This window comes from Shinella sp. G-2, from assembly GCF_050172695.1.
Taxonomy (GTDB): domain Bacteria; phylum Pseudomonadota; class Alphaproteobacteria; order Rhizobiales; family Rhizobiaceae; genus Shinella.
This window is the reverse complement of sequence record NZ_JBBEYH010000018.1, coordinates 55,973-99,862: the sequence shown is the minus strand read 5'-3', so window position 1 is coordinate 99,862 and position 43,890 is coordinate 55,973. Positions and strand designations below refer to the sequence as shown.

At 66.5% G+C, this 43,890-nt stretch carries 44 protein-coding genes (1 of these 44 running past the window's edge); 25 read left to right on the top strand and 19 right to left on the bottom strand.

The window, feature by feature from the left end; translation table 11 throughout:
• The 3 genes from V8U06_RS21595 to V8U06_RS21585 all read right to left on the bottom strand — a co-directional run.
• Window positions 1-769, bottom strand: a 769-nt coding sequence (locus V8U06_RS21595) for a HAMP domain-containing protein (protein ID WP_427142448.1), incomplete at its 3' end; no start/stop codon positions are given.
• A gap of 113 nt (window positions 770-882) precedes the next feature.
• A complete protein-coding gene (locus tag V8U06_RS21590) occupies window positions 883-1,461 on the bottom strand; it encodes a UbiX family flavin prenyltransferase (RefSeq protein WP_427142447.1) in 579 nt (192 codons plus the stop codon).
• Complete coding sequence (locus tag V8U06_RS21585) at window positions 1,458-2,969, bottom strand: UbiD family decarboxylase (protein ID WP_427142446.1); 1,512 nt, start codon at window positions 2,967-2,969, stop codon at window positions 1,458-1,460. Before V8U06_RS21585 ends, V8U06_RS21590 begins: the two co-directional genes overlap by 4 nt.
• Before the next feature lie 105 nt (window positions 2,970-3,074).
• Between V8U06_RS21585 and ubiT the strand changes: the two genes are divergently transcribed.
• From ubiT to ubiV, 3 genes are read left to right on the top strand one after another with little or no spacing between them, the layout of a single operon-like run.
• A complete protein-coding gene (ubiT, locus tag V8U06_RS21580; protein ID WP_427142445.1) occupies window positions 3,075-3,581 on the top strand; it encodes a ubiquinone anaerobic biosynthesis accessory factor UbiT in 507 nt (168 codons plus the stop codon).
• Window positions 3,572-4,549: a ubiquinone anaerobic biosynthesis protein UbiU gene (gene ubiU, locus V8U06_RS21575; RefSeq protein WP_427142444.1), complete on the top strand. Its 978-nt coding sequence runs from the start codon at window positions 3,572-3,574 to the stop codon at window positions 4,547-4,549. Before ubiT ends, ubiU begins: the two co-directional genes overlap by 10 nt.
• 10 nt (window positions 4,550-4,559) lie before the next feature.
• Entirely contained in the window at window positions 4,560-5,492 is a 933-nt protein-coding gene (gene ubiV, locus V8U06_RS21570; protein ID WP_427142443.1) for a ubiquinone anaerobic biosynthesis protein UbiV, read from the top strand.
• 4 nt (window positions 5,493-5,496) lie between these two features.
• On the opposite strand, the gene V8U06_RS21565 is transcribed toward ubiV, so the two are convergent.
• The 10 genes from V8U06_RS21565 to V8U06_RS21520 all read right to left on the bottom strand — a co-directional run bounded on the left by V8U06_RS21565 (window position 5,497) and on the right by V8U06_RS21520 (window position 16,774).
• Window positions 5,497-6,882: a TrkH family potassium uptake protein gene (locus V8U06_RS21565; protein WP_371826713.1), complete on the bottom strand. Its 1,386-nt coding sequence runs from the start codon at window positions 6,880-6,882 to the stop codon at window positions 5,497-5,499.
• Between the two features lie 170 nt (window positions 6,883-7,052).
• Window positions 7,053-8,351, bottom strand: a complete 1,299-nt coding sequence (locus V8U06_RS21560) for an amidohydrolase (RefSeq protein WP_427142442.1) — start codon at window positions 8,349-8,351, stop codon at window positions 7,053-7,055.
• A 34-nt stretch (window positions 8,352-8,385) separates the two neighbouring features.
• Window positions 8,386-9,276 (bottom strand): DMT family transporter, encoded by an 891-nt coding sequence (locus V8U06_RS21555; protein ID WP_427142455.1) that lies wholly within the window; start codon window positions 9,274-9,276, stop codon window positions 8,386-8,388.
• A 2-nt stretch (window positions 9,277-9,278) separates the two neighbouring features.
• Window positions 9,279-11,060, bottom strand: coding sequence for an adenine deaminase (locus V8U06_RS21550; protein WP_427142441.1), 1,782 nt, complete (start codon window positions 11,058-11,060; stop codon window positions 9,279-9,281).
• Window positions 11,057-11,974 (bottom strand): nucleoside hydrolase, encoded by a 918-nt coding sequence (locus V8U06_RS21545; RefSeq protein ID WP_427142440.1) that lies wholly within the window; start codon window positions 11,972-11,974, stop codon window positions 11,057-11,059. The genes V8U06_RS21550 and V8U06_RS21545 overlap by 4 nt, the downstream gene beginning before the upstream one ends.
• A 5-nt stretch (window positions 11,975-11,979) precedes the next feature.
• Entirely contained in the window at window positions 11,980-13,008 is a 1,029-nt protein-coding gene (locus V8U06_RS21540) for an ABC transporter ATP-binding protein (protein ID WP_427142439.1), read from the bottom strand.
• Window positions 13,001-13,777 (bottom strand): ABC transporter permease, encoded by a 777-nt coding sequence (locus V8U06_RS21535; RefSeq protein WP_427142438.1) that lies wholly within the window; start codon window positions 13,775-13,777, stop codon window positions 13,001-13,003. The genes V8U06_RS21540 and V8U06_RS21535 overlap by 8 nt, the downstream gene beginning before the upstream one ends.
• Window positions 13,774-14,601: an ABC transporter permease gene (locus V8U06_RS21530; RefSeq protein ID WP_226923089.1), complete on the bottom strand. Its 828-nt coding sequence runs from the start codon at window positions 14,599-14,601 to the stop codon at window positions 13,774-13,776. Before V8U06_RS21530 ends, V8U06_RS21535 begins: the two co-directional genes overlap by 4 nt.
• Window positions 14,602-14,700: 99 nt before the next feature.
• On the bottom strand, window positions 14,701-15,723 hold the full coding sequence (locus tag V8U06_RS21525; RefSeq protein ID WP_226923088.1) for an ABC transporter substrate-binding protein: 1,023 nt from the start codon (window positions 15,721-15,723) through the stop codon (window positions 14,701-14,703).
• Window positions 15,716-16,774, bottom strand: coding sequence for a LacI family DNA-binding transcriptional regulator (locus V8U06_RS21520; RefSeq protein WP_427142437.1), 1,059 nt, complete (start codon window positions 16,772-16,774; stop codon window positions 15,716-15,718). Before V8U06_RS21520 ends, V8U06_RS21525 begins: the two co-directional genes overlap by 8 nt.
• A 170-nt stretch (window positions 16,775-16,944) precedes the next feature.
• Between V8U06_RS21520 and V8U06_RS21515 the strand changes: the two genes are divergently transcribed.
• Window positions 16,945-17,439: a hypothetical protein gene (locus V8U06_RS21515; protein ID WP_427142436.1), complete on the top strand. Its 495-nt coding sequence runs from the start codon at window positions 16,945-16,947 to the stop codon at window positions 17,437-17,439.
• A 16-nt stretch (window positions 17,440-17,455) separates the two neighbouring features.
• Here the strand turns inward: V8U06_RS21515 and V8U06_RS21510 are convergent, their stop codons facing one another.
• Window positions 17,456-18,370, bottom strand: coding sequence for a GNAT family N-acetyltransferase (locus V8U06_RS21510; protein WP_427142435.1), 915 nt, complete (start codon window positions 18,368-18,370; stop codon window positions 17,456-17,458).
• An 87-nt stretch (window positions 18,371-18,457) separates the two neighbouring features.
• Complete coding sequence (locus V8U06_RS21505) at window positions 18,458-18,676, bottom strand: hypothetical protein (protein ID WP_226923084.1); 219 nt, start codon at window positions 18,674-18,676, stop codon at window positions 18,458-18,460.
• Between the two features lie 185 nt (window positions 18,677-18,861).
• Here V8U06_RS21505 and V8U06_RS21500 point away from each other — a divergent pair, with 185 nt between their 5' ends.
• Window positions 18,862-19,854, top strand: coding sequence for a magnesium and cobalt transport protein CorA (locus tag V8U06_RS21500; RefSeq protein ID WP_371826712.1), 993 nt, complete (start codon window positions 18,862-18,864; stop codon window positions 19,852-19,854).
• Between the two features lie 168 nt (window positions 19,855-20,022).
• On the opposite strand, the gene V8U06_RS21495 is transcribed toward V8U06_RS21500, so the two are convergent.
• Complete coding sequence (locus V8U06_RS21495) at window positions 20,023-20,172, bottom strand: DUF1127 domain-containing protein (protein WP_226923082.1); 150 nt, start codon at window positions 20,170-20,172, stop codon at window positions 20,023-20,025.
• A 273-nt stretch (window positions 20,173-20,445) separates the two neighbouring features.
• On the opposite strand from V8U06_RS21495, the gene V8U06_RS21490 reads away from it, so the two are divergent.
• The 6 genes from V8U06_RS21490 (at window position 20,446) to V8U06_RS21465 (ending at window position 25,246) form a co-directional block, all read left to right on the top strand.
• Window positions 20,446-20,862 carry a hypothetical protein gene (locus tag V8U06_RS21490; protein WP_427142434.1) on the top strand — a complete coding sequence of 139 codons (417 nt, stop codon included), beginning with the start codon at window positions 20,446-20,448 and terminating at the stop codon, window positions 20,860-20,862.
• A 396-nt stretch (window positions 20,863-21,258) separates the two neighbouring features.
• The gene (locus V8U06_RS21485; protein ID WP_427142433.1) at window positions 21,259-21,759 is read left to right on the top strand and encodes a hypothetical protein; all 501 of its coding nucleotides are present in this window, start codon (window positions 21,259-21,261) and stop codon (window positions 21,757-21,759) included.
• A gap of 51 nt (window positions 21,760-21,810) precedes the next feature.
• On the top strand, window positions 21,811-22,068 hold the full coding sequence (locus V8U06_RS21480) for an autotransporter domain-containing protein (RefSeq protein WP_427142432.1): 258 nt from the start codon (window positions 21,811-21,813) through the stop codon (window positions 22,066-22,068).
• A 110-nt stretch (window positions 22,069-22,178) separates the two neighbouring features.
• Window positions 22,179-22,802 carry an invasion associated locus B family protein gene (locus V8U06_RS21475; protein WP_427142431.1) on the top strand — a complete coding sequence of 208 codons (624 nt, stop codon included), beginning with the start codon at window positions 22,179-22,181 and terminating at the stop codon, window positions 22,800-22,802.
• Window positions 22,803-22,880: 78 nt separating this feature from the next.
• On the top strand, window positions 22,881-23,762 hold the full coding sequence (locus tag V8U06_RS21470; protein ID WP_427142430.1) for a hypothetical protein: 882 nt from the start codon (window positions 22,881-22,883) through the stop codon (window positions 23,760-23,762).
• The gene (locus tag V8U06_RS21465; protein ID WP_427142429.1) at window positions 23,759-25,246 is read left to right on the top strand and encodes a glucosamine inositolphosphorylceramide transferase family protein; all 1,488 of its coding nucleotides are present in this window, start codon (window positions 23,759-23,761) and stop codon (window positions 25,244-25,246) included. The genes V8U06_RS21470 and V8U06_RS21465 overlap by 4 nt, the downstream gene beginning before the upstream one ends.
• On the opposite strand, the gene V8U06_RS21460 is transcribed toward V8U06_RS21465, so the two are convergent.
• The 3 genes from V8U06_RS21460 to V8U06_RS21450 form a co-directional block, all read right to left on the bottom strand.
• On the bottom strand, window positions 25,162-26,316 hold the full coding sequence (locus tag V8U06_RS21460; protein ID WP_427142428.1) for a glycosyltransferase family 4 protein: 1,155 nt from the start codon (window positions 26,314-26,316) through the stop codon (window positions 25,162-25,164). The genes V8U06_RS21465 and V8U06_RS21460 overlap by 85 nt on opposite strands.
• A complete protein-coding gene (locus tag V8U06_RS21455) occupies window positions 26,313-27,671 on the bottom strand; it encodes a lipopolysaccharide biosynthesis protein (RefSeq protein ID WP_427142427.1) in 1,359 nt (452 codons plus the stop codon). The genes V8U06_RS21460 and V8U06_RS21455 overlap by 4 nt, the downstream gene beginning before the upstream one ends.
• 162 nt (window positions 27,672-27,833) lie before the next feature.
• Window positions 27,834-28,550, bottom strand: coding sequence for a WecB/TagA/CpsF family glycosyltransferase (locus V8U06_RS21450; RefSeq protein WP_427142454.1), 717 nt, complete (start codon window positions 28,548-28,550; stop codon window positions 27,834-27,836).
• 538 nt (window positions 28,551-29,088) lie between these two features.
• On the opposite strand from V8U06_RS21450, the gene V8U06_RS21445 reads away from it, so the two are divergent.
• The 14 genes from V8U06_RS21445 to V8U06_RS21380 form a co-directional block, all read left to right on the top strand.
• Window positions 29,089-29,709 carry a pentapeptide repeat-containing protein gene (locus V8U06_RS21445; RefSeq protein WP_427142426.1) on the top strand — a complete coding sequence of 207 codons (621 nt, stop codon included), beginning with the start codon at window positions 29,089-29,091 and terminating at the stop codon, window positions 29,707-29,709.
• Between the two features lie 157 nt (window positions 29,710-29,866).
• The gene (locus V8U06_RS21440; protein ID WP_427142425.1) at window positions 29,867-30,493 is read left to right on the top strand and encodes a cupin domain-containing protein; all 627 of its coding nucleotides are present in this window, start codon (window positions 29,867-29,869) and stop codon (window positions 30,491-30,493) included.
• Window positions 30,494-30,840: 347 nt separating this feature from the next.
• Window positions 30,841-32,427 (top strand): ABC transporter substrate-binding protein, encoded by a 1,587-nt coding sequence (locus V8U06_RS21435; RefSeq protein WP_427142424.1) that lies wholly within the window; start codon window positions 30,841-30,843, stop codon window positions 32,425-32,427.
• Window positions 32,428-32,493: 66 nt separating this feature from the next.
• Entirely contained in the window at window positions 32,494-33,543 is a 1,050-nt protein-coding gene (locus V8U06_RS21430; protein WP_427142423.1) for an ABC transporter permease, read from the top strand.
• A gap of 9 nt (window positions 33,544-33,552) precedes the next feature.
• On the top strand, window positions 33,553-34,458 hold the full coding sequence (locus V8U06_RS21425; RefSeq protein ID WP_427142422.1) for an ABC transporter permease: 906 nt from the start codon (window positions 33,553-33,555) through the stop codon (window positions 34,456-34,458).
• Entirely contained in the window at window positions 34,455-35,306 is an 852-nt protein-coding gene (locus V8U06_RS21420) for an ABC transporter ATP-binding protein (protein ID WP_427142421.1), read from the top strand. Before V8U06_RS21425 ends, V8U06_RS21420 begins: the two co-directional genes overlap by 4 nt.
• A complete protein-coding gene (locus V8U06_RS21415) occupies window positions 35,303-36,046 on the top strand; it encodes an ABC transporter ATP-binding protein (RefSeq protein ID WP_427142420.1) in 744 nt (247 codons plus the stop codon). The genes V8U06_RS21420 and V8U06_RS21415 overlap by 4 nt, the downstream gene beginning before the upstream one ends.
• Window positions 36,047-36,113: 67 nt before the next feature.
• Window positions 36,114-37,664, top strand: a complete 1,551-nt coding sequence (locus V8U06_RS21410; protein WP_427142419.1) for a D-aminopeptidase — start codon at window positions 36,114-36,116, stop codon at window positions 37,662-37,664.
• Between the two features lie 50 nt (window positions 37,665-37,714).
• Entirely contained in the window at window positions 37,715-38,515 is an 801-nt protein-coding gene (locus V8U06_RS21405) for a M55 family metallopeptidase (RefSeq protein ID WP_427142418.1), read from the top strand.
• Between the two features lie 210 nt (window positions 38,516-38,725).
• Complete coding sequence (ytfQ, locus tag V8U06_RS21400) at window positions 38,726-39,688, top strand: galactofuranose ABC transporter, galactofuranose-binding protein YtfQ (protein ID WP_427142417.1); 963 nt, start codon at window positions 38,726-38,728, stop codon at window positions 39,686-39,688.
• 212 nt (window positions 39,689-39,900) lie between these two features.
• Entirely contained in the window at window positions 39,901-41,421 is a 1,521-nt protein-coding gene (gene ytfR / locus V8U06_RS21395) for a galactofuranose ABC transporter, ATP-binding protein YtfR (RefSeq protein WP_427142416.1), read from the top strand.
• Window positions 41,418-42,443 carry an ABC transporter permease gene (locus V8U06_RS21390; RefSeq protein ID WP_427142415.1) on the top strand — a complete coding sequence of 342 codons (1,026 nt, stop codon included), beginning with the start codon at window positions 41,418-41,420 and terminating at the stop codon, window positions 42,441-42,443. Before ytfR ends, V8U06_RS21390 begins: the two co-directional genes overlap by 4 nt.
• Window positions 42,440-43,408, top strand: a complete 969-nt coding sequence (yjfF, locus tag V8U06_RS21385) for a galactofuranose ABC transporter, permease protein YjfF (RefSeq protein WP_427142414.1) — start codon at window positions 42,440-42,442, stop codon at window positions 43,406-43,408. Before V8U06_RS21390 ends, yjfF begins: the two co-directional genes overlap by 4 nt.
• A 202-nt stretch (window positions 43,409-43,610) precedes the next feature.
• A protein-coding gene (locus tag V8U06_RS21380; RefSeq protein ID WP_427142413.1) for an ABC transporter substrate-binding protein crosses the window boundary here: on the top strand, window positions 43,611-43,890 show its 5' end (the start). 1,370 nt of this gene lie beyond the right edge of the window; 280 of the gene's 1,650 nt are visible here — the first part of the coding sequence; its start codon is at window positions 43,611-43,613; the stop codon falls past the right edge of the window.

Genomic DNA, 43,890 nt, shown 5'->3' with positions numbered 1-43,890 from the left:
AGACCTGGACGGCGCGGGCCATGCCGCCGACTTCGTCGCGGCGTTCGGTTTCGGCGACGGTGATGTCGAGATTACCGTTGGCGAGCGTGGTCATGGTGCCGGCCAGCGTGTTGAGCGGACGGGCAATCCAGGCGCGGACCGCGAAGAAGCCGGCGATGAGAACCACGGCAAGGCCGATGACCACCGCGAGGATCGTCGTCAGAATGGTGCTTCTGGTGGTCTCCTGAAGCGCGGCATGGCGGGTTTCGGCCGACGCGGTGATCTTGCCGATCTCGTCGGTGATCTCGGCAATGACGGCGGTGAAGGCCGGGCGGCAGGTTGCCGCGAACTCGCCCTGCGTACGGTCGACGTCGGCCTCGCCAAGGGCTGCGCTGGCGGCCTCGATCAGCGAACCGCACTTGCCGTTGAGCGCGTCGAGCGCCGTCGTCTTGATGGACTTGATGCGCGTGTTTTCCGGCGCGGCGGCGCTGGCGCTGTCCATCTGCTTGGTGAAGAAGCCTTCCGACAGGCGCATGTCCGCGACCGCCGCCTTCTTGGCGTCCGCATCGCGCGACAGCAGGATGTCCGCGATGGCCGAACGCGCGGAGACGAGGCTGCGGCTGGCGCGGGCGAGCATCAGCGTCGCGGTGGAATCCTGCTCCATGAGGTCCGAGTAGGACGCGTCGATGAAGGCGGTGCGCGAGGTGCTGTAGGCGGTCACGCCGGCCACGAACAGGCCGAAGGCAAAGAGGATGACGAGGAACTTGCCGATAACGGGGATATTGCGCATGGCGGGGGGGCCTATCCAGGAAAAACTACCCCGGTGGATAGGCCGATATCGTTAGATTTCGTTTAAGTTTGCACCGTGTTTATCCGTAATTTGACGAATGTCAGATACTGACGTTACGGCAGTCCTGGCCAGTTTTGGGCCAATGGCGGACCGGGCAGGGCGAGAAGGTCGATGGCGCGGGCGGCAAGGTGGTCGACGATGGCCTCCACGCTTGCGGGACGCTGGTGGAAGGCGGGCACCGGCGGCATGACGATGGCGCCGATTTCCGTGACCGCGCACATGGCGCGCAGGTGCCCGAGATGCAGCGGCGTTTCGCGGGCGAGCAGCACCAGGCGCCGCCGCTCCTTCAACTGTACGTCCGCCGCCCGCGTCAGGAGGGTATCGGCGCGGCCGGTCGCGATGGCCGACAGGGTCTGCATGGAACAGGGCGCGACGATCATGCCGCTGACGGGAAAGGCGCCGCTGGCGATGGTCGCGCCGATATCGCCTACCGGATGATGCCGATGGACGCTGGCGCCAAGATCGTCCAGTGCCTGCGGCCCGCATTCCAGCGCAAGTGTGCGCCGCGCCGCATCGGAGACGACGAGATGGATTTCGATGTCGCCGAGCGCCGCGAGCCTTTCCACGACGCGCACGCCGAGCACCGCGCCCGACGCACCGGAAATCCCGACGATGACCCGAATGCCGCTCATGCCGGCGACGCCCCAAGGCCGAGCGAGGCCCAGAGTCCGTCGACGCGCGCGACGACATCGGGCGTCATGGCCAGCACCCGGCCCCATTCCCGCTCGGTCTCCGTGCCGATCTTGCTGGTGGCATCGAGGCCCAGCTTGCCGCCGAGGCCGGATTTCGGCGAAGCGAAATCGAGATAGTCGATGGGCGTGTTTTCGACGACCATCAGGTCGCGGCTGGCGTCGAAGCGGGTGGAGAGCGCCCAGATCACATCCGGCCAGTTGCGGATGTCGATGTCGCCGTCCACCGCGATGATCAGCTTGGTGTAGCTGAATTGCGCCAGCATGGACCAGAGGCCCATCATTACCCGCCGGGCCTGCCCGGGATAACGCTTGTCGATGGCAACGACCATGGCCCTGTAGGAGCAGGCTTCGGGCGGCAGCCAGAGGTCGCGGATTTCAGGAAACTGCCGTTTCACCAGCGGCACGAAAAGATCGTTCATCGCCTCCCCGAGGCGCGACGGTTCGTCCGGCGGGCGGCCGGTATAGGTGGACAGATACAGCGGGGTCCGCCGCTTGGTGATCGCCGAAAGCGTCATGACGGGGAAGGGCTCGACCGAATTGTAGTAGCCGGTATGATCGCCATAGGGACCTTCCTCGGCGGTCTCGCTGGCCGAGACGGTGCCTTCGAGCACGATTTCCGCGCTGGCCGGGATGGGCAGGGGAACGGTGAGGCCGGTTGCCGCGCGCTGCCGCCGTCCGGCGAGCACGCCGGCGAAAGCAAGTTCGCTCATGCCGTCGGGCAGCGGCATGACGGCGGACAGGATCGTCGCCGGATCCGCGCCGATGACGACCGCGACCGGCATGTCCCGGCCCTGCGCCTGCCAGAGCCGATGATGGCGGGCCCCGCCGCGATGCGCCAGCCAGCGCAGGATCAGCCGGTTCCGCCCCAGTTTCTGCATGCGGTAGATGCCGACATTGACGTCGGCGGGATCGTCCGGCGCGCGGGTGATGACCAGCGGCCAACTGACGAGCGGGGCGGGCTCGCCCGGCCAGCAGGTCTGGATCGGCAGACGGTCGAGATCGGCCTCCGCACCGCGCCAGACGATCCGGTGGCAGGGTGGCTCGGCGACGGTGCGCGGGTTCATCGCCAGCGCCGCCCTCAGATGCGGCAGCTTGCGCCAGGCTTCGCCAAGGCCGCGCGGCGGCTTGGGATCGCGCAATTCGGCAAGGAAGGCGGCAAGGCGCGACAGGCCGCCGGTCTCGAGGCCGAGGCCCCACTCGATCCGCTCGCGGGTGCCGAAGAGATTGGCAAGCAGGGGGATAGGCTGGATGCGGCCTTCCGCATCCACCGGCCGCTCGAAGAGCAGCGCGGGACCGTCCTCCGCCAGCACGCGCCGATGGATCTCCGTGATGTCGTGCACCAGCGAGACGGGTTCATGAATGCGTTTCAGCCGGGCGCGCCGCTCCAGCAGGGCAACGAAATCCTGAAGGCTGTCGAAATGGCGCGGAAGGGGGACATCGGCTTTCATGCCGCCTCCTTGCCGGGGAAAAACGTGGCGGTCTTTGTGCTGGCGCAAATTCTTGCGGCGCGCGCCTGCCTAGGGTCCGTCCATCTTTTCCCCGGGGCCTTCCGCATGCCATCCCTTCCGCCGCTCCTTGCAAAACCCGTCGACCTCGCGCCGCTCTGGCTGGTGGAGCGGCTGGCGCGGCTGATCCTCTCCAGCGTGCTGAAGGCGCATCCCGATCTCTTCGAACGGCTCGGCGACTACAGGCAGACACGCTACCGCTTCTCGCCGGCGGACCTGCCGCTGCACTTCATCGTCGTGCCGGAAACGCGCCAGCTTACCGTTTCGCGTGGACACCCGCCCGTTGCCGACGCCGCGATGACCGGGCCGCTCGTGCTGCTGCTCGGTCTTCTGGAAGGGCGGTGCGATGCGGATGCGCTGTTCTTTTCGCGCGACCTCTCCGTCACCGGCGACATGGAGGCCATGCTGGCCTTGCGCAATGCGCTTGACGACAGCGCCATCGATCTGCCGTCGACGCTCGGCACGCTGGCCGGGCCGTTCTCGGCGCTGGTGGCGGGCGCGGCGCGTTCCATCCGCAGCCGGGCGCTTGCAGAAAGGCATGCGACATGGAACTGATCTGCCCCGCCGGCACGCCCGCCGCCTTCCGCGAGGCGGTGGAAGCCGGCGCCGACGCCGTCTATTGCGGCTTCCGTGACGAGACGAACGCCAGAAACTTCCCCGGCCTCAATTTCAGCCGCGAGGAGATGCGCCAGTCCATCGCCTTCGCCCGTGCCCGGAACGTGCAGACCTTCGTGGCGCTCAACACCTTCATGCGGGCGGGCGCGGAGGCGCTGTGGTATTCGGCTGCCGACGATGCGGCGGGCATGGGCGCGGATGCCCTGATCCTCGCCGATTTCGGCCTGATGGCCTATGTGGCGGAAAGACATCCGCTCCAGCGTCTGCACGTCTCCGTCCAGGCTTCCGCCTCCAACCCGGATGCCATCCGCTTCCTCGTCGAGGCCTTTGGGGCGAAACGCGTCGTGCTGCCGCGCGTGCTGACCGTGCAGGACATCGCCCGGCTGACGCGGCAGATCGACTGCGAGGTCGAGGTCTTCGCCTTCGGCGGGCTCTGCGTCATGGCGGAGGGGCGCTGCTCGCTTTCCTCCTATGCCACCGGCAAGTCGCCCAACATGAACGGCGTCTGCTCGCCGGCAAGCCATGTGCGCTACCGGCAGGAGGGGGAAAACCTCGTTTCCGAACTTGGCGCCTATACGATCAACCGTTTCGGGCCCGGCGAGGCTTCCGGTTATCCCACGCTCTGCAAGGGCCGGTTCGAGGTGGGCGGCGCGGAAGGTTATGCCTTCGAGGATCCGGTCTCGCTCGACGTGGTCGAGCAGATCGACGCGCTGCGGGAGGCCGGCGTCTCGGCGCTCAAGATCGAGGGGCGCCAGCGCGGCAAGGCCTATGTGGCCGAGGTGGTGTCCTCGCTGAAGCGGGCGCTCGACGCGCCGCCGAAGGAGCGAACGGCGCTTCTTGCCCGGCTGCGGGCAATGAGCGAGGGCCAGCGCACCACCGCCGGCGCCTATGACAAACGCTGGCGATAGGAGACGCGGCATGCAAACCAGGATACCGGCTCTCAGCCTCGGCCCGGTCTACTTCCTCTGGGATGGACCGAAATGGCGGGACTTCTATTTCCGCATCGCCGACGAGGCGTCGATCGACCATGTCACGCTCGGCGAGACGGTCTGTTCCAAGCGCCAGCATTTCAGCGAACCGCATATCGGCGAGGTGGTCGAACGGCTCGAGGCGGCGGGAAAGCGCGTGACGCTTTCCACGCTCGCCATGGTGACGCTCGAGCGGGAAAGCCGCCATGTCCGCGACCTCATCGCCGCAAGCGAACACCCCGTCGAAGCGAACGATCTTTCCGCGCTCTGGCTTCTCAAGGGGCGGCCGCATTCCATCGGGCCGCTGGTCAATGTCTACAATGCCGCGACGGCCCGGCTGCTGGCGGCGCGGGGGGCGGACAATATCTGCCTGCCGCCGGAACTGCCGGCGGCGTCGATCCTGGAGATGCTGGCGGCGATGCCGGATTTTTCCTTCGAGCTTTTCGCCTTCGGCCGCATGCCGCTCGCCATTTCCGCCCGCTGCGCCCATGCCCGCTCCAAGGGACTGACCAAGGACAATTGCCAGTTCATCTGTGGCGACGACCCGGACGGCCTGCCGCTCGGCACGCTCGACCGGCAATCCTTCCTCGTGCTGAACGGCGTGCAGACGCTGTCCAGCAGTTGCGCCGTGCTGCTGGACGATCTTGCGCCGCTGGTCGCGGCCGGGCTCTCGCGCATCCGTCTCTCCCCGCAGGATTGCGACATGGCTGCGGTGGCGCGTCTCTATCGCGCGCGGCTGGACGGGCGGATCGACGGGGAGGAGGCGCTGGCGGAGCTGGCCCGGATCTATCCGGGCGTGCGTTTCTCCAACGGTTTCCTGCACCAGCAGGAGGGCGCGGCCTGGGTCTCGCGCGGCCGGGCGGCGGCGCTGGGACACGGTTGACCGCCTACTGCCGCCAGAACAGCGGGGTCAGCACCACGAGTACGGTCAGGACCTCGAGACGGCCGAGCAGCATCATGAGGGTCAGGAGATAGAGCGCGGGGTCGGAGATCGTCGAGAAATTGCCGGCCGGACCGACGATGGGGCCAAGGCCCGGGCCGACATTGGAAAGCGCCGTTATGACCGCGGAGGCCGCGGTGAGCAGGTCATAGCCGAGGGCCGTCATCGCCACGCTGCCGCCGGCCCATAGGAGAAGATAGGTTATGAAGAAGAGGATGACGGTGCGCTGCAGTTCGGGATCGACGACCATGCCGCCATAGCGCACGGCGTGGATACCGTTCGGATAGATGAGCTTGTAGAGGCCGGTGCGGATCGAGTTGAAGAGGATGATGAAGCGGTAGGCCTTGATGCCGCCGGCGGTCGAGCCGGAACAGCCGCCCATGAAGGTCATGAAGAAGGCCATCGTCACCACGAACGGCCCCCAGAGCGTATAGTCCTCGCTGGCATAGCCGGTGGTCGACAGGATCGTCGAGACCGTGAAGAAGGAATGGGCGAGGGCCTCATGGAACGGCACGCCGTTCTGGATGCGGTGATAGACGGCGATGGCGAGCGAAAAGGCGGTGAGATAGCCGAGGAAGACCGCGATCTGCGGGTCGCGCAGCGCATCCAGCCGGCCGCGCACCATGAAGACGATGAGGATCGAGAAGGGCAGGCTGCACAGCGTCATGAAGAACGTGCCGGCCCACAGCAACGGCAGGCTGTTGAAATAGGCAAAGGACGTGTCGTGGGTCGAGAATCCGCCGGTCGCCACCGTCGCCATGGCATGGTTGACGGCATCGAAGCGGCTCATGCCGAGCGCTGCGAAGGTGATCGTGCAGGCGATCGTGATCACCACATAGATGAAGATGAAGGCGCGGGTGAAGCTGGCGATGCGGGCGAAGGGCTTGTCGTTGGTGTCGGAGGATTCCATCTTGAAGAAGGACATTCCGCCGACGCGCAGATAGGGCATGACGAAGAGGCCGAGCGCCACGATGCCGATGCCGCCGAGCCAGTGCAGTAGCGAGCGCCACATCAGGATGCCGGGCGGGGCATGATCGAGGCCGGCGATAACCGTCGAGCCGGTCGTGGTGATGGCCGAAACGGACTCGAACAGAGACTTGGCGAAGTTCATCTCCAGCGAGGAGAACAGGAAGGGCACCGCTCCGACCAGCGAAAAGACCGCCCAGAGCAGGTTGACCAAAAGGAAGCCCATCTTCTTGCTGAAGGGTGGCGGCCCGGCGCGCGTCGCCGCCATCGTGAGCAGCGACAGGCCGCCGACGAAGGCGGCCGACAGCGCGAAGACCTTCCAGTCGCGATGGCCGTAATAGAGATCCACGAAAGCCGGGACCAGCATCGCGGCCGACAGATACAGGCCGCAGAGCGCGGAAATATGAAGGGCGGCGCGGTAGATCGTGGGGTTCACGGGGCGTGTCCTGGAAGCCGGCATGGGCCGTTGCGCATGCAATAGCCCTTGCGCCGGCCGACCTCAAGACGCTGCCGGTCGCTCCTCGAAAATCCCGGTGGCTATCCGGCCGGGCCGAGCAGGCGGCGCGCGACATTGGCGAAGAGCGCGACGCCGGTTTCCAGCGAGGCCTCGTCGATATCGAAATCGGCGGCATGGTGCACGGCGGGTATGTCGCTGCCGATGATGCAATAGGCGGCGATGCCGCCGGTCTCGCGCACCTTGCGGATCATCAGGCAAGCGTCGTCGCCGCCGCCGATCGACCATTCCGGCAGGACTTCCGTCACGCCGGAGAGGGTGCTCGCGGCCTCGGCGATGAGGGCGACGGCCTCCGGACTGTTCTCGTTGCCGGGCATATGGCCCTTGCGCACGCGCTCCACCGTGCACTGGTGCATGGCGGCTGCGCCGTCGAGCACGGCGGAGAGGCGTTCGACCATGTAGTCGTGGGCGTCGCCGCTGTTGGCGCGCACCTCCACCAGCATTTCGCAGGTGTCGGCGACGATGTTGAATGCCGTGCCGGCGCGCAGCACGCCGACATTGACGAAGGTTTCTGCGCCGGCAAAGCGCGAGATGCCATGCAGGCCGAGCGCCGCCGCCGCGCCGGCGAGCAGGGCGTTGCGCCCCTCCTGCGGGCCCATCGCCGCATGGGCGACGGCGCCGCGGAAGGTCACCGCGAAGCGGCTGGAGAACAGGAAGCCGGTGGCGCTCGCGGCCACCTTGCCCGAGGGCAGGAAGCAGCCGAGATGGCCGACAAAGAGGTAGTCCACGCCCTCAACCGCGCCGCCCGCCACCATGGGCGCGGCGCCGCGCGCACTTTCTTCCGCCGGCTGGAAGATCAGCCGCACCGTGCCGGAAAGGTTCTTCTCCTGCGCGATCCGGCGGGCGAGCGCCAGGCCGATGCCGACATGGCCGTCATGGCCGCAGGCATGCATGCGACCGTCAAAGCGGGAACGGTAGTCCTCGGCATTCGGCCCGTGGCCGGCTGCGTCCGTCTCGCTGACCGGCAGGGCGTCCATGTCGAAGCGGAAGGCGACGACGGGGCCTTCGCCGAAACGATAGTCGGCGACGATACCGGTCAGGCCATCGGGCATGCGGTCCATCCAGAGGGGATCGCCACCGGCGGCGAGCGCCGCCGTCTTCGCCTCGGCCACCTTTTCCGCCGAGGGCGGGTCGATCACCGTGTCGTAGTCCATGACATCGCGGCCGGTCCGCACGGCAAAGCCGAGGCTGTCGAGCAGAGCGGCGATGCGCGAGGCGGTGCGATATTCCAGGAACGCCGTTTCCGGATAGCGATGCAGGTCGCGGCGCACGACCACGGCGGGGGCGTTGCTGGCGGCGATCATCTCGGCAAGGGTGGTCATGGGCAGTCTCCGGTCAGGCAATCAGTTAGCCGCATCAGCCGCGGCTGGCGAGCGAAACGCCGATGGTGGCGACGGAAAGGCCGGCAACCTGCATGAGGGTCAGGCTTTCGCCGAAGCCGATCCAGGCCATCAGCGCCGAAACGCCGGGCACAAGAAAGAACAGCGAGGACACTTTCGACAGCGCACCCGCGCGGATCATGTGCAGGAGCAGCAGGATCGCGCCGATGGACATGCCGAAGACCGCCCAGGCAAGGCCGACCCACAGCGGCACGGCCGATGTGTCGAAGACCGGGCCGCCGACGAAGGGCACGACGAGCGCCGTCGGCACCAGCGCGCCGATATACTGCGCGGCGGTGTTGGTGAGCGGGTCGGCGGCAATCGGGCTGCGCTTCACATAGATCGAGCCGAGGGTGATGGCGAGCACGCCCGCAAGGCAGACGAAGAGCGGAAAGAACGGAATGCCGCCGGCATCCGTCGCGCCGAGCTTCGGCGCGAGCGTGACCAGCGTGCCGAGCGCGCCGACGAGGATGCCGATGGCGCCCTTGCGCGACATGTGTTCGCCGAGCAGCCTGGGCGCGAGCAGCGTGACGAGCAGCGGCTGCATGCCGGCCATCAGGGCGGAAATCGCCGTAGGCAGGCCGTTCGCCACCGACCAGAAGACGCCGCCGAGATAGACGCCGTGGATGAGGAAGCCGGTCAGGAGCGCCTGCTGCCATTCCCGCCCGGACCGCGGCCATGCCGCGCCTTTCCAGAGTGCGATGGCCGCGAGCGCCACGAGGGCGAGCGAGAAGCGCACGGCAAGAAAGGTAAGGGGTTCGGCATGGGGCGCCACCAGGCGCGCCAGCGCAAAGCCACTCGACCAGAGCGGCACGAAGACCATCGGCAGCAGGAGGCCGGCGCGGCTGGGCGTGGCTGCGGCGGGCATGCTCACGAGGCGGTCCTCACGCTGAGGATCGGCGATTCCAGGAGCCTGCCGGTCGTGCCGTCGGCAATGCCAAGGTCGGTCTGGTGCGGGCCGGCATTGCAGGCGAGCGTCGCGCCGAACACGGCCTTGAACACCAGATAGGGCGGCTGCCAGTCGACGATGCGGTCCGCGGCCGCGCGCACGGCGGCGAAGGCACCGGCGACCTCTTCCAGCGGGGCATCCGAAACGAGGCCGGAGAGCCGCAGTTCCAGCAAGGCGAGCACCTTGCCCTCCGCGGCGACGGCCATGCCGCCGCCGGCCGCGATCACCGCGTTGGCGGCCGCGGCCATGTCGCGCGCATTGCCGCCGAAGACGGTGAGGTTGTGGCTGTCATGCGAGACGGTGGTGGCGAGCGCGCCACGCCAATGGCCCCAGCCGGAAAGGAAGCCGACGCGCGGGCGGCTGTCGGCCCGGCCGTGCCGGTGCGCGACGGCGATCAGTGTGGTGCCTTCGGGCGGCACGACGAAGCCGTGCTCGACCGTCGCCACGGCTTCGGCCCATTCGGTGAAGCGCGGCTTGGCGATGAGGGCGAGGGTGGCGTCCGTACCCTCGCAGGGAACGCGGAAGTCGTTCTCGCCGAGCGGGGCAAGGTGCATGGAGGCACGCAGCGGCGCGGCATCGATCTCCCGGGCCGGCTCGGTGAGGGCGCCGTCGCGCGCAACGATGCGGCCGCTTGCCAGCACCAGGTTCGCGCGGAAATCGACGAGGTCGCCGAACAGCACGATATCGGCCCGGCGGCCGGGGGCGAGGAGGCCAAGGTCGTCGCGGCCGATGCGGCGGGCGGCGTTGAGGGTGGCGGCCTGCAAGGCCCGTTCGGGCGCGAGGCCATAGCGCACGACGCGGCGCACCACGTCGTCGAGGCCGCCGGCGACGAAGAGATCGTCCGGGAAAACGTCGTCGGTGCAGAGCGTCAGCGTCTGCGGCAACTGGGGCAGGCCGTTCAGCGCGGCCACGCATTCCGGCAGGAGGTGGTCGTGCGAACCGCGCAGCTCGATGGTGAGGCCGGCGCGCAGTTTCTGCAGCAGGTCCGCGCCGGAGACGATCTCGTGGTCGGAACTGACGCCCGCCGCGACGAAAGCCTGCAGGTCGCCGCCGGCGAGGCTGCGGGCATGGCCGTGGATGGGTTTTCCGGCGGCGCGGCCGGCGGCGAGGATGGCGCTCATGCGCGGCCGGTCCTCGATGACGGCGCGCATGTCCATCACCTCCGCGATGCCGCCGATTTCCGGGCGGGCGAGCAGGGCGGCGATGGTCTCGCCGGGGAAGTCCGCGCCGGCCAATTCCAGCCCCGGTGCGGAGGGCACGCAGGACGGGGCGAGCACCACATGGCGTTGCGCCAGCGGGCGCGTCGCGGCGATCGCCCAGTCGACGCCGCCGACACCGTGCACATTGCCGAGTTCGTGCGGGTCCCAGACGAGGGTCGTCACGCCGCGCGGCAGGGTGGCGGCCTCATAGGCGGCGGGCGTGATCATCGAGCTTTCGACATGCATATGCGTGTCGATGAGGCCAGGCGAGAGGAAGAGGCCGCAGGCGTCGATGGTCTCGGCGGCATCCTGCCGTTCCCCGGGCGCGTGCACGCTTGATATCAGCGGGCCGACAAGGCCGATGTCGGCGGCGCGGCGTTCGCCGGTCGCCATGTCGATCAGCGTTCCGCCGCGAATGAGGATGTCGAAGGCGTTGTCGCCGCGCGCGGCGGCAACGGCGCGGCTGCGCAGGGTCCGGTCGTCGAGATCGCGGGGTTCGTTCACAGCCGGGCCTCCGCGGCTAGCGCGCCGAGGATGAGCTCGCGCGCGGCGGTGACGTCGATATCGGCAGCGAAGGCGGCGTTGCGTTCTGCGGCACGCAGGTCCACAACCGTCCGGCCGCGCGTCAGCATGCCTGCAAGCTCCACGTCGATGCGGGCCTCGGTGAAGGTGACGGCCTCGGGGCGCACGAAGGCGACAGCGGCGGAGGGGTCGTAGACCGCCATGCCGGGCCGGCCACGGCTGGTGCCGATGGAGATGTAGCCTGCGAGGAGATCGGCCAACAGGTCCGCGTTCTTCCCGCCCGCGGCGCGGATCGGCTCCACGTCGGCGGGGTAGGCGATGACCTTGCGGCAGAGATCGAGATCGACCATGCGCAACGGCAGGCCATGGGCAAGCACGATGGCCAGCGCCTCCGGGTCGGCGAAGGCGTTGAACTCGGCCGAGGCGGTGTGGTTGCCAGCTGTCAATCCGCCGCCCATCCAGGTGAGGTCGCCGATCTTGCCGGCAAGATCCGGCCGGGCGAGCGCCAGCGCGGCGATGTTGGTGAGCGGGCCGAGGGCAAGGATGCGGCGTGGCCCATCCGCCATCTCCAGCCAGTGGCAGAGGGCGGTGAAGGCATCGCTTTCCGGCAGCAGGGGCGCCGGCGGCAGGCTGCGGCCGGCGGTCAGCATGCCGGCCTCGCTGAGAATGCTTTCCGCCGTTTCGAGGCGGCCGAGCACCGGCAGCGCGCGACCGTCATGGATGGGGAAGGTCCAGCCGAAGGTCGCGGCGGCCGAAGCGGCGTTCTGCCGGACGCGGGCAAAGCCGGAATTGCCGAAGACCAGCGAAATGCCGTCGATGGGCTCGGGCCCACGCGCCGCCACGAGAATGGCGGCGATGTCGTCGAAGCCCATATCGGTGTCGATCCACACACCCATGCCGGTCACGCGAAGCGCTGGAGGGGGGCGGCCGCCTTCAGCGGCAGGTCGAACGCGAGATCCGTGCCCAGTTCGTGCACCGGCAGGGCGGCGGAAACCTCCGCCGTGATCGGACCGAGCGGCGTGTCGAGCAGGTATTCGCGCAGGTTGCCCGTGAAGGACACGCTCTTGACCTTGCCCATGAACGGACCGGCACCCAGCGCGACACCCGAGGGACGCCAGGCAAAGCCCGCGGCATTCGTCGGCAGGGTTTCGGAAAGCGCCACCGCGCCGGCGGGCGTCGCCAGCTTGCCGTCCTTCAGCGCGAAGACGTTCTCGAAGCCGACGAAATCGGCGACGAAGGCGGAGACGGGGTTGTTGTAGATCTCCTCCGGCGTGCCGACCTGTTCGATGAGGCCGTCGCGCATCACGACGATCCGGTCGGCAAGCGACAGCGCCTCGGCCTGGTCGTGCGTGACGAAGATCATGGTGACGCCGGTTTCCTTCTGCACGCGCTGAAGTTCCGCGCGCATTTCGACGCGCAGGCGCGCATCGAGGTTGGAAAGCGGTTCGTCGAGCAGCAGCACCTTCGGTTCCATCACCATGGAGCGGGCGAGCGCCACGCGCTGCTGCTGGCCGCCGGAAAGTTCCGCCGGCTTGCGGCCGGAGAGCGCGGCAAGGCCGACCGACTTGATGCCGGCGGTGACGCGCGCCTCGATATCGGCCTCCGCCATGCGCTTGAGGCGCAGGCCAAAGGCGACGTTCTCGAAGACCGTCAGGTGCGGGAAGAGCGCGTAGGACTGGAAGACGAGACCGACATTGCGCTTGTTGGCCGAGACGCGGGTGATGTCCACGCCGTCGAGCGTGATGCTGCCGGAGGTCGGTGTCAGAAGACCCGCGATGGAGCGCATGGTCGTCGTCTTGCCGCAGCCGGACGGACCGAGAAAGGCGACGAGCTCGCCCTTCCTGATCGCGAGGTTGAATTTGTCGACGGCGACCGAGTTGCCATAGGACAGCGTCAGGTTATCGAGGGTGAGAAAGGCGCGATCAGACATAGCGGGAGAATCCAAGGAAGCGTTCTGCGAGGAAGACGATGCCGATCGACATCAGGGCGAGAAGGGCCGACAACGCAGCGACGGAGGGATCGTAGGTGGTTTCCATGTAGGAGAGCATGTCGATGGGCAGCGTGCGCACGCCCGGGCCGGACAGGAACAGGGAGACCGGCACCTGGTTGAAGCTCGTCACGAAGCCGAGGATGAAGGCGGCGAGAATGCCCGAATGGATGTTCGGCAGCACCACCTTGAAGAAGGCGCCAAGCCGGGTCGCCCCGAGCAGCACCGCCGCTTCCTCCATGTCGGAACGCAGGTTGTTGAAGGAGGAGGAGACGACGCGCACCGTGTAGGGCAGCACGAGCGCGGTGTGCGCCAGGAACAGCGCAAGGCCGATCGAGAAGCTGAAGGGCACGACGAGATAGCGCAGGAGCGCGAGGCCGACGATGATGCCCGGCACGATGATCGGCAGCGTGACGATGGTGTTGACCACCTCGCCGAACGGCAGCTTGTAGCGCGACAGCGCATAGGCTGCGGGCACGCCGAGCAGGAGCGCCACGAAGGTGCCGCCGACGGCGAGGATCATCGACATGATGAAACTGTCGCGGAAGCTCTCGACGGTGAAGACCTTCAGGATCCAGCGCAGCGACAGGCCCTGCGGCGGGAAGGCGAGCGTATCGCCGGCCGAAAGCGATGCCGCGACGATGATGAGGAACGGGCCGATCAGGAAGATCAGCAGCGCCGTCAGGATGGTGGTGGAAAGGGTGCGGTTCATCGCTTGTTCCTCGCGGTCGCAAGACGCTTCAGAAGAAGGTTCGCGGCAAAACACATGGCGATCAGGATGAAGGCGATCACGCTCGCCGAGACGAAATCGTTGGCGACGGTGACGCGCTGGAAGAGCAGGGTCTCCAGCATCAGCACCTTCGAACCGCCGAGGATGGCCGGGGTGATATAGGCGGTGAGCGAGCCGGTGAAGACCAGCGTGCCGCCGACGACGAGGCCTTCGCGGGTGAGCGGCAGGATGACCTTCCAGAACACCTGGAACCAGTTGGCCCCGAGCACGCGCGCGGCGAGGATCGCATCCTTCGGCATGTTTTCCAGCGCGCTGATCAGCGAGAGGATCATCAGCGGCAGGAAGAGCTGCAGGAGGCCGATGAACACGGCGGTCTCGGTGAAGAGCAGGCGGATCGGCTCGTCGCTGAGCCCGACGGCCTGCAGCGCCTGGTTGACGATGCCGGTACGGCCGAGGATGACGATCCAGGCATAGGTGCGCGCCACCGGCGAGATCATCAGCGGCAGCGAGATGAGGCCGATCATGCGGCCCTTGCCGGACGGGCTGAGATTGACGATGGCGAAGGCTGCGGCATAGCCGATGACCGCCGAAACCAGCGTCACCGCGAGGCCGAGCTTGAAGGTGCGCACCAGAACCAGCCGGTTGAGCGGTTCGGAGAAGAAACTGGTATAGGCCGAGAAGGTCCAGCCCGCCGGGCTGTGGAAGCCTTCGGCCAGCACGATGACGACGGGCACCAGGAAGATGACGGTCGCGAAGACGGCGGCCGGCAAAGCCAGCGCCAGGGCTTCAGCGCGATTTTGAAACATGCTGTGCTCCTACCGAAAGAGGGCAGCGTTCAGGGTTGACGGGGGCGCGCTGCCGCGCCCGCCGCCTTCTGTTCGAAAAGGGAGGGAGCCGGACGCGTCTTACTGCGCGACCGAGGTGTTCCATTCGGCAAGCCACTTCTCGCGGTAGTCGAGCGTGGTGGCGGCCGGCATGAAGGTCAGCTTGTTGGCGACGTCGGCGCCGTAGGTCAGCTTTTCCGCGATCTCGGGGGCGAGAACGACCTCCTTGTTGGCGGGGCTGTCGATCAGCATTTCGGCGATCTTGGTCTGCATGGGCGTGGAGAGCCAGAAGTCCATGAACTTCAGCGCGAGGTCCTGGTTCTTGGAGCCCTTGACGAGCACCATGGCGTTCATGTCGCCGGTGTCGCCTTCCTTGGTGGTGGCCCAGCCGACCGGCAGGTCGAGCTTGGCGATGCCGGCCCAGGAGAAGTGACCCATCGGGGCGGCCCAGATTTCTTCCTGCTGCATCAGCTGCACGAGCTGCGAGCTCTTGACGTAGAAGGTGACGAATTCGTCGCGCTTCTCGCCGACGGCAGCGATGGCGTCCTTCAGGTCGGGGGTATCCTTGCCGAGTGCCTTGCCGATCATCGACAGGACAGGGCCACCCTGGTTGGTGGTGATGTTCGGCAGGGCGACGTGGCCGGCATACTCGTCCTTCAGGAGATCGGCCCAGGACTCGATCTTCATCTTGTCCGTGCGGTAGGCGATGCCGGTCTTGTAGAAGGTATAGCCGACGCTCATGCCGTCGCCGTTCGGGTCCTTGGCGAAGTCGTAGAGCTTGGCGTAATTGGTGAGCTTGGAATTGTCGACCTTCTCCGTCAGGCCCTTGCGGGCGGCGGCCAGCGCATCGGCGAGCGAGAAGACGGCCATGTCGATGACCGGCGCATCCTTGTTGGCCTCGAGCTTGGCGAGGCGCTCGATGCTGTTGCCGGTCTCCACCACGAGCTTGCAGCCGCATTCGGCTTCGAAGGGCTTGTAGAGCGCTTCGTTGAATTCGTCCTGGGCGAAGGCGTAGACGGAAATGGTCAGCGTCTGCTCCTGGGCGGACGCGAGCGTGCCGCCTACGAGCCAGAACACACTGGCGGCAAGAAGCTTCTTATGCATGTTTGGTCTCCTCCTGAGAAAGGCCGGCCGCTGGCTGCTCTTTCGGAGCGGGGCCACTGGAACGGCGGATGACAAGCTCCATCGGCACGGCGGCCTTGCGAGCGGTGACGGGCGGGCTCGGCGTGTCGTCCGAGGCTTCGCGGGACTGGATGGCTTCGACCAGCGCGTCGAGCGCCAGCGTGGCGATTTCCGGCATGTTCATCTTCACGGTCGTCAGTGGCGGCGAGATGAAGGACGACCATTGCAGATTGTCGAAGCCGGTGATGCTGGCCTCCGCCGGAATGGCGATGCCGGCGGACTGAAGTTCCGTAAGGGCGCGCAGCGCATGGGGGTCGGACACGCAGGCGAAGGCCGAAAAGCCCCGGCTGCGCCAGTCCGCGAGGCCGAGCGCGCAGCCCTTGCCGTGCCTTGCCTCGATCTCGACGATCCAGACGGTCTCCGTTTCGACGTCGCTGAGTTCGGCGCGCATGCCGTTGATGCGGGTGTTCTGCACATTGGAACTGGGGTCGTCACCGACCAGCAGGATCTTCCCGTGGCCGAGCGCGGCGAGGTGTCGGGCAACCTGGCGGCCGCCCTCGAAGTGATCGGCCGAAACCGTGTTGCGCGGCGTCTTCGGCGTGTCGATGATGGCGATGGGGCAGGCGGTTTCCGGCACCGTGGTGCCGCGGCGGGGAACGATGACGATGCCGTCGACGCCGCGCTCGATGAGCTGGAAGATCGCCTTGTCCTGCGCGGCGATCTCGTCGCGAGAGTTGGCGATCAGCACGCCGTAGCCGGCATTGGTCGCCACGCGCTCGATTTCCTGCGCGATCTCCGGATAGAGCGGATTGCCGATGTCGGGCAGCACGAGGCCGAGAACGCCGCTGCGGCCGGTGCGAAGCGCCCGGCCGGCCTGGCTCGGCACATAGCCCATGCTGCTGGCGGCATCGCGGATGCGCGCGGCCAGTTCCGGCGACAGGCGCCCCTTGCCCGACAATGCATTCGACACCGTCGCGATCGACACCCCGAGGTGTCGCGCCAGTTCCGAAAGGTTCGGTCGCGAAGGCTTCACAGTGTTTTCCGCCGTGATTAAACGTTTAATCAACGCTACCACAAAAACGCGATCTGTCAATTGTTTATTCTTCGCTTATACGCGGCACCCGCCGCAGGCTGGGGAAAAGCGGTTTGTCCGCCGCCGCGGCCGTGTTAGGGAGCCGGCATCTGAAGGAAGGATGACGCGCGATGCCGTTTGCGGACTATGCCGATTATGTTGCGGAGTTGAGGACGCTGTTTGCGGAGCTGGATCGCGACGCCGACCGCTTCCAGACCTTCGACGTGCGCCTGGAACTGGCCGCGGCGGGCAGCCTCGTCGTCTACGAGACAAAGCGGCGCAAGGGCCAGACCGACAGCCTCTATTACGGCCGCGCCGCCGAGAACGGCGCCAATCGGCAGCTCTCGCAGGCCACCGCCTTTACCGCCATCGACCGCTTCCTCGCCCTTGGCGCTTTCGTCGCCCTTACCGGCGAGGGGGACCATGCGCTGGATGCACAATATCCCCACTGCGCCGTCAATTTCAGCTACCGCAAGAAGGGCCAGCCCGCCGCGCGCAGCATGCTGATGGTCTTCGTCGGCTTCAACGACGCGGCCGATGCCGCGTCCTACGTCGCGAGCGCCGATGCTGCGGCACTTGTCACCGGCCGGCCCTATCGCACGGCCAAGGCCTACGAGTGGAAATAGCGCCGGCCGGGCGGCCTCAGGGCGTCAAGCTATAGGTCAGGTAGGCCGATCCCGTCTTTCCACCGCGCCTGGCGAAGGTAGCGTTCATGCCGCTGTTCCCGCCCCATGTCAGCGAGGAGACTTCGCGGTAGCCTTGCGGGGCAAGGGCTGCGAGCGCCGCGTCGACCAGCCTCGACCCGATGCCGCGGTTCCGGTATTCCGGCGAGACGAGGACGAGTTCGATATTGGGCGCGGCATCGTCGCCACCCCGTCGCACCGTCTGGATGAGGCCGACGGGATGTCCGTCGTCGAGCGCGAAGAACGAGGCGTCCGGCATCACATCGCTGTCCTGCAGTTCGCCCAGGGAAAATTCCTCGGGAATGTCGCCGACATCGGAGGATGTCGGCACGTCGGGATAGGCGCTCCTGTAGAGATGGCAGACCGAAGCGAGGCGGGCGAGCGATGGTGCGCCGAAGAAATCGCGAAAGGACTGGATCCCTTCGGCGGCGGCAGGGCCACCGGCGCTTGGAACGGGTATCGTCACCGCGTTTTCCGTGAAGCACAGTGCAAAGCCTGCGGCCTCTAGCGCCATTCTGGTATGCCGGTCCTCTTCCTCCACCTCGGTGAAGAGGGAAACCCTGTCATCCATACGCGCTTCCGCGACGATGGATTCGAGCAGGAAGCCGATATCGCCGACAGCGTCAGGCGCGTGCAGCAGGAAGAATCGGCAGGACGGCGCCATGGAAAGGCCGTTCATCCCGAGCGTATAGCCGATCCTGCGCCCGCCGCGATCGAAGGCGGCGATCGTCGCTTTGCCGCCCGGCAGCAGGGTTCGCGCCACGCGCCGCAGGATGTAGTCCGCACTTGCAGGCGGAATGTCCATCTCCGTCAGGAGCGTCTTCATTGCAGGCTTCAGCCGCAGGATGTTGGAGCCGTCCAGACGGTACAGCATGTCTCTTCCTGTCCGCGCGTCATGGCGCATCGCGTTCGCTTATTCTTGCAGGCGGGTCGTCCAGAAGAGCCACGCCCGACACGCGTCTCATTTCTTTTTCTTGAAGATCAGCTTCACCACGTGATCGCCGTTGCGCTTCTTCTTGCGTTTCGTGCGTACCAGCAGGCCTGGCCCGAGCGTCGCTTCGGCATCCGCGAAGGCGCGGCGAACCTCGGCAAGGGCACGGAGATAGTCCGTATTGTCCCGCTTCGGCGCGTCGATGGCCGCCATCATGAGGGCTGTGGTGGCCTTGCTGTCCTCGTCCAATGCGCTCGCTCCTTGTTTCGGGGCCGTCGGCGGCTTCGTTGCAGGCGCGTCGGGCCGGCGTCAAGGGCCGGCATCGAGGGCATGAAAAGCCCGTCGCACTTTGTCTGGAATTGCTCTAGGTTAATTTTAGCGCCTTCGCGCGCAAGGATGCCGGCATTCGGGAGGTGTGGATGGATGATGGCCGCATGTCGGCGCGGGGATCCGCGCAAGCCGGGATCGTCGCCTCCAGCGTCTATATGGCGGGCCGGCGCGTCGCGGATATCCCCATCGAGGAGGCCGGCGCCTGGGCGGGCAAGGAAGGCCATGTGGTGTGGATCGGCCTTCTGGAGCCGAGCCGCGACCTTCTTCTGCGCGTGCAGGCGCAGTTCAACCTGCACGATCTCGCCATCGAGGATGCCGAACATCCGCACCAGCGCCCCAAGCTGGAGCAATATGGCGATGCGCTGTTCATCGTGGCGCGCACGGCGCAACTCATCGAGCGCCGCGTCACCTTCGGCGAAACGCATCTCTTCGTCGGCAAGGGCTATATCGTCAGCGTGCGGCACGGCCCGTCGACCTCCTATGCCACGGTCCGTCAGCATTGGGAGACCTGTCCGCATTCGCTGGCCAAGGGCGAGGATTTCGTGCTCTACGCCATCCTCGATTTCATCGTCGACAACTACATGCCCGTGCTGGAGCAACTGGAATACGAGGTCGAGGAGATCGAGGACAAGGTGCTCGTCAAGCCGATGACGGCGAGCGATATCGAGCGGCTCTACATGATGCGCCGCGACCTTCTGCGCCTGCGCAATGCCGCGCTGCCGCTGGTCGAGGTCTGCCGGCGGTTGACGAGCGCCGACCTCTCGCAGATCCAGCTGGCCATGCATCCGCTGTTCCGCGACGTGACGGACCATATCCGAACGGTGCAGGAAAAGATCGACAGTTTGCGGGAGGTGCTGGCCTTCGCCTTCGAGGCGAGCCTGCTGGTCGGCCAGAGCCAGGAAACCGCGATCTCCAAGAAGCTTGCGTCCTGGGCGGCCATTCTTGCCGTGCCAACGGCGCTCGCCGGCATCTACGGCATGAATTTCAGCGACATGCCGGAACTGCGCATGGCCTACGGCTACCCGATCGTGCTGACGGCGATCGCCGCGACCTGCACCTTCCTCTACTGGCGGTTCCGCAAGAACGGCTGGCTATAGCCGCCGTTCTGAAAAGGCACTGTCGTCTTCCGGGAAATGTCGGACGGTGGCCTCATCGATCAACCTGGGAGGACGGTGGATGAGGCCGGGGCGTCGTGATCTTGACCGGATCATCCGGTCAGATCGGGCAGGGCAGGCAGATGCGCGCCCCGCTGCATAAAGGCAGGATCAGCCGAAGACCAGGAAGCCCTTGACGGCGGACTGGATGTTCGAACGCGAGATGCCGAGGTCCTGAAGGGCGCGGTCGTCGAGGGCGCTGAGTTCGCGGACGGCGCGACGGTCGGCTACGTTCTTCTTGAGCTTTGCGAAAACGTTCATGATCAACTCCTTTGTGTTGACGAATAGATAGCCAATTCCGTGCCTAGAAAAAATGCATATGCTTGCACCGGAGCCATGCGGATTTTGCATGGTGATGCGACAGCTGCATAAGGTCCGCCTGCGCCGAAGCTGGGAGGTGCCCTCCAGGCCTTCGATTGTTCGTTTCCCGCAAAGGCTGGCCGTCCGGCGCCGAGACGGCGGGCGGGCGTTCGCGCCATATCGATCCCTCCGCCGGAGCGCGGAGGGTGTCGATGTCAGCGCGGAACATAACGGATGGCCAGGGAAAACGGTGGGCACTCTCTGCATCCGGCCGTCCGTATCGCGCTGGTCGCGCTGCTGATGGCTGGATGCCAGACGCCGGAATCGAGCTTTGAAGGTCCCGGCCACTCGGATGAAACCCGGGCGCTGGAAAAGCAGCTCCAGGCCGAAGCCGTCGCGCTCGGCGCCATGCAGGGCGCAGCCGGCATCGCTGCCTCCTTCGACCGTTCGGGCGTCGGCAACCTCGTGGCGATGGGCGCCGGCCGGGCGGCGCGCGATGCGCTGATGATCCGCGCCCACAAGCAGATGGAAGCGCAGATGGCGAAGGACAATGCCGCCTTCCTGCGCCAGTACGGCATTACCGAAGACGAGGACGAAGCCGCGGTGGAAACGCTGCCGCCACGCCGCCGCCGGCTGTTTCGCGGCAGATGACGGGCGTTCCGTCGTCTGAAGAAGATTCGCGCAGAGGCGCAGTTCCCCGATCCACTTTCAGTCCTGGTAGCGTTCCGCCGGTAGGGCTTGCGTCCGTTTTCCCGTATGGAACGACGGTTTTCCAGCAGAAAAGCCCGGCCGAGTTCATCTGGCGCAAAGGTCGTTCATCCCTGACGGAGACGGGCGACGGCGGCCTCCCTAGTTTCCCCCACGACCGGCGCGGGCTCCTTTCGCGCCGCACGGATATGGGGGAGCCCCGTGAAGCGGTTGGATCTATCAGGAGCGCAGCTCCTTTCCGGAGGCCGGCGGCCGGCCGGAGACTTCGGCGCTGGTTTGCCGGAGCGGAGCGGGGAGACCGAGCGGACCGGCGGCTGGACGGGACGCGGTCTCGGCGGCTTGCGCCGACGGTCGGGACGGCTCCTGGCCGCGCTCTTCTGGGCCGGCGCGACCGCGGTCTCCAGCCCGGCCGCCGCCCTGACGCCTGACGAGGCCGAGAAGGTCACGGACCTTCTCGTCGCGCTGACGCCGACGCTCGGCAGGTTCGCCTATGACGAGGAGATCGCGCGGGACTGGTTCGCGCAGGACGCCGAAGAGGGGCGCGTGATCCAGGAGGCGGGTTTTACCGCCGAAAGCTGGAGCCGCGCGGTCCGGGAAACCGTGCAAGGCTTCATCGCCTCCATGGGCGAGGACGAACTGGCAGCTCTCCATGAGGACCTGCGCGGCGGCATCCGCACGCTTCGGCAATTGGGCGGAAGCCGGGCGGTGGAGGCGCTGAAGACCATCGACGAGGAATACGGACGGCTTCTTGCGCGACGCGCCGAGGGCGCCGCTTTCGCCGATGCCGTGCGGCCCATCGCCCCGCGCCTGCGCGCGCTTCTCCTTCGCCCATCCGAATGAAACGCCGGCCCTTGCGGCCTGCGGCCTATAGCCTTTGTCAAAGGTTCGATAATGAAAGCTCCACCGCCTTCGACCTCTCCGCGCCACGCCTTCGGCGACGAGACGCCGTCTTCCTCCATGCGCTTTGCCGGCGGGGGCAATGCCTTTGCCATCAGCGGCGTGCCGATCACGCGCGATGCGGCCGTGGTCGAGGCGGGCCTCGACATGACGCTCACGCCCGGCGCGACGCTCGGCATCACCTATAGCGGCCAGTTCGGCTCGGGTGCGGTGGACCAGTCCTTCAAGGGGACCTTGAACGTGAAGTTCTGAAACCGCCGCATCCCGGTCCGCCGCCCCCGCGGCGGACCACCTCCTTCGAGCCGCCCGGTGAGGACGGCCCGCCTTTCCCGCTCCTGCTCAACCGATGGAAGACGCCCACGATGCGCACCAGGACCAGCTATCTCTGCCTTTTCTCCTTCCTGCTGCTGGCGCTTGCCGCCGGCGCGGGGCTCGTCCTTGCACCCGGCCTGCTGCTGCCGACCACAAGCCGGGCAGCCTCGATGTCGAGCCTGCCGGACCCGGAGCCGCAGCGTTTCGCGCTGGCGCAGGCTGTCGCCGTCCTGCCGGGCGGGGCCTCCTCGCTGGACGAGACCTATGAGGACTGGCGCGTTTCCTGCGTGTTGCAGGGGGACGGCAAGCGTTGCGCGCTGTCGCAGATCCAGGCGCAGCAGAACGGGCAGCGCATGCTGGCCATCGAGTTTGCCGCGCCGCGCGAGAACAAGGTGACCGGCACGCTGGTGCTTCCCTTCGGGCTGGCGCTCGATTCCGGCGTGCGTTTCCAGGTGGACGAACAGGCGGCGCTGGAGCCGGTGCGCTTCCGCACCTGCCTGCCTGTCGGCTGTCTCGTTCCCCTGGCCTTCGATGGCGCGATGGCAGAGGCGCTGCGCGCCGGAGCGGTCCTCAACGTCAAGGCTATCGCCGATAGTGGGACGGAAATTCCCTTCACCATCTCGCTGAGGGGCTTTGCCACCGCGCTGGACCGGACGTCGGCGCTGGCGAATTGAAGGGTTTAATGGCGGACATATATTTTTAAGAGTATCTATCTTACGATGCAATCTGTGATTACAGCGTAGGGAGTTGCCATGAGCATCCTCGGAAGCCTTCCGGAAGGCCTCGTTTGCCGCCCCATCGGTGAGGCGGACCGCGCGGAGGTCATTGCCTGCCTCGGGCGCGGCTTTCCTGAACGGCCGGTCGAGCACTGGCAGGAGGCGCTGTCGCGCATGGCGCTGCGCCCGGCAGTCGAGGACCTGACCCGCTACGGCTACGCGCTGGTCAAGGACGGGCGTATCGTCGGCGTCATCCTGACGCTGTTTTTCCGGGCGTCGGGCGATGCCGATGCGCCGATCCGCTGCAACCTGTCGAGCTGGGCAGTGGACGAGGATTTCCGGGCCTATGCCGGCAAACTCATCATGACGGCGATGCGCCGCCGCGACGTGACCTATCTCAGCATCACGCCCGCCCCGGTGACGCTGAAGGTGACCGAGGCCTTGCGCTTCAAGCGTTTTGCCGATGGGCAACATGCCTTCGTGCCGTTGCTGGCGCCTTCCCATGGCGCGCGGGTGGTGGCGGCGCGGCCGGGCATTGCCGAACTGGACGGCCTTTCCGAAGGCGAGCGCCTCCTGCTGCTCGACCATGCCGCGCTTGGCTGCGAGGCGCTGATCTGCATGCGGGACGGCGTTGCCCATCCCTTCGTCTTCAAGACGCGGCGCGTGCTGCGCGGGCTGGTGCCATGCAGCCAGGTCATCTTCTGCCGCTCCCATGCCGAGCTTGCCGCCTGCGTCGGCGCGCTCGGGCGCTACCTCCTGCGCAGAGGGCAGATCTTCGGCCTCGTCGATGCCTCCGCGCCGGTGCCGGGCCTCGTCGGCCGGTATTTCCCGGACATCGGGCCGAAATACGCCAAGGGACCGAACCCGCCGGCGCCGGGCGATCTCGCCTTCACGGAATTCGTCGTTTTCGGTTCATGATGCACCGTTCCCTTGCCATCGATATTATCGTTCCCCGTGAAAAGCCGCGGCGCTGGCAGGATGTGCTGATCCGCCGGCTTGCGGCCGATGGCCACGATATCGCCGTGCTGCACGATCCCGGCGCGCGGCCCTGGCCGGGCACGGCGAATGCGCTCGTCGCGCTGGAACGGGTGATTTTCCGCCGGCGCGGGGAAGGACTTGCCGCGCCGCTCAATGGCATTCCGGAGCGTCCGGGCCGGCGTCCTCCCGAGTTGCGGCTCGATCTTGCCGGTTATGCCGCGCTGCGCTCCGTGCCGACCGTCGCCCTGCGCTTCGGCCGTTCCGCGCTGGATCTTTCCGTCGCCGCGGTGGTGGCGGCGGGCGGGCTGCCGGTCATCGAGGCGGTCCTCGACGGACGCACGGTGGTGGGCCGGGCCTGGCCGATGATCGACCGGCGCGAGGCCGCCTCGCTCGGCCTTGACGATGTGCTCGCCCGCGCCGTCACGCTGCTCGCAGCAACCGTGAAGGCTTTTGCCGAAGGGCGGCTCGCCTGCCACGGCCGGCCGATGCCGGAGGGCAGCGGCGCCGGCTTTGCGGGCGCCTATCTCGCCCGCGCCCTGCCACGCCTCGCGCGGGAGGCGCTGCGCCGCGTCTCCTTCCACCAGGCGCATTGGCGTGTCGGCTACCGGTTCCGCGACGGGCCGGGGGTGGCGGAAGAGGGGCAGCTCGGAACCGGCTGGCAGGTGCTGCCGGATGGCGGCGACCGCTTCTATGCCGATCCTTTTCCCTTCCATTGGCAGGGGCGATCCTACATTTTCGTCGAGGACTATGTGCATGCGGCTCGCAAGGCGGTGATCTCGGTCGTGCCTTTCGATGCGGCCCGGCGTCCCGGCACGCCCCGTGTCGTGCTGGAGGAGCCGCACCACCTTTCCTATCCGCAGGTCTTCGCCCGCGACGGCGCGGTCTGGATGCTGCCGGAGGCGAGCACGAGCGGCCGGCTGACGCTCTACCGCGCTGCGGATTTCCCGGACCGCTGGGTTGCCGAGGCGGTGCTTCTGGACGGCGAGGTTTCGGATGCGACATTGCTTGACCATGGCGGCCGGCTCTGGCTCTTCGCCACGCTGCGCGACGGCTTCGGCAGCACTTCCGATACGCTGGTGGTGTTCTCTGCCCTGACGCTGAAGGGGCCGTGGCAGCCCCATCCGCTGAATCCCGTCATCATCGACCGGCGTCGGGCGCGGCCGGGCGGCGCGTTCCTGCGCGATGCCTCGGGAAGCCTGTTCCTGCCGGTGCAGGACGGCACGCTCGGTTATGGCGGCGGGCTTGGCCTGTCGGAGCTCCTGGCGCTGGACGGTGGCACGGTGCGCCTTGCCCATCCGCGACCGATCCAGGCGGATGGCGACTGGCCCTATCCGCGCATTCACACGCTCAACCGCTCCGGTCCGCTCGAGGTGATCGACGGGATCGTCGCGGTGCCGAAGCCCTGGAGAAGCAAGGCCTCGTAGGCGGCGCACATCGTCTCGGGCGCGTAATGCGTCCGCAACTGCCGTCCGGCGGTCGCGAGATTGTCGGCAAGCACCGGATCGGCGAAAAGGTCGGCAAGGCCGCCCGCAATGCCATCTGCATCGGCCCGCACGAACAGGGCGGCCGGCTTTCCCTCATCCGTCGTCAGCACCTCGCGCAGCACCGGCAGGTCGCCGGCGACGACGGGAAGGCCGGCGATCGCCGCCTCGACCGCGGCAAGCCCGAAGGTTTCCGTCATCGACGAGAAGGCATAGGCATCGCCCGCCGCAAGGAAGGCGAAGATGCGGGCCGGCGGCACTTCGCCGATGAGATGCAGGCGGTCGCGCACATGAAGACGCTCGGCAAGGGCCAGCAGATTGCCTTCCTCCGGCCCCGTGCCGGCAATGGCAAGGTGCATGTGCGGCACCAGTGCAAGCGCGCCCACCAGCACGGCCTGGTTCTTGGAGGCCGCCAGCCGGCCGGAGGAAAGCACCAGCGGCACGTCCGCCGGCAGGCCGAAGGCCGCGCGCGCCTCCCGTTTGTCGAAACTCCGGTCGGGCGCGCAGACGCCATGGTCGATACGCCGCAGGCGCCTGCGATAGGCGGCGGGAAAATTGACGAACTGTGTCTCGGTCCAGCCGGAATTGACGATGTTGGCCTGATAGAAGCCCGTCATGCCCATCAGCACATCGACCCCGGTCGCAAGGCCTCGCAGACCGCGCATCTCGGGCGCGCCGCTCTGGTTGGCGAGGATCGACCGGGCGCCGGAGGCCCGCGCGGCAAGCGTTCCGGCGATGTTGCCATAGTGCTGGAAGGAGACGACGGCATCCGGGCGCGCCTTGCGCATATGGCCGATAAGGCCGAGCACGGCGCGCATCTGCCCGAGAGGCCCCTTCGGCGGTTCCGTCAGGATGAAATCGGCATGCGGATCGCGGTCGTAGACATCGGTCTTGCGGTAGAGGAACACCGTCCGCACCTCGTGGCCGCGGGCGCGCAGGCCCTCGCCCAGCATGTCGGAGATGCGCTGTGCGCCGCCGGCTTCCGCCTGTGTCTGGACCTGGAGAATCTTCATGACCGGCCTTTCAGGATGGCGCGCACGGCGATTGCATCTTCGGAAGACAGAAAGCCGAGGATCGACGGATCGATGCCGATGCGCCGGCGGGTGGTGGCCGCGCCGATGACGCACCACACCGCCATCGTGCCCGCCATGCCGCAGGCCGAACCGATCGGGCCGAAGGACAGGGTGAAGGCGGCGGTGGCGCATAGACCCAGCGTGTTGACGACGATGAGCGTGCGGAACAGTTCGCGTTGCAGGCCGGTCAACTGCATGGTCAGCTCCGTCGGCCCGCAGGCGGTGCCGACAAGCGCGCCGAGACCGAGAATGACCAGCGCGGCATGCATGGTGCCCGTCGCATAGGCATGGTCGAAGATGGCGAGGATCGGCTGGCCGAACAGGATGAAGACGACGAGCATGGCGAGCGCCAGCGCAAAGCCGGCAATGGCCGTGAGCCCGACGATGCGCTGCACATGCGCCCGTTCGCCGCGATGGAAGCTGGCGGAAATCTGCGGGGCGAGCGCCTGGTTGATGCCGTTGAGCGCCAGCACGGCAAGGCGCATGACCCGGTCGGCGACGAAGAGCGCGCCGGCCGCTTCCGGCCCCAGCAGGCCGGCGACGAGCAGCGTGCTTGCCTGGGCCAAGGCCGGCGGCAGGGCGGTGACGCCCCACAGGCCGAGCGTCACGGCCTTGAACTCCGCCTTTTCCGCCGCGCCGAGCGGCCCGCGCGGCAGGCGCCGCGTGTCGCGCAGCAGCACGATCGTCTGGGGCAGCACGCAGAGGAGAAGGAGGATCGCGATGAGCCAGGTCGCCTCGACCGCGCTCACGCCCGGCGCGAAAAGCCGGATGGCCAGGAAGGCGGCGATGCTGACGACACGCCAGACGATATCGCGCGGCAGGAGGCCGCCGAACAGCACGTTCTTGGCGCGCAGGGCGCAGGCGGTGAATTCCGACCAGCCGAGCGCGAAAGCGAGCACGGCGGTGGCAAGGCAGAGGTCCGCCCATTCGGGCGTTTCGCGGAAGAAGGGCAGCAGCGCGGCGGCCGCGACGAGCAGGCTGGAAACGACGATGCCGGTCAGGGTGAGACGGATGGCGCGGGCGAGCAGCCCGTTTGCCGTCGCGATGTCGCCGCTGCCGGCATGCTGCGGCCAGAAGCGCATGACGGCGGCATGCTGGCCGACGATCGCGAAGAAGGAGACGAGGCTGGCCCCCGCATAGGCCGTGCTGAACAGGCCGAACTGCCGCTGATCCGTGACCATCGCCGCCGCCACGAAGAGCAGGAAGGTGAGGCCGGCGCTCGCCAGCTTGATGACGCCAGTGGCCGCGCCGTTGCGGGCGAGGGTGCGGAGCGGGAAACGTTCGCCAGAGGTCACGGCATGTCCTTTTGATTGAACCGACATCGGCGATGCGTTCAATGCGCGTATGGATGGAGATAACCCCGATTGCGCCGCGACGCTATCGGAAATGCTCGCCATGGTTACTTTCGAAATTCCTAATCATGCTCTTCATGGTTGCTCCATGGGCATCCCGCCGGATCAGCGGGAATAGCGCAGGATGACGTAGAGGGCGTGCGGGTTGGTCGTAAGGTAGCGCCACAGGAGACGGCGCGGTTCCATCGCCGTGCGCCACAGCCATTCGAAACCGGCCTGCTGTACCCAGACGGGCGCGCGGGGCGCCTTCTCGGCCAGATGATCGAACAGCCCGCCCGATGTCTTGATGAGGCCGACCCGGTTGAGCCGCGCGGCGAAGTCGCGCACGAAGACCTGCTCGCGCGGCACGCCAAGGCCCAGCCACAGGATATCCGGCTCCAGCGCGTTGATTTCCTCCAGCTTGCGGTCGAGCGCCGCGCCGGTGAGGTAGCCGTGGGAGTGGCCGACGATGCGCAGCGCCGGATAGCGTTTGCGCACGGCCGCGACGGCCTTGTTGTTCGCCGCCTCGCTCGCGCCGAAGAGATAGAACGTCACCCGTTCCCGCTCGGCCCGGCGCGCCACGTCATGGAAGAGGTCCGTCGTCGCCACCCGCTCGGGAAGCTTCTCGCGGCACAGCCAGCGCGAGGCGAAAACCAGCGGCTGACCGTCGGCGAGGATCTGATCGGCGCTGCGGAAGAGTTTGGCGATGGTGGCATTGGAATGTGCCCGCGCCAGAACCTCGCCATTGGCCGAGGTGAAGTAGAGTGGCCGTTTGCCGCGGTGCCGCGCGGCGGCGATCATCAGTGCCGCGGCCGCCTCGCGATCGAGTGCGGCGATGCTCATGCCCCCGATCAGCGCCTGCGGAATCGGCGGCAGGCTCCATGCGGCATCCTCCACCGGAGAAAGGGCGGGCGGGGTCAACTGAATTCTACCTGAGGACGTATATTCGCCCTGCGTTTCCTGCTTTCCACCTCTATCAATATCGACCATGTCTATCACCTCCGGTTGAGGTGTTTTAATTCATGCCACTTTAGGAGTTAAGCGGATAGTAAAGAATTGGTTAACCTATGAGGGTGTTTTGTGGCGTATCTCCTTTTGGTTGTGCATTGGTTGAAATTGGATTCGCAAGAAATAATTGAAAAACAACTTGATAGGATGCGATGCGATTTTGCTGACCAGACGTCGCCTTTTTCGCGGCTCGACGTGTTCGTTTCCGGCGACGACCGAAGACGTGCGACAATAACCAATGGTTGTAATTCTTCGTTTCGACCTGGATCCACCGGCGCCAAAATCACCGGATTTCGGCGCGCCGGCGTCTTTTCCCTTTTGTCGTTTCCGCCATTTTGCCTATCGTGCGGAGAGGCGATTCCGGTGGGTGACGATGGCTGAAAGACGATATGGCGAAGCGCCGCCGAAGACCGATACGACGCTGGCCGGAGCGGACTGGTATGGCCGGACCATCGAGCGCGAGCGCCATGCGAACACGCTGTTCGTCGACCTCGACATGATCGAGGCGCAGACCCAAGGCGCGATCTTCCACGAATGCACGTTCCGACGCGCCCGCTTCAACGCGTCCACGCACCAGGCGAGCGCCTTCGTCAATTGCACCTTCGTATCCTGCAAGTTCTTCGACAGCCGCTTCACCGAGTGCAAGTTCGTCGGCAGCATGTTCGATGCCTGCGACTTCGACCAGATGCAGGTGACGGGCGGCGACTGGTCCTTCACTGGCCTGCCCGGCGCCGTGCTCGACCGTGCCGCCTTCAAGGATGCGCGCCTGCGGGAGGCCGATCTGACGGGTGCATCCTGCAAGGGCGGGTCGCTTCGGGATGTCGACCTCTCCGGCGCCTGGCTGCATGGCGCCGATTTTTCGGCCTGCGACCTGCGGGGCAGCGACCTCAGCGCCATCGATCCGGAAAACGTCCGCCTCAAGGACGCGATCATCACCATCGACCAGACCATCGCCATCGCCGAGGCCCTCGGGCTGGATGTGCGCACCAAGTGATCGTGCGGGAAAAGGAAAGGCAGGTCGTGTTCGGCCCGGCAAACGTGCCGCACACATTCGTCAATCTCGGCCTCGGCCCGCTCGCATCATTTTGATCTTGCACAATTGACTTTAGTCAAACTAAAGTCTGCGGCGATCAACGATGCGGCGGGATGGCATGGAAATGGATGAACGGGAGGCGCGGGGGAAGGACGCCGGGCAGGCGCGCGCGGCGGCGGACCTTTTGCCTGCGCTGTCGCTCGGCCGGGCGTTGCGGCAGCGACGCAAGGAAATCGGCAAGACGATGCGACAGGTCGCGCAAGAGGCGGGCTTGAGCGAAGGCTTCATCAGCCAGATCGAGCGCGGGCTTTCGACGCCCTCGCTGATCTCGCTCTACAATCTCGCCTCGACGCTGGAGACCAGCGTGGAGGCCTTTCTGCCGCAGGTGCCGCAGCGCGATCATTCCATGGTTTCCCATGCGGCCGAGCGGCCGGGCTACAGCCTCGACAAGGAAGAGCGCGTCTACCAGATCCTGCAGCGCGGCTTTCCCGACGCTCGCCTCAACAGCTGCATCACCCATATGCCGCCCGGTTACGTCTCCGAACTGACGCGCCATGAGGGCGAGGACTTCCTGTATCTCATCGAAGGCGAGATGCTCTACGAAATCGGCCAGCGGCAGTATCGGTTGAGCGCGGGGGACACGCTGCATTTCCCGGCCTCCCTGCCGCACCGGGCGCGCAATATCGGTCCCGGCGAGGCGCGGGAATTGTGGGTGGGCACGACGCGGATCATTCCGGATCGCTAGAGCATGTCAGGTTCAGATTGAACCAGACATGCTCCAAGTTCTTTTGTTTTCGTTTGTCTTTTCGGGAAAACCGGTTCCCACTTTTCCCTGACAAACTCTAGGCTTTTGTGCGGCGTCGTTTCTTTCGGAAAAGCCGCATGAAAGCCATTGACAAGCGGGCGCGATAAACTTTAGCCTGACTAAAGTTTCGGAGCGGCCGGAGGAGCCGCACGAGCCTGGAAATACCGCCTGCCGAGGTTGGCCGGCAGGCGGAGGAGACGGCCCCGGCGGCAACGCGGGGAAGACTATCTGAACGGAACGCGGGAAACAGGAGGCGGCGGGTCGAACCCGTCCCCGGAGGAGGAAGCATGCGCGTACACGGACTGATCGGCGGCGCGATGATGGCGCTGGCAATGACCACGGCTCTGGCAATGGCCGAGACGCCGAAGAACACGCTCGTCGTGGCCGACACCATCGACGACATCATCACGCTCGATCCGGGCGAAGTCTCCGAGCTTGGCGGCGTGCTGGCCGCCAACCAGATCTATCAGCCGCTGGTCAGCGTCGCGCCGGATGATTCCAGCAAGATCATCGGCGTTCTCGCCGAGACCTGGACGGCCTCGCCGGACGGCAAGACCTATACGTTCAAGATGCGGCAGGGCCTGAAATTCGCCTCCGGCAATCCGGTGACGGCGAAGGATGCGGAATATTCGCTGCGCCGCGTGGTGCTGATGAAGTCGCGTTCGGCCTTCATCCTGACCCAGTTCGGCTTCACGCCGGAAAACGTCAAGGACCGTATCAAGGCGACAGACGACACGACGCTGGTCATCGAGATCGGCGACACCTATGCGCCGTCCTTCCTCTACTACTGCCTCTCCTCCTATGTCGGCGGCATCGTCGATTCCAAGCTGGTGCAGGAGCACGAGGCGAATGGCGACTTCGGCAATGCCTGGCTGAAGAGCGAGAATTCCGCCGGTTCCGGTCCCTATGTGCTGACGCGCTGGGAACCGAAGCAGTCGATCCTGCTCACCCGCAACCCGAACTATACCGGCGAGACGGGCGGACTCGAGCGCATCTTCCTGCAGCACATTCCCGAAAGCGCCGCCCAGCGCCTGCTGCTGGAAAAGGGCGACATCGACATCGCCAACAAGCTCGGTCCGGACGACTTCGGCGCGCTGGAAGGCAATGCGGATGTCGGCTTCGTCGACGGTGTCTCCGGCACGATCTACTATATGGGCCTCAATGTGCGGAACGAGTATCTCGCCAAGCCCAAGGTGGTCGAGGCGCTGAAATATCTCGTCGACTACCAGGGCATTGCCGGCACCATCTCGCGCGGCACGATGGAGGTGCACCAGACGCTCGTGCCGAAGGGCTTCCTCGGCGCCATCGACTACAACCCCTACAAGCTCGACATCGACAAGGCCAAGGCGCTGCTCGGCGAGGCCGGTGTTTCCGGCGAATTCACGCTGGACTCCGTGGTCTGGAACACGCCGCCCTATACGGACTTCGCCCAGGCCATCCAGGCGACCATGGCGCAGGCCGGCGTCAAGCTGAACCTCGAAGTGGTCGACGGCCAGCAATGGCTGGAGCGCTACCGCGCCGCGAGCCTCGACATCTGGTTCGGCCTTTGGGGACCGGACTATCCCGATCCGCATTCCAACGCCAAGGCCTTCGCCGTCAACCAGAAGGACGCGCCGGACGGCTCCACCGGCCTTGCCGACCGTTTCGGCTGGGATGCCGGCAAGCTCTCGCAGGATGCGATGGCGGCGGTGCGCGAGCAGGACGCGGACAAGCGTCGTGCCATGTACGAGACGTTGCAGAAGGCCCATACCGACACTTCGCCCTTCCTCTACATGTTCCAGCAGGTGCGCAAGGTCGGCGTGCGCAGTTCGGTCAAGGGTCTCGTGCTCGGCCAGACCTTCTCCGACGACCGCTACTGGAACGTGAGCAAGTAAGAGGCGCGAAGCGGCGCCGGGCCTAGCCCGGCGCCGGTCGCCGCAGTCAGAAACCGGAGCGCGTTCGTGTCGGCAGTTTTCATCCACCGGGTCCTCGGTCTCAGCGGCCGGGTCCTTTCGCTGCTCCTGACGGTGGGCATCACCCTCGTCGGCCTCCTGACGCTCACCTTCTTCATCGGCCGCGTGGTGCCGATCGATCCGGTGATCTCCGTCGTGGGGCCGAAGGCGAGCGAGGAAGTCTATCAGCGTGTGTTCCTCGAAATGGGCCTGGACAAGCCGGTCTGGCAGCAGTTCCTCGTCTATGCCGGCAAGCTGGCGCAAGGCGATTTCGGCACGTCCTTCGTTACCAACCGGCCGGTCCTGTCGGATCTTGCGGGCTTCTTCCCGGCGACGCTGGAACTGGCGACCTTCGGTCTCATCCTCGGCACGCTGCTTGGCGTGCCTGCCGGCGTCGCGGCCGCCTATTGGCACGATCGCTGGCCGGACTACCTCATCCGCTTCATCGGCCTTATCGGCTATTCCGTGCCGATCTTCTGGCTCGGCCTCGTCGGCCTCTTCGTCTTCTATTCGCGGCTCGACTGGATGTCCGGGCCGGGACAGATCGACGTCTTCTACCAGGGCATCGTCAAGCCGGTGACGGGGTCGCTGCTGATCGATTCCCTGATCGCGGGCGAATACGAGGTCTTCGCCAATGCCTGGAGCCATATCGTGCTGCCGGCCGTGCTGCTCGGCTATTACAGCCTCGCCTATATCTCGCGCATGACGCGCTCGCTGATGCTCGACCAGCTCTCGCGCGAATATGTGCTGACCGCGCGGCTGAAGGGCGCGACGGAGTACCGGGCCGTCATGCTGCATGCGTTGCGCAATGCGGCGATTCCGCTGGTGACGGTGATCGCGCTCTCCTATGGCGGGCTGCTCGAAGGTTCGGTGTTGGTGGAGACGGTCTTCGCCTGGCCGGGCATCGGCAACTATATCGCGTCTTCGCTGTTCCGGGCGGATATCAACGCCGTGCTTGGCGGCACAGTACTGGTCGGCACGGTCTTCATTCTGCTCAACATGGTCTCGGACGTGCTCTACCAGACGCTCGATCCGCGCTCCAACCTTCGTCGCCGGTAGGAGGCTGCCATGACCGTCGTCCCCATCGATGCCCGTGCCGAAAGCCGGCGCCAGCTGCGGCGCGCGCGCCTCGGTGAGTTGCAGCAGTTCGCCCGCCGTTTCGCCCGCAATCCGCTCGGCATGCTCGGCCTTCTCATCCTCGGTCTGCTGGTGCTCGCCGCCGTCTTCGCGCCGCTGCTCGCCACGCACGATCCCTATCTGCCCGAGCTTGTCCGCCGCCTTTCCGCGCCGAGCGCGCAGAACTGGTTCGGCACGGACGAGCTCGGCCGCGACATCTTCTCGCGCATCCTCTACGGCGCGCGGCTGACGCTCCTGATCGTCGGCCTCGTCGTCGCCACCTCCGCGCCCATCGGTCTCGTCGTCGGGGCCGTCGCGGGCACGGCGGGCGGCTGGGTCGATGCCGTCTTCATGCGCATCACCGACGTGTTCCTCGCTGTGCCGAAGCTGCTTTTGGCGCTCGCCTTCGTCGCTGCGCTCGGCCCCGGCATCGTCAACGCGGCGCTGGCGATCACGCTCACCGCCTGGCCGCCCTATGCGCGGCTCGCCCGCGCCGAGGCGCTGATCGTGCGCGACAGCGATTATGTGAATGCCGTACGCCTTGCCGGCGGCTCGGAGTTCCGCATCGTCTTCCGCCACATCATCCCCATGTGCCTTTCCTCGGTCATCGTGCGCATGACGCTCGACATGGCCGGCATCATCCTCACCGCCGCCGGCCTCGGCTTCATCGGCCTCGGCGCGCAGCCGCCGCTGCCGGAATGGGGCGCGATGATCTCCACCGGCCGCAAGTTCATCTTCGACCAGTGGTGGGTGGCGACCATTCCCGGCTTTGCGATCTTCGTCGTCAGCCTCGGCTTCAATCTTCTGGGAGACGCCATGCGAGACCTGCTCGATCCGCATCTGAGGAGGCGCGCATGAGCGAGACCCTGGTGAATGTGGAAAACCTGCGCATCGGCTTTGCCGGCGAGGGCGGCGGCGTGGTCGAAGCGGTCAAGGGCGTCACCTTCCGCGTCGGCCGGGAAAAGCTCGGCATCGTCGGGGAAAGCGGTTCGGGCAAGAGCCTGTCCAGCCGGGCGCTGATGGGCGTTCTGCCCCCTCATGCGCGGGTTTCGGCCGATGCCATGTCCTTTGCCGGCATCGATCTTCTCTCGGCCGCGCCGCGGCTTCGCCGGCAATTGCGCGGCAGCCGCATGGGCATGATCCTGCAGGACCCGAAATTCTCGCTGAACCCGGTCATGCGCGTCGGCAAGCAGATCGCCGAGGCGATCCGGCTCGGCGACCGCGCGATGCCCCGCGCCGCCGTGCGCCGCAAGGTGCTGGAGGTGCTGGAGGCGGTGCATATCCGCTCTCCCGAGCGTGTCTTCGATCTCTATCCGCACGAACTTTCCGGCGGCATGGGCCAGCGCGTGATGATCGCCATGATGGTGGTGCGCGAGCCGGAACTGCTGATTGCCGACGAGCCGACCTCCGCCCTCGACGTCACCGTACAGGCGCAGGTTCTGGAGATCATGGACGAACTGGTGCGCCGGCGTGGCATGGGGCTTATCCTCATCAGCCACGATCTCAACCTCGTCTCGCGCTTCTGCGACCGGGTGCTGGTCATGTATGCCGGGCGGATCGTCGAGACGCTGGATGCGCGGCGCATGCACGAGGCGCAGCACCCCTATACGCGCGGGCTGCTGGCCTGCCTTCCCGCCATCGACGGGCCGCTGACGCCGCTGCCGACCCTTGCGCGCGAAGCGAGCTGGAGCGAGGCCGGCATATGATCCGCATCGAAAACCTCACCGTGCGCTTCGGCAGCGCCGTCGCCGTCCGCGACCTCAGTCTCTCCGTGGCGCCGGGCGAGAGTTTTGGCCTCGTCGGCGAAAGCGGTTCGGGCAAATCCACCGTGCTGCGCACCCTCATGGGCCTTAACCGCGGCTGGACGGGCGACATCAGCCTCGGCGGCATCGACCTGCGCAGGGGGCGGCGGGCGGAGCTGGTCCGCCTTGCCCAGATGGTTTTCCAGGACCCCTATGCCTCGCTCCACCCGCGCTACACGATCGGTCAGGCCATCGCCGAGCCGATGCGCATCAACCGCCTGCCGGACCCCGACGGCCGCACGGTCGAACTGCTGGAGATGATCGGCCTGACGGCGGCGCACCGCTTCCGCTTTCCGCACGAGCTTTCCGGCGGCCAGCGCCAGCGTGTGGCGATTGCCCGCGCGCTTTCGCTGTCGCCGCGCCTTCTCCTGCTCGACGAGCCGACATCGGCGCTCGATGTTTCCGTACAGGCGGAAATCCTCAACCTGCTCAATCGGTTGCGGCGGGAACTGGACCTGACCTTCGTCATCGTCAGCCACGATCTCGCGGTCATTTCCTATATGTGTGACCGGCTGATGGTGATGCAGAACGCTTCGCCCGTGGAAACGCTGACCCGCGAACAGTTGCGCGCCGGAGACATGCAGGCCGACTATACCCGGACGCTCTTCCAGGCGAGTCATCGCAGCACGCTTTCCGGCGCGTGAGAGTTGCCATGCCCACGGGCTTTGACCAATATCCGCCGCGAGAATCGCAGCGACGGAAGGGCAGGGCATGATCGACGGCAAGCGGCTGGACGCGGAACTGGATGCGCTTCCCGCGCGGTTCTCCGGGCCGGGCGGCGTGGTCGGGGTGGTGAGCGAGGGGCGTGTCGTCGCCCGCCGCGCCTTCGGTTTCGCCAATCTCGATACGCATCAGGCGATGACATCGGACACGCGCCTGCCGATCTGCTCCATCTCCAAGCAGTTCACCTGCGCGGCCCTGCTGGCCGCCTGCGGCGAGCCGGAGGCACTGGACGGCCGCCTTGCTGCGCATCTGCCGAATTTTACCGGCCCGTTGCCGCGGGTGCGTGACCTCTGCAACAACCAGTCGGGCCTGCGCGACTACTGGGCGCTGACCGTGCTGCATGGCGGCAGGGCCGAACAGACCTTTTCCCGCGCGGATGCCGCGCCGGCCTTCGCCCGCATGCGCACGGGGCATTTCGCGCCCGGCACGCGCTACTCCTACAACAACGGCAATTTCCGTCTCCTCTCCGACCTGCTGGAAGAGGCGACGGGCGAAACGCTGGAAGCGCTCTACAGCAGGCACATCTTCGCGCCCGCCGGCATGGCGCGCGCGGAACTGACCGCCGATACGCGCGTGCCCGCCGACGGTGTCATCGGCTATGAGGGCAACGATCCCGCCGGGTATCTACCGGCGCAGAACGGCATCTACTGGCGCGGCGATGCCGGCCTCTCCGTCTCGCTCGACGACATGCTGGCCTATGAATGCTGGATCGACGCGACGCGCGAGGATCCGGACAGCCTCTACCGGCGCATTGCCACGCCGCAGACGTTCCGGGACGGCGCACCGGCGAGCTACGGCTTCGGCCTGCAGCATTCGCGCACCGGCGATTTCGCCTTCACCGGCCATGGCGGCGGCCTGCGCGGCTTCCGCTCCGGCCGGCTCTATTCACCCGAGGCGCGGCTTTCCGTCGTGGTCATGTTCAACCATCACGGCGATGCCGGCGGGGCGGTGCAGCGCCTGCTGCGCGCCGCGCTCGGCCTGCCGCATCCCGTGTCCCCGCCGCTCAGCCGGCGACCGGCCGGCCGCTGGATCAGCCAGGAGACCGGCCTCCTGGCCCGGCTGGAACCCGGCTACGACACCGCGACCCTGCGCTTCGGCACGGGACCGGACACGCTTTGCGAAACGCCGGACGGCGATCTTGCCTCGACCGCGGTCACGGTCCGGCTGAAGGGTGAGGCGCTGGTGATGCGGCGCCCGCAGGAAAATCTCTGCGAGACCCTGGCTCCGGTCCCCGCCGCGATGCCGGCAACCGATATTGCCGGCCGCTATCGCTCGGCCGAGATCGACGCCGAAATTGTCATCGAATGCCGCGACGGCGGTACGTTCCTGTGGGCCGAGGGCTTTCTCGGCACCGGGCGGCCGGAGATCGTGCTGCCCGCCGGGCCGGACCTCTGGACCCTCGTGACGCGCCGCTCCATGGATGCGCCCGCGCCGGGCGAGTGGACCTTGCAGGTGCAGCGCGACGGCGAAGGGCGCGTCAGCGGCCTGACGCTCGGTTGCTGGCTGGCGCGCGGCATCGTCTATGCGCGCTGCGTATGATCATTCTGCCTATGTGCGCTGCGCATGGTCATTCTGAAGGAGAATCCCCCATGAAAGTTTTCCTCTCCGCCGACATCGAAGGCACCGCCGGCATCGCCCACTGGAACGAGGCCGACCGAAAGCACCCCGACTGGATCGAATTCCGCGCGCTGATGACGGCAGAGGTGGTCGCGGCCTGCGAGGGCGCGCGCGCCGCGGGCGCGGAGGAAGTGGTGATCAAGGACGCCCATTCCAGCGGCCGCAACCTCATCCTCGACCGGCTGCCCGACTATGCCCGCATCGTGCGCGGCTGGTCCGGCCACCCCGACGAGATGATGTATGGCATCGACGCCGGCTTTTCCGCCGCACTCTACACAGGTTATCATTGCAAGGCTGGCAGCGAGGCGAACCCGCTTGCCCATACCTCGAACCTGCGCATCTCGCGCCTGCTGCTGAACGGTGAGGTCGCCTCCGAATTCACCTTCAATGCGCTCTGCGCCGCCAGCTACGGCGTCCCCTCCGTGTTTCTTTCGGGCGACGTCGCCATGTGCGGCGAGGCGCGGGACATGGTGCCGGGCCTCGCCACGGTCGAGACGCTCGACGGCAACGGCAGCGCCACGAACTCCATCGCGCCCGTCCGCGCCTGGCGTCTCATCCGCGAAGGTGTGGAGGCGGCGCTGAAGGGCGATTTCGCCGGCGCGCTGCCCAAGCTGGCAGACCGCTTCGAGGTGGTGCTCGAGTTCAACGACCCGACATGCGCCTACCGCGCCGGCTGGTATCCCGGTGCGAAATCTCACGGTCCTCGCGCCGTGGCGTTCGAGAGCCGCGATTTCGCCGAGATCCTGCGCGCGCTGCTGTTCCTCAAGGTCTGAGCGCCAAACCGCTCGTTTCATTACCGTTTCCGATTTTTCACCGCCGCGCCGGCAGGGATTTGCCCCTGCCGGCGCGGCGGTTTTGCTTTGTTCGCCTGCAGGCGTCTGCGAGCGAAAATGTGCCTTTCCGCAATTTTGCGATTTACAATAGTAATACAATATGATGTTTTAACCTCGCTGCTGAGGAGCAGCTTTCTTTGGGAGGACATCATGAAATTCACCACCGCACTTGCCAGTGCCACGATCCTTGCTGCCTCGTTGTTCAGCGCCGCATCCGCCGCTGACATGACGGTCGGCTTTTCGCAGATCGGGTCGGAGTCCGGCTGGCGCGCCGCCGAGACGACGCTCACCAAGCAGCAGGCCGAACAGCGCGGCATCGATCTCAAGTTCGCCGACGCGCAGCAGAAGCAGGAAAACCAGATCAAGGCGCTGCGCTCCTTCATCGCGCAGGGCGTCGACGCCATTCTCGTCGCACCTGTCGTCGCCACGGGCTGGGACGAAGTGCTGCAGGAAGCCAAGGACGCGGAAATCCCGGTCATCCTGCTCGACCGCACGGTCGATGCGCCTGAGGACCTCTACATGACCGCCGTCACCTCCGACCTCGTGCACGAGGGCAAGGTCGCCGGCCAGTGGCTGGTCGACACCGTCGCCGGCAAGCCGTGCAACGTCGTCGAGTTGCAGGGCACGACTGGCTCCTCGCCGGCCATCGACCGCAAGAAGGGTTTTGAAGAAGCGCTCGCGGGCAAGGACAACCTGAAGATCATCCGCAGCCAGACCGGCGACTTCACCCGCACCAAGGGCAAGGAAGTCATGGAAAGCTTCCTGAAGGCGGAAGACGGCGGCAAGAACATCTGTGCGCTCTATGCCCATAACGACGACATGGCCGTCGGCGCCATCCAGGCGATCAAGGAAGCCGGCCTGAAGCCGGGCACGGACATCCTCGTCGTCTCCATCGACGCGGTTCCGGATATTTTCCAGGCGATGGCGGCCGGCGAGGCGAACGCCACGGTGGAACTGACGCCGAACATGGCCGGCCCCGCCTTCGACGCGCTCGACGCGTTCCGCAAGGACGGCAAGGCGCCGCCGAAGTGGATCCAGACGGAGTCCAAGCTCTACACCCAGGCCGACGACCCGGCGAAGGTGTATGAGGAAAAGAAGGGCCTCGGCTACTGATCTCTCCCGATGTCCTGCGTCCGGCCTCAAGCCGGGCGTTGGGCATCGGACCAGGGCAGTTCCGGTGAATACCGGTTTACGGGAATTGCCCTGGCCTCTTGTTCTTGTCGCATTGTCCGACGCCGAGGCGATGCCGTTTTGGCTGGAAATGCTCTTGCCCGCCTGCCGTTCCCGCGGGGACGGCGGGCGGCCATTGCCATCAGGGTCGGATCATGCAGCCTGACAATATCCATGTTCTCTCCGCGACCGGGATCGACAAGATCTTCCCCGGCGCGCGGGCTTTGAACCGTGTCGATTTTTCCCTGCGGCGCGGTGAGGTGCATGCGCTGCTCGGCGAGAACGGCGCGGGCAAGTCGACGCTGGTCAAATGCCTGACCGGCGCCTATCGCCGCGACGGCGGACGCATTCTCGTCGACGGTGCGGAGGCCGATCCGCAGAGCACGCTCGAGGCGCAGAACCTCGGCATCGGCACGGTCTATCAGGAAGTGAACCTGCTCGCGAACCTTACGGTCGCGGAAAACCTCTTTCTCGGCCGCCAGCCGCGGCGCTTCGGCCTTGTCGACGCCCGGGAGATGAACCGCCGCGCCAAGGCGCTGCTGGCCGAATACGATCTCGACATCGATGTCACCGCCGAGCTTGCCGCCTATTCCGTCGCCGTGCAGCAGGTCGTCGCCATCGCGCGCGCGGTCGATCTCTCCGGCAAGGTGCTGATCCTCGACGAGCCGACGGCAAGCCTCGACGCGCATGAGGTGGCGATGCTGTTCCGCATCGTGCGGCGGCTCAAGGCACGCGGCCTCGGCATCGTCTTCATCACCCATTTCCTCGAGCAGGTCTACGAGATCGCCGACCGCATCACCGTGCTGCGCAACGGCCAGCTCGTCGGTACGCGCGAGACGGCCGACCTGCCGCGCCGCGAGCTGATCGCCATGATGCTCGGCCGCGAGCTGGTGCAGGAGGTCGCCGGCGAGCACGGGGCGAAGGGTGCGGGTGGCGACGTGCGTTTCCGCTTCCAGGGCTTCGGCCGCAAGGGCCATATCCAGCCCTTCGATCTCGACATCCGCGCCGGGGAGGTCGTCGGCATCGCCGGCCTGCTCGGCTCGGGCCGCACGGAGACGGCGGAAATCCTCTTCGGCGCCGAGCGCGCCGACAGCGGCACGGCGGCGGCGGACGGCCGCCCGCTCGACCTGTCCTCGCCCCGCGCGGCGATCCGCGAGAAATTCGGCTTCTGTCCCGAGGACCGCAAGGTCGACGGCATCGTCGGCGACCTTTCGGTGCGCGAGAATATCGCGCTGGCGCTCCAGGCACGGCGCGGCTGGGCGCGGCCGATCAGCCGCAGCGAACAGGACAAGCTGGCCGACCACTACATCAAGGCGCTCGATATCCGCACCAGCGACCGGGAAAAGCCGATCCGGCTGCTGTCCGGCGGCAACCAGCAGAAGGCGATCCTTGCCCGCTGGCTCGCCACCAATCCGGATTTCCTGATCCTCGACGAGCCGACGCGCGGCATCGACGTCGGCGCCCATGCGGAAATCATCCGCCTCATCGAATCCCTCTGCGAGAAAGGCATGTCGCTGATCGTGATTTCATCCGAGCTCGAAGAACTCGTCGCCTATTCGCATCGTGTGATCGTGTTGCGCGATCGCGCCCATGTCGCCGAACTGACCGGCAGCGCGGTCACGACCGAGGGGATCGTCGAGGCCATCGCCGCTTCGGCGGGGAGTGTGGAAGCATGACCTCCACATTGAAAACCTACGCCGTCAGGCTCTTCCCGCAGGTCGCCGCACTCGCGATCATCCTCGTCATGGTCTCCATCGCCTTTCCCGGCTTCTTCCGCCTCGAAATGCAGAACGGACGGCTCTATGGCAGCCTGATCGATATCCTCAACCGCGGCGCGCCCGTCGCGCTGCTCGCCATCGGCATGACGGTCGTCATCGCCACCAAGGGCATCGACCTCTCGGTCGGCGCGGTCATGGCGATCTGCGGCGCGGTCGCCGCCGCCTGCATCACGTCCGGCCATGGGCTGGCGATGACCCTGCTGATCACGCTCGGCACCGGCATCCTGTGCGGCCTGTGGAACGGGATTCTCGTCGCCGTGCTCGATATCCAGCCGATCATCGCGACGCTGGTGCTGATGGTCGCCGGTCGCGGCATCGCCCAGCTCATCACCGAGGGCGCGATCCTCACCTTCAACGATGCCGGGCTGATCTTCATCGGCAGCGGGGCCTTTCTCGGCCTGCCGATGCCTGTCGTCATCTGGCTCGTCTTCGGCCTCATCGTCGCGCTCGTCGTGCGCCGGACGGCGCTCGGCATGCTGATCGAGGCGCTCGGCGTCAACCGCCGCGCCTCCACGCTTGCCGGTGTCTCGACGGGCGTGCTGCTGATCGCCGCCTATGTGCTCTCGGGCCTGTGCGCCGCCATTGCCGGCATCGTCGCGGCCGCGGATATCCGCGGCGCGGACGCCAACAATGCCGGCCTCTGGCTGGAGCTCGATGCCATCCTGGCGGTCGTCGTCGGCGGCACGTCGTTGCTCGGCGGGCGCTTCTCCATCGCCGCCTCGCTCATCGGCGCGCTGATCATTCAGTCGGTCAATACGGGCATCCTGCTTTCGGGCTTCCCGCCCGAATTCAACCTCATCATCAAGGCGGCGATCATCGTGCTGATCCTCGTCATCCAGTCGCCGCGCGCCCAGTCGGCCTTCGTCTTCCTCTCGCGCCCGCAGCCGAAGACGAGCAAGACGGAGCAGGAGGTGAAATGAACCCGCGCTATCTTCCGCTCGCCGCCACGGTCGCGATCTTCCTGATCGCCTATGCCGTCTGCATCGGCCAGTATCCCAACATGCTGTCGACGCGCGTCATCGGCAACCTCCTGACGGACAACGCCTTCCTCGGCATCGCCGCCGTAGGCATGACCTTCGTGATCCTGTCCGGCGGCATCGACCTCTCCATCGGCGCGGTCATCGCCTTCACCGGCGTGTTCCTCGCCGTGCTCATGGAATCGACGTCGATCCATCCGCTACTCGCCTTCGCGCTGGCCCTTGCCGTCACCACGGCCTTCGGCGCGCTGATGGGGGCGATCATCCATCATCTCGAAATGCCGCCCTTCATCGTCACGCTCGCCGGCATGTTCCTGGCGCGCGGCATGGCCTTCGTGCTGTCGATCGATTCCATCCCGATCAAGCATCCGTTCTACGCCACCCTGAAGAGCCTCTACTACAAGCTGCCCGGCGGCGGGCGCATCACGCTGATCGGCGGGCTGATGCTGCTGGTCTTCGCGGCGGGCATCCTCATCGCCCACCGCACCCGCTTCGGCGCCAATGTCTATGCGCTCGGCGGCGGGGCGGCGACGGCGCGGCTGATGGGGGTGCCGGTCGGCGCGACGACCATCCGCATCTACGCGCTCTCCGGCTTCCTCGCCGGCCTCTCGGGCATCGTCTTCTCGCTCTACACCTCGGCCGGCTATTCGCTCGCCACGGTCGGCGTGGAACTCGACGCCATCGCGGCCGTGGTCATCGGCGGCACGCTGCTGACGGGCGGTTCCGGCTTTGTCGCCGGCACGCTGGTCGGCATTCTCATCCAAGGCCTCATTCAGACCTACATCACCTTCGACGGCTCGCTGTCGAGCTGGTGGACGAAGATCCTCATCGGTCTCCTGCTCTTCACCTTCATCCTGCTCCAGAAGGGCCTGATCCACCTTACCGATCGTCGCCGGCGCTACGCCTGAAACCTCGTCCACAGCCCGCTGAAAGCGGCGCCCGCCGACACGCGGCCGGTTTCCCGGCCAGCGTCGGCGGGCGCTGTTTTAGCAGTCGGGAATGATAGGGCAGGGGGACTATATTTGCCCTCAATAGTATGATTGAATTTCGAAAATGGCGTTTCGGACCACCGGGCGCCACAAGGACAATCGTGGAAAACGGGGAACTGGAATGAACAGGGAAAAGATCACGACGCGCATTCGCCCGCTGCTCGCCGGCGCGGCCTTCTCGATGCTGCTCGTCTCGGGCGGCATGGCGCCGGCCTTCGCCGAAACGCCGGCCGACACGCTCGTCCAGGCCTGGGCGATCGACGACACGATCACGCTCGACCCGGCGGAATCCTTCGAGCTGTCGCCGGCCGAATTCATCGGCAACGCCTATGACATGCTGGTGCGTCTCGACATCGACGACACGACCAAGGTCAAGGGCGGCGTCGCCGACAGCTGGACCG

Coding starts and splice junctions, on each gene's coding strand:
- V8U06_RS21590 (WP_427142447.1), bottom strand. CDS start 1,461: ATGAGCGGCATTCGGGTCATCGTCGGGATTTCCGGTGCGTCGGGCGCG.
- V8U06_RS21585 (WP_427142446.1), bottom strand. CDS start 2,969: ATGAAAGCCGATGTCCCCCTTCCGCGCCATTTCGACAGCCTTCAGGAT.
- ubiT (WP_427142445.1), top strand. CDS start 3,075: ATGCCATCCCTTCCGCCGCTCCTTGCAAAACCCGTCGACCTCGCGCCG.
- ubiU (WP_427142444.1), top strand. CDS start 3,572: ATGGAACTGATCTGCCCCGCCGGCACGCCCGCCGCCTTCCGCGAGGCG.
- ubiV (WP_427142443.1), top strand. CDS start 4,560: ATGCAAACCAGGATACCGGCTCTCAGCCTCGGCCCGGTCTACTTCCTC.
- V8U06_RS21565 (WP_371826713.1), bottom strand. CDS start 6,882: ATGCTGGTCCCGGCTTTCGTGGATCTCTATTACGGCCATCGCGACTGG.
- V8U06_RS21560 (WP_427142442.1), bottom strand. CDS start 8,351: ATGACCACCCTTGCCGAGATGATCGCCGCCAGCAACGCCCCCGCCGTG.
- V8U06_RS21555 (WP_427142455.1), bottom strand. CDS start 9,276: ATGCCCGCCGCAGCCACGCCCAGCCGCGCCGGCCTCCTGCTGCCGATG.
- V8U06_RS21545 (WP_427142440.1), bottom strand. CDS start 11,974: ATGGGTGTGTGGATCGACACCGATATGGGCTTCGACGACATCGCCGCC.
- V8U06_RS21540 (WP_427142439.1), bottom strand. CDS start 13,008: ATGTCTGATCGCGCCTTTCTCACCCTCGATAACCTGACGCTGTCCTAT.
- V8U06_RS21535 (WP_427142438.1), bottom strand. CDS start 13,777: ATGAACCGCACCCTTTCCACCACCATCCTGACGGCGCTGCTGATCTTC.
- V8U06_RS21530 (WP_226923089.1), bottom strand. CDS start 14,601: ATGTTTCAAAATCGCGCTGAAGCCCTGGCGCTGGCTTTGCCGGCCGCC.
- V8U06_RS21525 (WP_226923088.1), bottom strand. CDS start 15,723: ATGCATAAGAAGCTTCTTGCCGCCAGTGTGTTCTGGCTCGTAGGCGGC.
- V8U06_RS21515 (WP_427142436.1), top strand. CDS start 16,945: ATGCCGTTTGCGGACTATGCCGATTATGTTGCGGAGTTGAGGACGCTG.
- V8U06_RS21510 (WP_427142435.1), bottom strand. CDS start 18,370: ATGCTGTACCGTCTGGACGGCTCCAACATCCTGCGGCTGAAGCCTGCA.
- V8U06_RS21500 (WP_371826712.1), top strand. CDS start 18,862: ATGTCGGCGCGGGGATCCGCGCAAGCCGGGATCGTCGCCTCCAGCGTC.
- V8U06_RS21495 (WP_226923082.1), bottom strand. CDS start 20,172: ATGAACGTTTTCGCAAAGCTCAAGAAGAACGTAGCCGACCGTCGCGCC.
- V8U06_RS21490 (WP_427142434.1), top strand. CDS start 20,446: ATGGCCAGGGAAAACGGTGGGCACTCTCTGCATCCGGCCGTCCGTATC.
- V8U06_RS21480 (WP_427142432.1), top strand. CDS start 21,811: ATGAAAGCTCCACCGCCTTCGACCTCTCCGCGCCACGCCTTCGGCGAC.
- V8U06_RS21475 (WP_427142431.1), top strand. CDS start 22,179: ATGCGCACCAGGACCAGCTATCTCTGCCTTTTCTCCTTCCTGCTGCTG.
- V8U06_RS21470 (WP_427142430.1), top strand. CDS start 22,881: ATGAGCATCCTCGGAAGCCTTCCGGAAGGCCTCGTTTGCCGCCCCATC.
- V8U06_RS21465 (WP_427142429.1), top strand. CDS start 23,759: ATGATGCACCGTTCCCTTGCCATCGATATTATCGTTCCCCGTGAAAAG.
- V8U06_RS21460 (WP_427142428.1), bottom strand. CDS start 26,316: ATGAAGATTCTCCAGGTCCAGACACAGGCGGAAGCCGGCGGCGCACAG.
- V8U06_RS21450 (WP_427142454.1), bottom strand. CDS start 28,550: ATGAGCATCGCCGCACTCGATCGCGAGGCGGCCGCGGCACTGATGATC.
- V8U06_RS21445 (WP_427142426.1), top strand. CDS start 29,089: ATGGCTGAAAGACGATATGGCGAAGCGCCGCCGAAGACCGATACGACG.
- V8U06_RS21440 (WP_427142425.1), top strand. CDS start 29,867: ATGGAAATGGATGAACGGGAGGCGCGGGGGAAGGACGCCGGGCAGGCG.
- V8U06_RS21435 (WP_427142424.1), top strand. CDS start 30,841: ATGCGCGTACACGGACTGATCGGCGGCGCGATGATGGCGCTGGCAATG.
- V8U06_RS21425 (WP_427142422.1), top strand. CDS start 33,553: ATGACCGTCGTCCCCATCGATGCCCGTGCCGAAAGCCGGCGCCAGCTG.
- V8U06_RS21420 (WP_427142421.1), top strand. CDS start 34,455: ATGAGCGAGACCCTGGTGAATGTGGAAAACCTGCGCATCGGCTTTGCC.
- V8U06_RS21415 (WP_427142420.1), top strand. CDS start 35,303: ATGATCCGCATCGAAAACCTCACCGTGCGCTTCGGCAGCGCCGTCGCC.
- V8U06_RS21410 (WP_427142419.1), top strand. CDS start 36,114: ATGATCGACGGCAAGCGGCTGGACGCGGAACTGGATGCGCTTCCCGCG.
- V8U06_RS21405 (WP_427142418.1), top strand. CDS start 37,715: ATGAAAGTTTTCCTCTCCGCCGACATCGAAGGCACCGCCGGCATCGCC.
- ytfQ (WP_427142417.1), top strand. CDS start 38,726: ATGAAATTCACCACCGCACTTGCCAGTGCCACGATCCTTGCTGCCTCG.
- ytfR (WP_427142416.1), top strand. CDS start 39,901: ATGCAGCCTGACAATATCCATGTTCTCTCCGCGACCGGGATCGACAAG.
- V8U06_RS21390 (WP_427142415.1), top strand. CDS start 41,418: ATGACCTCCACATTGAAAACCTACGCCGTCAGGCTCTTCCCGCAGGTC.
- yjfF (WP_427142414.1), top strand. CDS start 42,440: ATGAACCCGCGCTATCTTCCGCTCGCCGCCACGGTCGCGATCTTCCTG.